Origin of the sequence: Pseudoduganella sp. SL102 (assembly GCF_027856995.1) — a bacterium.
Lineage (GTDB): Bacteria > Pseudomonadota > Gammaproteobacteria > Burkholderiales > Burkholderiaceae_D > Rugamonas > Rugamonas albidiflava.
Genome location: NZ_CP115554.1, coordinates 5,911,438 through 5,967,458 on the forward strand (window position 1 = coordinate 5,911,438; position 56,021 = coordinate 5,967,458).

Consider the following 56,021-nt stretch of genomic DNA (forward strand, 5'->3'; position numbering starts at 1 on the left):
CTCATCCATGCGCGGCAACCGCGCGTCACATTTTTGTGATTTCATCCACACTTTAGTCATGTTGTATAAATGGCAGCGTGCCGGCGCGCGGCCAGGTCTTCCAGTGTGGTTGCCGGCATCCGAAAGCACGCAGGCGGCACGTTCGATCGCATTTTCGGTCGTGCGTACCTTGGCACGGCCATGGGAGGTGCCCGGAGACGTACCAGGGAAGTCCCATGGACGCAGCCGGGCGTGCAGCCGGTCGTTTGTCCCTCATCGGGTCGGCAATGATTCGGCAATAGCTCGGCAGTAGCTCGGCAATAGCGCGGTAATAACAACAAGTCATTCGGGGAGATCGCATGGAAAGCGCGGCAGCGCTCGTCGGTAATCTGCCATTACGGGACGTCATCGACCTGCTGGCCGGGACCTTCTATGTAATGGACGAGTCCGGCTACTTTGTCTTATGGAACCGTCAGCTCGAACAGGTGACGGGGTTGTCGGCCGAGCGCCTGCGCTCGATCCACATGCTCGAGCTGTTCGAGCCGGATATGCGCGCCCGGGTCGCGCGCGCATTCTGCGCCGTGTTCCAGAGCGACGAGCGGGTACAGGTGGAAGCCCGGGTGCGTAACGCCAATGGCGGCACCACGCCTTTCCTGTTCGTCGGTTCGCGGCTGTCGATCGTCGGCGACGGCCGCTACCTGTGCGGCATGGGTGTCGACCTGACGCGGCATTATCGCCAGCGCGACAAGCTCGAACTGTTCGAGCGTGCACTGATGGCCGCCAGCAACGGCATCGTCATCACGCGCCATGAAGGGCGCGACAATCCGATCGAGTACGTCAACCCGGCGTTCGAGCGCATCAGCGGCTACGGCGCCCTCGAATCGATCAACCATGACTCGCGCTTCATGGCCGCACACGGCATGGACGACGACCAGCGCACCTACCTCGCGAACGCGATCGCGGAACACCGTACCGCCACCGTGGTGTTCCGCAACAAGCGCAAGAACGGCGAGCTGTTCTGGAACCACCTGTCGGTCACGCCAGTGCGCGACGCGGCCGGCGATGTCACGCATTTCATCGGCATCATCGAGGACATCACCTCGCTGAAGCAGCGCACGGCCCAGCTCGAACACCTGGTCACGCACGATCCGCTGACCGGGCTGGCGAACCGCCTGCTGCTGCGCGACCGGCTCGAGCACGCGGTGCAGGCGGCCCAGCGCAACCAGGAAAAGGTGGCCGTGATCCTGATGGACTTGAACAAGTTCAAGGAAATCAACGACACGATGGGCCACTCGGCCGGCGACCAGGTGCTCAAATGCGTCGCCCAGCGCCTGCAATCGGCGCTGCGCGAATCGGACACGGTGGCGCGCCTGGGCGGCGATGAATTCGTGATGGTGCTGGCGGCGCAGCCCAGCCTGCGCTACACGCTGAAGATGATCGAGCGGATCCGGCGCACGATGGCGCCGGAAATGGAGATCGACGGCCGCATGCTGTCGGTGGGCGCCAGCATGGGCGTGGCGGTCTGGCCGGACGATGGCCGCACGCCGGGCGAGCTGCTGCAGGCGGCGGACACGGCGATGTACGAGGGCAAGCACGGCGGGCCGGATGCCGTGCACTTCTACTCGACTGTCATGGCGGACAACTCGGCAGCCCGCCAGCGCATGGAAGCGGCACTGCGCGAAGCGCTGGAACGGGATGATCTCTACCTGCTGTTCCAGCCGCACGTGGCCGTCGACAGCGGCAAGATCCTGGGCGTGGAGGCGCTGCTGCGCTGGCGCCACCCGGAACGGGGCGAGCTGCTGCCGGCCGACTTCCTGCCCGACGCGGAGGAAAGCGGCCTGATCGTGCCGCTCGGGCGGCGCGTACTGGAAGACGTGTGCTCCACGCTGCGCCGGCTGGCCGAACTGGGCTTTCCGGACCTGCCGATTTCCATCAACACATCGTCGCGCGAGTTTTCCCAGCGCGACTACCTGCCCCACATCGCCAGGCGCGTGGCGCACCACGGCGTGAACCCGGCCAGCCTCACGCTGGAAATGCGCGAGGAGCAATTGATGAACAACCCGGAACAGGCCACGCGGCTGGCCAACGGCCTGCAGGAACTGGGCATCCGCCTGTCGGTGGATGAATTCGGCGCCGGCATGAACAACCTGTCCTGCCTGCGCCAGCTGCCCGTCAGCCAGCTCAAAATGACGCGCCAGCGGGTGCAGGAAATCGACGGCTTCCCCGGCAGCGGCGCGCTGGCCAAGACCATGCTCGACATCGGCAACAACCTCAACATCCGCGTGGTGGCCACCGGCGTCGAAACGCGCGACCAGCACGACTTCCTGGCCGCCCACGGCTGCACCAGCGTGCAGGGCAACTACATCAGCCAGCCGATGACGCGGCCCGCGCTGGAGGAATGGCTGGCGGCGCATTGAGCGGGAGGGGCCGCAGGAAAAGCCGACGGCATCCCCTTGGCTCAGCCGACGGCGTCCCCTGGGGTCAGCCGACGGCGTCCCCTGGGGTCAGCCGACGGCGTCCCCTGGGGTCAGACCCCCGATCCCGCAAACGACGAGGTCACTGCCAGCGGCGTTGGGGGTCTGACCCCGGCCTCTGCCGCTGGGTGTGACGCCGGCCTCTGCCGCTACGAAAAGAAATGTCAGACACCGGTGTTTGCCAGTGCCCCAACCATGCATCGGCAAACCGGTGTCAGACACGATTTTTGGATAATCCGTCCAAAAAATGTGCCTGACACCAGGCGCATCCGGCATTAGCCTCAAGCCGGCTTGAAGATCAGCTGCACCGCCGCCCGCAGCTTCGGATACACCGCCGGCACCGTCAGCATCGTGCTCCCCACGGCCATCAGCAACAGCGCCGTGAAGGTCTCGCTGGAAATGATGCCCTTGTCGAGCAGGATATTGGCGAAGATGATCATCACCAGCCCTTTGGTCTGCAGCAGCCAGCCGATCACCGAGGATTCGGTGCGGCTCCAGCCCAGCAGTTTTCCGGCCGCGTGGGCGCCGGCCAGCTTGCCGGCGGTCGACGCCAGCAACAGCACGCCGGCGGCAACGAACACGGCATAGCCGCCCACCGCCCAGTTGGTGCGCAAGCCCGTGCTGAGGAAGTACACCGGCATCAGCGTCAGCAGCAGCACCTGGCGCATCTTGTCCAGCTTTTCCTCGCCGAACCACTCGGCATCCATCACGGCACCGGCCAGGTACGCGCCGACCATGAAGTGCAGGCCCGCCCAGTCGGCCGCGAACGAGCAGAGGCACAGCCAGATCAGCGCCACGAACCAGCGATCGCGCTCGGCCAGCCTTTCCATCAGGCGGCGGAACAGCATCGTCACCGGCACGAACAGCACGATGAAGCCGGCCTGCCGCCCTACCCTTTCCCACTCCAGCAGGATCAGCGCCAGCACGCCCCAGACCAGCAGGTCGTCCAGGCTGGCATAGCGCAGCACGCGCTGGCCCAGCGGCTGGCGCAGGATCTCCAGCTTTTCCATCAGCATGATCAGCACCGGCAGCGCCGTCACGGCGCAGGCCATGCCCACGCCGGTAACGAACTGCCAGCCGGCGGCCTGCGTGCCGGCCCAGCCGTCGAACGCCAGCAGGCAGCCGGCCGCCACGCAGCCCAGCACCAGCGGCGTGCCCAGCGCGAGGCCAGCCGTGATCGAGCTTTCGCGGCGGTGCGCCCACGCCTTCTTCAGGTCCAGCTCGATCCCGGCCAGCATCACGAACAGCATCACGGCCCACCAGGCCAGGCCATTGAGGCAATGGATGACGGCTGGCGTGAACACGAAGCTGTAGTACTCGGGGAAGGCCTTGCCGAGAATGCCTGGGCCCAGCACGATGCCCGTCACCGTCTGCACCACGACCAGCGGCGCCCAGTAATCGGTGTCGCCCAGGCGCCAGACCAGGTATGGAATACCGACGATGGCCGTCATCGCGATCAGGAACAATTCGGTGGTACCCATGTGCATCGTGCTCTCCTTGCCTCGTATCGACTGCGGGTTGCACGCGGTTTGCAATGCCCGGTCGAAAAAAATTGCGGGGGAGACGATACCAGAATGCCAAGCCATTGGATACCGTTGAGAAAACTTTCGCGCAAATGCGCAACAACGCAAAGTCGCGCGCGGCGCGGCGGGTGGCCGGTGTACGATGGACCCGTCTGCCACTTTTCCCGACCGCCATGCTTGCCGAAACCACCGTTGTCGCGCGCCCGCTGCTGCGCCATGTCGTGCTGTTCGCCTTCAAGAACGATGCCCCGGCCGACGCCGTCGACGCCGTGGTGAGCGGCTTCGGCAAGCTGCCCGACACGATTCCCGGCATCGTCGGCTACGAAACGGGCACCAACGTCAGCCCGGAAGGCTTGAACGATGGCTACACGCATTGCTTCGCACTGACCTTCACCAGCGCCGAAGCGCGCGACGATTACCTGAACCACCCCGATCACGTGCGCTTCGTGGAAACGCTCGGCACCTGCCTGGAGCGCTCGCTCGTCATCGACTACTGGGCGCAGCAGCGGCCGGGGCCGGAAGAAGAACAGGCAAGGATACTGGCCAGCGTGTCGTGAGGCTGTCGCGCCACGGATAGATCACCGGCTGCCCTGGCGCGCTACTGCGCCAGGCGGTCCAGCTCGATCGACAGCTGCCGGCAGCCGCCGGCCGCCTTCCCCGCCAGGCGCTCCAATTCCAGTCGACACCGGGACTCGACAAGTATTCCGCTTGCCGCTGGATGAACCGCAGCAGTTCGACATCGCGGCAGGAGCGGAAAGGCGAGCATGGGACCGGGCGCCGGCTGCGACACTTACAGCGTCGCCCCCGAATGCAGCGCCTATAATGAATTGGGCTACAGGACCAACAGGCATCTTCACGCGGGGAGAGCGAGATGGCTGGTTCGCGCATGCCCGGCCCCCTGGGCCGGGATCCGGAGGTGCACGACATCGATGACGGAACGTCGACCCGTGTGCTGTCGCCGCGTCCCGGACCTGTCGGCTCGTCCATGGTCACCATTCGCAGCATCCATGGCATCGGTCCATCCGGCACACCACGCAACACGCCGATTCCCCGCGCGAATTCCGCCGACTCCAGGATTCATGTGCTGCGCGAAGGCAGCCAGGGAACGGCGGTGCAAAAGCTGCAGCGGCAACTCAATGCCCGCTTGACGCCATCGCCGCGACTCGCGGTGGACGGTCAGTTCGGCCCCCGCACACATCAGGCGGTGCTCCAGTACCAGCGCGGCATTTCCATTTCGGCGGACGGCGTCGCCGGGAAGCAGACCTGGTACCACCTGCTGAAGGGTGACAAAGCCGCCCTTCTTCAGGAAGCCGGCACCGCTGGGCAGGTTGCCACCGGTGGATCGCCAATCCGCCCGGACAATCCGGCAGCGGCGGGTGCGAGCAACGTGACGCTCCTGCACATTGGTGCAAGCGATGTGTGGGAGTGGCCATTGCATGACAAGTTCATTCAAGCATTGCGCCGGACCGCGACAAAACTCCCCGGCAACATGCGGCAGGAATTCGACGCGCTGTTGAGTGCCGCCAATCTTGCGCTCATGGCCGGTATCCTGGTGGTGTGGGCCGGGTCGCACGCCTTTGGCGTCGGGCAGGCCGTCGATATCGTGCTGCTGGTCAGTGGCGCCATATTCCTGGGGATGGCCGTGTTCGATGTCGCTAGCGAGCTGGGCGATTTTCTTGTCAAGACCTGTACCGCCGCGGATGAGAGGGAGCTCGACGAGGCTGCCGCTCACCTGGCAGCAGCCATTGCCATCATGGGGGTCGCCGCTTTTATCGCATTGCTCGGCAAGGTTGCGAGAGCGAAAGGTCGCACGGGTGGCACGGCTGGCACGCCGGTCAAACCACCGCCGTCGGCTCCCGCGCAAAAGCCAGCCCGGCCGGCCCCGCCACCGGCACCGCAGCCCAAGGCCGGCGCGGGCGAGACCCGGCTTCCGGAGGAAGCGAAAACCCGTCCGCAGGCGGCAAGGAAGGTTCCACGCGGCCATACGGAGCCAACCGGTCCCCTGGGCGATCAACCCTCGGGCAAGCGCACCCGGATTTCAGCAGACGATGACGCCGCCACCGTACGCTCCCTTGAAGCGGAAAACCGGTCTGCGGACATCCTGGCCAAGGCCGGCTACAAGGTACAACAAAATCCGGTAGTGCCAGGCACCATGAAGCCTGATTACCTGATCGAGGGAAAGCGTTTCGATTGCAAGGCTCCGGAAAGTCCTCGCGCGCGCAACGTCTGGAGCGAGATGCAGAAATCTGTTAAAAGAGGTCAAGCTGATCGTATCGTGCTGAACCTGGAAGACAGCCCCATTCCATTGGAGACGATGAAACAGCAGTTAAGCAGCTATCCTGTCGAAGGACTCAAGGAAGTCATCGTCATCAGGGGTGGCCAGGTCATCCCCTTCTGGCCCTGAGGAACAGCCATGTCACTCCATTACACACTCTCGATTGCCGCACCCGGCCTGTTCGACACCCTGGCGAAACGGCTCCAGGAACTGCCTGGCTACAGACCGGCTGCCGGCGGTATCGCTGCCCCAGGTCTGCAGATCGACATGTCGCCGCCGGACGCGGTCGAAGCCGGCATCATCGAAGAGGCGTTCGGCTTCACGCCAACGGCATCGATTTCGTTCTGGGTGGACAAGGAAGCCGAGCGCGTCGCGATGCGCACGGCCTTGCTGCGAGGATGCATGGCACTGTTGGAGATCACTGCTGGCGACGCGGTACTGTTGTTCAACGGCGAGACCGTCATCCTGCTGCGCCGACAGGACGCGCTCCTGCTCAATCCCCTGGAGAAATTCTGGACCGATGAGGTGCTTGCCGTGCTCCCGGCCGATTACCGGTTCAAGGCCATGCCCGTCATCTGACGTGCGATCCGCTCCAGCGCGCGAGGCAGCCAGCGGACACGCCAGCACGGTAGTCAGTATGCCCACGGCACGGCGTCGTCAATTCCTCGGCACGAACAGGAAATCCCCGGATTCACCACCGGCGAACCTGATCGCGCCATACTCGGGCCGCTGTTCGAACTTCTGCCGCAGCGCGATGTTGACGACCCGCGCGGAAATCTCGCGGTAGATGCGCATGCCTTCCAGCACATCCTGGTTCTGCGACAGGATATCGATGAAGATCGAGGCGAACACCGAAAACTTCCCGCCGCCGCCATCGAGCACGGGCTTCAGCCCACCGCTGGTCAGCGCCGTGCGCGAGCGCGTGGCGGCGATCTGCTTCAGCCACTCGAACCGGGCTTCCTCGGTCAGCCCGGTTTCCAGCTGGCCGACCGAGGAACGCGTCAGCGCGCCTGAATAGCATGAATCGGCTACGACGAGGATGTGCCTGGCCGCCATGGCGTTGAGCATCTCGGTGATGCTGGAGCTGGAAATCCAGTTGGCATTGCTGGACGGCTCCGCATCCACCGGCAGCCAGTTGGCCAGGCCGTTGACACGATCGAGCTCGCCGTGGCCGGCATAGTAGATCAGCAGGTTGTCCTTCTCCGTCAGCCTGGCGCGCAAGTCGTTCATCGCGGTGAGGATCTGGTAGCGCGTGGCGTTCAGCAGGAGCGTGACCTTGAAGCCGTACTTGTCGCGCAGGATGGGCGCCAGCTGTGTCACGTCCGCTTCCGGGGTTTCCAGCGGTTGCAGCTTCGTGTATTTCTGGTTGCCGATGATGAGCGCGTGATAGTTGCCGGTAGCGATGCCCGGCAGCCTTGGCGGTGCGACCGCCGTGGGCGCCGCACTGCGGGCATCCGGTTCCAGGTAGAACTGGAGCTGCGACACCTTGCCCTGCCGGTCCACCGCCAGCAAGGCCACCTTGGTCTTGCCCGTCCCCAGTTCGACCGTGGTCTTGAACATGCCGTTGCCATCGACCTTCTGCGCGAGGTCGTTCGCGGTCAGCGACATCAGGCCGGCCGGGGCGGTCACCCGGCCGACGATCTCTCGCGTCTGCACACCGGAACGCACCTTGACCGTGATGATGTCGCGCGTGATGACGACTTGCGGATCGAGGATCTGGATCGACGGCGGCGCCACCGCGGCCGCCAGCCGGGACTGCGCCGCTTCCAGCTTCGCCGGCTGGGCCGTTTCCAGCCTGGCCACCCTGGCCTTGTACTCGCCGACTTCGCGTTCCAGGCGCTCCACGTTCGCCTTCTGTTGCGCCAGCTCGCCTTCCCGCCCCTTGAGCAGCGCTTCGAGCCGGCCCGCCGCCGCCTTGTCGCCGGCAGCGGCGGCCTGCTGTTTCCGTGCCTGCAGGCGTTCGATTTCCTCGCGCGAGGTACGCCGGTTCTCTTCCAGCAGGCGGCGCGCTTCGTCCAGGGCCTGCCGCGTCTCGTCCAGCGCGGCGGCCTGCGCCTTGTAGCTGCCGACCTCGCCCGCCAGGCGTTCGATCTCGCCCTTCTGCTTCGCCAGTTCCGCCTCGCGTGCCGCCAGCTGCGCAGCGAGGCGCCGTGTGTCTTCCTGGTTTCCCGCCGCGACGGCTTGCCGCTGCTCGGCCCGCAGGCGCTCGATGTCCTGGGCCGACTTCCTGCGCTGTTCGTCCAGCAGGCGGCGCGTCTGGTCCAGTTCCTGCCGGGTCCCGTCGAACGCGGCCAGCCTGGACTTGAAGCCGGCGGCTTCGCCCTCCAGGCGCTCGACCTGTTCCTTCTGCTTCGCCAGTTCGGTTTCGCGTGCGGCGAGCAGCGTTTCAAGCCGCCGTGTTTCTTCCGTGTTGCCGGCCGCGGCGGCCTGCTGCTTCTGCATCAGCAGGCTTTCGATCTGCCGGCTCGACTTCAGCCGGTTGTCATCGAGCAGGCGGCGCGACTTCTCCAGCTCGTCGCGGGTGCGCTCCAGTTCCTTGCGCAAGGCGTCGATCTCCTGCCGCGATGCCGCGGACGTGTCGCCGCCTTCCAGGCTGATCGTGCCGGCAATGCCCGCCGCCTTGCGGTAGAGCTGCAGCGCCGCAACGGGATCCCTGGCCACGCCGAGCCCGCGCTCGTAAAGGAAGCCCAGGTTGGTCAGCGCGCGCGGGTAGCCCCGGTCCGCCGCCAGCCGGTACCACTTCGCGGCGTTCGCGTAGTCCGGCTTGCCGCCAATGCCCTTCTCGTAGATTTCGCCGACATTGGCCTGCGCCGCCTGGTCGCCGCCCTGCGCCAGCGGCAGCCATACCTTGAGCGCGGTGTCGAGACTGGCCCGGTCGTGGGCGGCATACTCGCCGCCGCGAATCGCGCAGTCCGACGCCGACGTCTTCACCGCGCGCCGCGGAGCCAGGTAGGTCATGGCGGTACCGAGCTGGCGCACCTGCGCCGGCAACGCGCAATCGACGATCAGGAATGCATCGCTGTCGCGGCCGGGCGGCGCCGCGGACGCGATGGACTGGGCGGCAAGGGCGGGCGCGCCGGAGACGGCAATCAGCGGGGCAAGAAGAAGAACAAGAATCAGAGGAACAGGAATCGCGGCCGCGATGGATCGGGCAACCCGCTCAGCCGCCCTTCGCAGGACCGCCAGCACTGCACGCGCACCCGGCCACCCTGCGTGGATGGCGCGCGCCCCGGCCAGCGAATCGATCGTGCTCATCTGCCTTTCCTCCCGCGGCCTTTCCGCGACGGCCCCGCGCACCTCTTGACACTTTAGTCCGATATTTCGCAGGCCGGGCGAATTTTCCACGTTATTCCACCTTGATTCCTCCCGGCTTTCTGCTTGTGATGCCTGGATGCGTCAACCGCGCATGGCGCATTGACTTCGCAACGAAAAAGCGAAACGATGATGTGGAGATCACAGGGAGGGCACCTTGATGAACGCTAGCCACAGCACTGCTTTCACGCTCCAGCGGTCCCACCGAACCTTTGCCTGCTGGGCCGCCGGCACACTGTTGATGAGCCATGCCGCCATCGCCTCCGCGCAGTTGCGGGAGCCCGGCCCGCTGCCCGGTTCCTACAACGCCCTGCAGCGCCCGGTTGCCGACGGCGTGTTCCGAACGTGCGCCAATCTGGTCGGCGGCCTCGGCGTCAGACCCGTCGCCACCGGCACCCCCACCGAGCGCCTGGCCAATGCGTGCAGCCTGATGGTCAACACGGCCAGGTTCGCCAACGGCGTGCAGGGCAACGCGTCGTTCGACCTCAAGCTGAGCAACAGCGAACTGCAGACCGCGATCCAGGCCATCGCTCCCGTCCAGGCCAATGCGCAAAAGCAGATCGGTACCGAGACGCTGAAGATGAATGCGATCGGCGCGCGGCTGCTCAACCTGCGCGGCGGGGCACGGGGCATGGTGCTCGGCATGAATGGCCAGGACATCCAGACCGGTGGCGGCGCCGCCGCGGACGATGTGCTGGGCGGCCGCTGGGGCAGCTTCGTCAACGTCGCCTCCAACTGGGGCGACATCGACAAGACCACGCTGCAGGACGCCTACGAGCAGCGCAGCTACAACGTGCTGGCCGGCGCGGATTACCGGATCAGCGAAGCGTTCGTGGCCGGCGTCGCGCTCAGCTACAGCGACACCACGGCCAAGTACGAGCAGGGGCTCGGCCGTGTCGAAGCCCGGACGAGCGGCACGGCCGCCTATGCTACCTACTATGCCGGCAGCTGGTACGTCGATGGACTGGTTGCCTACGGCACCACGGACTTCGATTCCAGGCGCAACATCAATATCGCCTCGCACAACCCGGCGCTGCCGGCCATCGCCGCATCGGCCACGTCCAGGCCGGAAGGCAATCAGTGGTCGGCCTCCATCGGCACCGGCAGGGATTTCCGGTTCGGCACGTTGAACGTCACGCCGAGCGTGCGCCTGAACTACCTCCATGTCGACAACGACGCCTTCGCGGAAAGCGAGCCGGTGGCCGGCCTCGGCCTCGCGGTCGATCGCCGCACGATCGAGTCGCTGCAGTCGGCGCTCGGGGCACGGCTCGGTAGCAACGTCAACACCTCGTGGGGCGTGCTGCTGCCCTATGCCAGCGTGCAGTGGATGCATGAATTCAAGAAGGACGCGCCGTCGCTGGTCTCCAGGTATGTCAACGATCCGAACGGCATTGCCTTCTCGATCCCCACGGCCACGCCGGACAGCAATTTCGGCATCGTATCCTTCGGCACCAGTCTCACGCTGCCGAACAACCTGTCGGCATTCGCGCAGTTCAGCAGCGCGGTGGGCCTGAAGGACGAGAAAAGCTACGCCGTCTCGGCAGGCGTGCGCGTGCAGTTCTGATCACCGCCGATGCGCGGACAACCGCATTCGGGCTCCGGCACGAACAAGCTGCAACGGGCTGGCAGGCACCGTGCCGCCGTGGCCGCCATCGCCGCGATCGCCATGCTGGCGGCTTGCGCGACGCCGGCCGAGCGCTTCGCACGGCGCGCCTCGCAGCTGGGCTTCACGCCGCTCGTCCTGCAAGGCGATGGCTTCGAGCACCGCGCCTTCGCTTCGCCGGCGGGCCAGGCAGCCGACACGCCGCGTGCCTCACTACCTGCCTCGCCGCATGCCTCGCCACCTGCCCCGCTGCACACTTCACTACATGTCTATATCGAACACGACGGCACGCCATGGACCGGCATCGGCCGCATGGCGGACGACCCCACGCCACGCACGCCCTACGCCCTCGAACTGATGGCCAGGGATACCGGCCCGCGCCTCCTGCTCGGCCGCCCTTGCTACTTCCAGGCGCAGGCCTCGCCGCCGTGCGGTCCGCTGGTGTGGACCCACGGCCGCTATTCGCCGCAGGTGGTCGCCAGCATGGTGGCGGCATTGCGCGGCTACCTGGCTGACCATCCGTTCCGGCATGTCGTACTGGTCGGCTACAGCGGCGGCGGCACGCTGGCCTGGCTGATGGCGGCGCAACTGCCAGAGGCCACCACGCTCGTCACGATCGCCGCCAACCTCGATGTGGCCGGCTGGGCGCGCATTCACGGCTACAGTCCGCTGGCCGGCTCGCTCGACCCGGCAGTGTTATCCGCGCTGCCGCCGGCCATCACCGAGCGCCATTACGTTGGCGGGCGCGACGCCAACGTCCCGCCTTCCGTGGCGCACTCGTTCGCGCGCCGCCATCCCCGTGCCAGCGTGATCGAGATCGCCGCGTTCGATCACGTGTGCTGCTGGCTGGAGCGCTGGCCCGAGCTGCTTGCCCCAGCCAGCGCACAATGAAGCAGGGTCGGTGCGCGCATAAAAAAAGGCGCTGTTCGCGTTAATTGGCTTTGCCGTTGATCACGGAACTTTTTTGCATGCCGAGCGCGACAAAGAGACGACGACCCTAGGATGCGCCACGGCAATGCGCAGCCATTGCCGCGGTGTCGTCAGCTCGGCGGTATCGAGGACACGTAGCCAGCCTGTGTAATTGGCCAGATAGCGGCTGGCAACACCATTGAACCGCCGCAGCCAAGTCTTGAAGCGGCCATGCCATCCGTTGACACCCTGGATATGGTGTGCACCGCGCGCCCGGATGCCAGCACGCACGTTGATCGCTTCGTGTGTGATGCTGGCCCGCGTCGCGAATGCCTGGTACGCCTTGGCGGCATCGGTCACGAGCAGCACATCGGGTGCCAGCACAGGCTTCAGGTGTTTCATTAGCTGGCCAGCATTGACCGGGCCGCGGCCGGTGACGAAGTCACAGGTTTGCCGGTTGCGGTCACGGGCAGCGAGGATGCAGTCAAGCTCGCTACTGATGCTGCGCCGGCTGGCCTTGTCGCCGCGCTTTCGGGGCGGGCGGTCCAGGTGTCGCGAGCCCTTCTGTGATTCCAACAGATAAGTTTCGTCGGCTTCGACGATGCCGGACAACTGCGGACGGGGCGCCCGGCGAATGGCGGCGATAAAACGGTGGCGCCATCGAAAGCTGGTCGACTTGGCTACCGCCACGCGGCTGGCCGCCGAACGCACGGGGGTCGACTCGATCAGGCATTGCAAGTATTGCAGCCACTTGTCGCGCAGGCGCAGGTGGGCAAGCGGAGTGCCGGTCAAGGCATTGAAGCTGCGCCGGCACGCCACGCACCGATAGCGCTGCAAGCCACTGGCCTGTCCGCAACGGTGAGACTTCTCGCAGCCGCAATGCGGACATGGCGGCCTTCCGGCAGCTTCCTCGATCAGGCGAAGGCACTGGCCTGGTTGCTCGACGCTGGCCAGAAAGCCCTGCAGCAACGTGACCTGATCTTCCGAAAGCTGTTGCTGCATCAACGCTTCGATCAATACTCCAACCTCCGCCGTGCCCATGTCGCCTCCTGATATACATGAAGTATCTCAACAGGAGGTCAGACCGTGATTCCGGCGGGAAGTTCCCCGAATTACCGCGAACAGCGCCATAAAAAAAGCGGACCCGCAGGTCCGCTTTCGGTCGACGCCAGAACGTCAATGGATTACTTGCGTTCCTTCAGCGGCGGCACGTCGCGCAGCGCGGAGCCGACGAACAGCTGGCGCGGGCGGCCGATCTTCTGTTCCGGATCGGCGATCATTTCGTTCCACTGGGCGATCCAGCCGATGGTACGGGCCATCGCGAAGATACCGGTGAACATCGAGACCGGGATACCCAGTGCCGATTGCACGATGCCCGAGTAGAAGTCGACGTTCGGGTACAGCTTGCGCGACACGAAGTATTCGTCTTCCAGGGCGATCTTTTCCAGTTCCATCGCCAGCTTGAACAGCGGGTCGTCCTGCAGGCCCAGCTCTTCCAGCACTTCGTGGCAGGTTTCGCGCATCAGCTTGGCACGCGGGTCGAAGTTCTTGTACACGCGGTGGCCGAAGCCCATCAGCTTCACGCCCGAGTTCTTGTCCTTGACCTTCTCGATGAAGGCAGGGATGTTCTCGACCGAGCCGATTTCCTTCAGCATGTTCAGTGCCGCTTCGTTGGCGCCGCCGTGTGCCGGGCCCCACAGGCAGGCGATGCCCGCTGCGATACAGGCGAACGGGTTGGCGCCCGAGGAACCGGCCAGGCGCACGGTCGACGTCGACGCGTTCTGCTCGTGGTCGGCGTGCAGGATCAGGATGCGGTCCAGCGCGCGCACCAGCACGTCGTTCACTTCGTACTCTTCGCACGGGTTGCCGAACATCATGCGCATGAAGTTGGCGCTGTACGACAGGTCGTTGCGCGGATACATGAACGGCTGGCCGATCGAGTACTTGTACGCCATGGCGACCAGCGTCGGCATCTTGGCGATCAGGCGGATCGCGGAGATTTCGCGCTGCTTGGCATCGTTGATGTCCAGCGAGTCGTGGTAGAACGACGCCAGCGCGCCGACCGTTCCGACCAGCACCGACATCGGGTGCGCGTCGCGGCGGAAGCCGCGGAAGAAGAACTGCATCTGCTCGTGCACCATCGTGTGCTTCGACACCAGCTTCACGAAGTCGGTCTTCTGCTGTTCGTTCGGCAGTTCGCCGTTGAGCAGCAGGTAGCAGCTTTCCATGAAGTCGGCGTTCACGGCCAGCTGTTCGATCGGGTAGCCGCGGTACTGCAGTTCACCCTTGTCGCCGTCGATGTAGGTGATCGACGAATTGCACGCCGCGGTGGACATGAAGCCCGGATCGTAGGTGAACTTGCCGGTGGCGCCGTACAGCTTGCGGATATCGATGACGTCCGGGCCGACGGTGCCCTTGTAGATCGGGAATTCGACCGGGGCGCTGCCGTCCGAGAACGACAGGGTGGCTTTGTTATCAGAAGTGTTCATGGCTCTTCCTTCCTGGATGAGGTGCGGCTATTGTAAAAAAATCAGGCGCGGCGCAGACGACCAAGCAGTGCATGCACGTGCGGCAGATCGAGCTCACCTTCCGGCTCGCTGCGCGCCAGCACCAGATCCATCAGCGCATTGTCCGACAAATCGAGAAGCCGCGTCAGCGCGTCCACTTCCTCGTCGGTCAATTCCGTTTCGTGCGCATCGAGAAAACGCGTCAGGATGATGTCGTTTTCCAGCAGGCCCCGCCGGGCACGCCAACGCAGGCGGGCACGGTTGGCGGGATCTGCCTGATGCGCACTGTTGTTATCGATACTCATGGCTTCGATCCCATGGTTCAAATGGCCCGGCGGACCATCAGTTCCTTGATCTTGCCGATCGCCCGGTTCGGGTTCAGGCCCTTCGGACAGACGTCCACGCAATTCATGATCGAGTGGCAGCGGAACAGGCGGTACGGGTCTTCCAGGTTGTCCAGGCGCTGGGCGGTGGCTTCGTCGCGCGAGTCGGCGATGAAGCGGTAGGCCTGCAGCAGGCCGGCCGGGCCGACGAACTTGTCCGGGTTCCACCAGAACGACGGGCACGACGTCGAGCAGCACGCGCACAGGATGCATTCGTACAGGCCGTCGAGCTCTTCGCGCTCGGCCGGGGTCTGCAGGCGCTCCTTCTCCGGCGGGATCGAATCGTTGATCAGGAATGGCTTGATCGAGTCGTACTGCTTGAAGAACTGCGTCATGTCGACGATCAGGTCGCGGATCACCGGCAGGCCCGGCAGCGGGCGCAGGATGATCGGTTCGGACAGTTCGTTCAGGTTCGTCGTGCAGGCCAGGCGGTTCTTGCCGTTGACGTTCATCGCGTCCGAGCCGCACACGCCTTCGCGGCACGAGCGGCGCAGGGCCAGCGAATCGTCCACGTCGGACTTGATGCGCTGCAGCGCGTCCAGCAGCATCTTGTCGGTGTCCTTCAGCTCGACCGTCAGGTCCTGCATGTAAGGCTTCTCGTCCTTGTCCGGATCGTAGCGGTAGATCTTGAATTTGAGGGTGCGTGCCATGTTCTTGCTACCTTAGAAAGTGCGTGCTTTGGGCTTGAAGGTTTCCACCGTCAGCGGCTTGGTGACGACCGGCTTGTATTCCAGGCGGCAGCCTTCGGAGAACCACAGCGTGTGCTTCATCCAGTTCTCGTCGTCGCGGTTCGGGAAGTCGCTGTGCGCATGCGCGCCGCGCGATTCCTTGCGGGCCACCGCCGAGGTGATGGTCGCCTTGGCCGTTTCGATCAGGTTGTCCAGTTCCAGCGCTTCCACGCGGGCGGTGTTGAAGACCTTCGACTTGTCCTTGAACGACACGTGCTTGCGGCGCTCGTCGAGCTTCATGATCTCGTCGAAGCCGGCTTTCAGCAGGTCGTCGGTACGGAACACGCCGCAGTACTTTTGCATCGTGGCGCGGATATCGTTGGCCACGCCCTGCACCTTCTCGGAACCGGTCGAGGTTTCCAGGCGGTTCAGGCGGTCCATGGCGAAGTCCGATGCATCCTTCGGCAGGTCCTTGTGTTCCTTCTGCTTCAGGTTCGACGCCACCACATGGTTGCCGGCCGCGCGGCCGAACACCACCAGGTCGAGCAGCGAGTTGGTGCCCAGGCGGTTCGCGCCGTGCACGGACACGCAGGCGCATTCGCCGATCGCGTACAGGCCGTTGACGATCTTCTGGCCGCCATCGGCCGACGGTGCGACGACCTGGCCGTGGATGTTGGTCGGGATGCCGCCCATCTGGTAGTGGATCGTCGGCACGACCGGGATCGGTTCCTTGGTCGCGTCCACGTTGGCGAACTTGTGGCCGATTTCCAGGATCGACGGCAGGCGCTTCTCGATGGTTTCCTTGCCGATGTGGCGCAGGTCGAGCAGCACGTGGTCCTTGTTCGGGCCCACGCCGCGGCCTTCCTTGATTTCCTGGTCCATCGAGCGCGACACGAAGTCGCGCGGCGCCAGGTCCTTCAAGGTCGGCGCATAGCGCTCCATGAAGCGCTCGCCCTGCGAGTTGATCAGGATGCCGCCTTCGCCGCGCACGCCTTCGGTGATCAGGACGCCCGCGCCGGCCACGCCGGTCGGGTGGAACTGCCAGAACTCCATGTCCTGCAGCGGCAGGCCGGCGCGTGCCGCCATGCCCATGCCGTCGCCGGTGTTGATGAACGCGTTGGTCGAGGCGGCGAAGATCCGGCCGGCACCGCCGGTGGCGAAGATCGTCGTCTTCGCCTGCAGGATCATCACGTCGCCGGTTTCCATTTCCAGCGCGACCACGCCGATCACGTCGCCTTCGCTGTCGCGGATCAGGTCCAGCGCCATCCATTCGACGAAGAAGTGGGTGCGGGCACGCACGTTACGCTGGTACAGCGTGTGGAGCAGCGCGTGGCCGGTACGGTCGGCCGCGGCGCAGGCGCGCTGCACGGCCTTCTCGCCGAAGTTGGCGGTATGGCCGCCGAACGGGCGCTGGTAGATCGTGCCGTCGGGATTGCGGTCGAACGGCATGCCGAAGTGTTCGAGCTCGTACACGACCTTCGGCGCCTCGCGGCACATGAATTCGATGGCATCCTGGTCGCCCAGGTAGTCGCCGCCCTTGACGGTGTCGAACATGTGCCAGAACCAGTTGTCTTCGGCCATGTTGCCCAGCGAGGCGCCGATGCCGCCCTGTGCCGCGACGGTGTGCGAGCGGGTCGGGAATACTTTCGACAGCACGGCCACGTTCAGGCCCGCTTCAGCCAGTTGCAGGGAGGCGCGCATGCCGGAACCGCCGGCGCCAACGATCACCGCGTCAAAGCGGCGTACCGGGATGGAAGATTTGATTGCTGCCACGATTTACACACTCCAGAGTATCTGCACCGACCACACGGCGCACGCGATCAGCCACATGGCCGACGCGGTTTGAATGAGGAAGCGGACGCCCACGTTCTTGATGTAGTCCTGGTAGACGGAAACGACGCCGACCCAGGCGTGATAGAACAGGCCGATCAGGGTGGCCAGCGTGAACAGCTTGAACCAGGTCTGCGCGAACAGGCCGGCCCAGCCTTCATACGAGAAGTTGTTCCCGGTGAGGAAAGCGGCCAGCAGCACGACGGTGTACACCACCATCACGATGGCGGTGGCGCGCTGCGCGAGGAATTCGCCGAGGCCGTAATGGGCGCCGACGACGAGGCGCTTCGGTCCGATATTGTTTTTCATCTCAGAACACTCCGAACAGTTTCAGGGCAACCAGGAAGGTCACCGCCAGGCTGATGACCAGCACGGCCACCGACGTCTTGCGGGCCGAATCCTTGTCCAGGCCGACGTGGGTATCCATCACCAGGTGGCGGATGCCGGCGCAGAAGTGGTGCATGTAGCCCCACACCAGGGCCAGGATCACGAGCTTGCTGAACGGGTGCTGGGCGATGCCCTGGAAGTGCGCGAACGAAATCTCGGAGCGGATGGATTCCTGCAGCAGGTACAGGATGAACGGCAGCAGCACGAACAGCAGCATGCCGCTGATACGGTGCAGGATCGACACGATGGCCGACAACGGCATGCGGTACTGGCCCAGTTCACCGATGTGGATGTTGCGGTACTCCCGGCGTGGCTTGCGCCGGGGGTCCTTGATGGCTTCAGACATGGCTTACCTCCCTTGTGTATTGCTTTTTGGTTTAGTGACTGCGTATGAAAGCGATTCAAGGCCGTCGAATGGACGCTCGACAGTGGCTCATCTGTGGCTATTTGCTGCTTTTGCTCACTTATTGCGCACTTTATGCTGCAACGTGATGAAACCATCATGCTGCGCCGCGATTCTCGCCCATTTCCCCACAACGACCAATATCTATTCTTACATATAACCAAATTTATGTTGCACCGCTCCATTCGTTTCCGCTAGCCAATCCGCTTGCCGGTCCCTGGACGCTGATTCCCGGTACAAACCCGGTTCACTGCGCCTGGTCCGGCCGTTCAGTTCAAGTCGTTCTGGTAGTGGTGGCGGCTGGTCAGGTACAGCCCGCGGCGCAGCTCCACCGGCTTGTCGCCATACGTGAACGACACGCGCTCCGCCGACAGCAGCGGCGTGCCGTCCGTCACATGGAGCAGCGCGGCATCTTCCGCGCTGGCCAGCACGGCGCGCACCTTTTCCTCGGCGCGGATCATGCGCGTGCCGAACTCGGATTCGAACAGGCCGTACATCGGCCCCTTGTATTCGGACAGGCGCTCGGCCGTCAGGCCCTTGAACAGCAAGCCGGGCAGCCACAGTTCCTCGACGATGGTGGGCACGCCATCGAACGATTGCATCCGCTTGATGTACACGGTGGCGTCGCCGGACTTCATGTCCAGCAGGCGCGCCACGTCCGCCGGCGCGCGCAGGCGCTTCACTTCCAGGAAGCGGCTCTCGGGATAATGGGGCTGCCCTTCGTCCGGACGCAGGCGCAGGAAACGGATGTGGGCGCGCGCTTCGTGGTGGGTGGACACGAACGTGCCCTTGCCCTGCCGGCGCATCACCAGGTTGTCGGCCGCCAGCTCGTCGATCGCCTTGCGCACGGTGCCCTGGCTGACCTTGTAGCGGTTCGCCAGTTCCACTTCGCTGGGGATCATTTCACCCGGCTTCCATTCGCCGGACTGCAGGCTCTGCGTGATCAGCGCCTTGATCTGCTGGTACAGCGGCGAGAAGGTGGGAGCCGGTGCCGCCCCGCCTGGCGCGGATGCGGCGGGGCCGGAATGCACGGAAGTAGCGGAAGTAGCGGAAGTAGCGGGGGTCGCGCCCGCGCCTGGCGCAGCCGGCGCGTTCGCACTGCTGCCTGGGCTGGGCTGGTTGGGCGTGACGGGATTCATAGACCGCGATTTCACCACAAAAGGCACTGTCCGTCCAGTAATAACCGACTAAGTTATATGTCTTATATAAGACATAAGATATCATTGACAGATATCAGCATGCAGCCTACACTCGCCGTCGATGTTAGTCCTGGCAAGGCGCCGATGGCGCACAGCACAGGATGGCACCGGAGGACTGGAAATACCCCCGCAAGGCTGAGCCTTCGCGCGGGGCGAATTTGGTATCATTGCAGTTTTACCAGTGGCCGCCGCTCTGGCACGCGGCACTGGTACAGGTCCTGCACTCCAGGTCCGTCAAGCTTCTTTATTCCACAATGGAGATTCATCATGGCTAAAACCCCACTGCGTGTTGCCGTTACCGGCGCCGCCGGCCAGATCGGCTATTCCCTGCTGTTCCGCATCGCTAACGGCGACATGCTGGGCAAGGACCAGCCGGTCATCCTGCAACTGCTCGAGATCGACAACGAAAAGGCACAGAAGGCGCTGAAGGGCGTCATGATGGAAATCGACGACTGCGCATTCCCGCTGCTGGCCGGCATGACCGCCCACTCCGATCCGATGACCGCCTTCAAGGATGCCGACGTGGCCCTGCTGGTCGGCGCGCGTCCGCGCGGCCCGGGCATGGAACGCAAGGACCTGCTGGAAGCCAACGCGCAGATCTTTACTGTGCAGGGCAAGGCGCTGGACGCCGTGGCTTCGCGCGACGTGAAAGTGCTGGTGGTCGGCAACCCGGCCAACACCAATGCCTACATCGCGATGAAATCGGCACCGAACCTGCCGGCCAAGAACTTCACCGCCATGCTGCGCCTGGACCACAACCGCGCCCTGTCGCAAGTGGCACAGAAGACCGGCAAGCAGGTCAAGGATATCGAGAAGCTGACCGTGTGGGGCAACCACTCGCCGACGATGTACGCCGACTACCGCTTCGCCACCGTCGACGGCCAGTCCGTCAAGGACCTGATCAACGACCAGGAATGGAACGCCAACACTTTCCTGCCGACCGTGGGCAAGCGCGGCGCGGCCATCATCGAAGCGCGCGGTCTGTCGTCGGCGGCTTCGGCGGCCAACGCGGCCATCGACCACGTGCGTGACTGGGTGCTGGGCAGCAACGGCAAGTGGACCACGATGGGCGTGCCATCCGACGGTTCCTACGGCATCCCCGAAGGCATCGTGTTCGGCTTCCCGGTCACCACCGAGAACGGCGAATACAAGATCGTGCAGGGCCTGGAAATCGACGAATTCTCCCAGGAACGCATCAACCTCACGCTGAAGGAACTGACCGAAGAGCGTGAAGGCGTGAAGCACCTGCTGTAATCATCCCCCGTGGAACCGGTCGTCAAGACACCGCTCCACACAGGTCGCCGCGCCGCCGAATCCGGCCGCGCGGCGGTCTTCTCAACCGGAACATCCACGATGCATCCATCCGAGGTCTTATTCCAGGGCGAACGCCAGCCGCTGCTCCTGCCAGCTTGCGATCATTACGCCGGCTCCGAGAAGCTGATGCGTAAATCGATGGCCCTGCAACAAGAGCTTGGCCCCGTGTTCGACATCACGTTCGACTGCGAGGACGGCGCGGCCGCCGGCAACGAGGAAGCGCATGCGCACCTCGTGGCCGAACTGGTCAATTCCGCCGACAACAAATTCAACCGCATCGGCGTGCGCGTGCACGACGTTTCGAGCCCGCACTTCGCCCGCGATGTCGAGATCATCGCCGGCGCCGCCGCCACCCGCCTTGCCTACCTGGTGCTGCCCAAGCCGGACAGCGTGCAGGATGTCATGAAGGCCATCGACGTCATCAACCAATACGCCAAGGCCGGCCGCGCGCATTTGTCCCGTGATTTACCTGTGCACGTGCTGATCGAAACGCACGGCGCGCTGCGCGGCGTGTTCGCCATCGCAGCCCTGCCCCAGGTCGAATGCCTGTCGTTCGGCATCATGGATTTCGTCTCCAGCCACTATGGCGCGATCCCCGCCAACGCCATGCGCACGCCGAACCAGTTCGTGCACCCGCTGGTGGTGCGCGCCAAGCTGGAAATCGCCGCGGCCTGCCATGCGCACGGCAAGGTCCCGTCGCACAACGTCACCACCGACATCAAGGATTCGGCCGTGGTGGCCAACGACGCCCAGCGCGCGCTGGCCGAATTTGGCTACACGCGCATGTGGAGCATCCACCCCAGCCAGATCAAGCCGGTCGTCAAGGCCTTCGCGCCGCGGCTGTCGGAAGTGAACGAAGCGGCGGCGATCCTGCAGGAAGCGGCCAAGGCGCACTGGGGCCCGATCAGCCAGCATGGCCGCTTGCACGACCGCGCGAGCTATCGCTACTATTGGACGATCCTGCAGCGGGCCAGGCTGGCCGGGCTGAACCTGCCGGAAGCGGCCGCGCAATTGTTGCAGCCGCTGCCGGTGCCTGTGCCCGAAACGCCGCAGGCACCGCAATCCAACGCAACGGAAAACACCTAATGTCCATCCTCAAACTCATCGCGGCCTGCGCTGCCGCGTGCGCACTGGCCTGCGCCCCGGTGGCCCACGCCGCCGTCGAGACCGCAAAGCCGAAAGCGGAGGCGAAGAAGAAGCCGGCCGCGAAACAGTCCAGGGCGAAATCGGCCGCCAAGTCGAAAACCAAGCCGGCGCCAGTGGCACCGGCGGTACCCGATCCCGAAGCCGACGAACCGACCGAACTGGGCTCCACCGTGGTCGACTACGACTGCGAACTGGGCAACAAGATCACGATCTACCAGAACGCCGGCGACGAAAGCCATGTCGCGCTGCGCTGGAAACAGCGGCTGCACCGCCTGACGCGCGTGGCCACGACCACCGGCGCGCAGCGCTTCGAGAACAAGTTCCACGGCCTGATCTGGATCGGCATTCCCGCCAAGGGCATGCTGCTCGATTCGAAGAAGAACCGCCAGCTGGCCAACGAATGCCGCAACGCCGAACAATTGAAACCGGCGGAAGCGCCGGCCGTCATCGAAGCGGCAGCACCGGCCACGTCGGCGGCACCATCGGCCTCGGCCACGCCAGCGGCGGCGCCGGCCGCACCGCAAGCACACATGTAGCCGCGGCGCCGTCATGACGCCGTAGCAATGGGGCTCTATACGTCGTCGCAACCGTCGTCGCAACCATACGCAGTACCCTCGCGCAGTACCCTCGATCAATAAATGACACCCACCTGAAGGAGAGGTTATGTCTAGCAACACTTTTAACACGCTCAAGGATTTCCCGATTTCCGGCAAAACCAAGGGCAAGCTGTACTCCCTGCCCGCGCTGGAAAAGGCCCTGGGCGCCAAGATCTCCCGTCTGCCGGTGTCGATCCGCGTGGTGCTCGAATCCGTGCTGCGTAACTGCGACGGCAAGAAGGTCACCGAGGAACACGTGAAGCAGCTGGCCAACTGGGGCGCCACCGCCGAGCGCACGGACGAGATCCCGTTCGTCGTCGCCCGCGTGGTGCTGCAGGACTTCACCGGCGTGCCGCTGCTGGCCGACCTGGCCGCGATGCGCAACGTCGCCTACAAGCAGGGCGCCAACCCGAAGAAGATCGAGCCGCTGGTGCCGGTCGACCTGGTGGTCGACCACTCGGTTACGATCGACCACTTCCGCGAGCCGGGCGCGCTGGACCTGAACATGAAGCTGGAATTCTCGCGCAACAACGAGCGCTACCAGTTCATGAAGTGGGGCATGCAGGCCTTCGACACGTTCGGCGTGGTGCCGCCGGGCTTCGGCATCGTCCACCAGGTCAACCTGGAATACCTGGCGCGCGGCGTGCACAACAACAACGGCGTGTACTACCCGGATTCGCTGGTGGGTACCGACTCGCACACCACGATGATCAACGGTATCGGCGTGGTGGGCTGGGGCGTGGGCGGCATCGAGGCGGAAGCCGGCATGCTGGGCCAGCCGGTGTACTTCCTGACGCCGGACGTGATCGGCGTGAACCTGACCGGCCGCCTGCGCGAAGGCTGCACCGCGACCGACCTGGTGCTGACCATCACCGAACTGCTGCGTAAAGAAAAGGTCGTCGGCAAGTTCGTCGAATTCTTCGGCGAAGGCACCGAATCGCTGTCCGTGACGGACCGCGCCACCATCGGCAACATGGCCCCGGAATACGGCGCCACGATGGGCTTCTTCCCGGTCGACGACAAGACCATCGAATACTTCGAAGGCACCGGCCGCACGCCGGAAGAAATCGCCGCGTTCCAGGCCTACTTCAAGGCGCAGGGCATGTACGGCGTGGCCAAGGCCGGCGAGCTCGACTTCACCCGCGAAGTGAACCTGGACCTGTCGACGGTGACCCCGTCGCTGGCCGGCCCGAAGCGCCCGCAGGACCGTATCGAGATCGGCAACGTGAAGTCGACCTTCACCGACCTGTTCTCCAAGCCGACCACGCAGAACGGTTTCAACAAGAACCCGGCCGACCTGACCAACGCCTACCAGACCACCAACGGCGTGCAGGTGAAGAATGGCGACATCCTGATCGCCGCGATCACCTCGTGCACCAACACCAGCAACCCGAGCGTGCTGCTGGCCGCCGGCCTGCTGGCGAAGAAGGCCGTGGAAGCCGGCCTGACCGTGGCACCGCACATCAAGTCGTCGCTGGCTCCTGGCTCGCGCGTCGTCACCGAGTACCTGGAAGCGGCCGGCCTGCTGCCGTACCTGGACAAGCTGGGCTTCGGCGTGACCGCCTACGGCTGCACCACCTGCATCGGCAACGCGGGCGACCTGACCCCGGAACTGAACGCGGCGATCACCAGCAACGACATCGTGGCCGCGGCCGTGCTGTCCGGTAACCGCAACTTCGAAGCGCGTATCCACCCGAACATCCGCGCCAACTTCCTGGCCTCGCCACCGCTGGTCGTCGCCTACGCGATCGCCGGCAACGTGACGCGCGACCTGATGACCGAACCGGTCGGCAAGGGCACCGGCGGCCGCGACGTGTACCTGGGCGACATCTGGCCGACCTCGGCCGAGATCGAGGCACTGATGAAGTTCGCGATGAACTCGGAAGTGTTCAAGGCCAACTACGCCCAGGTGAAGAGCAATCCGGGCAAGCTGTGGGAAGCCGTGTCGTCCGTCGAAGGCCAGGTCTACAACTGGCCGGAGTCGACCTACATCGCCGAGCCGCCATTCTTCGAGAACTTCGAGATGACGCCACCGGTTTCCGAGAACGCCAACATCACCGGCGCGCGCGCGCTGGGCGTGTTCGGCGACTCGATCACCACCGACCACATCTCCCCGGCCGGTTCGATCAAGGAAGACGGCCCGGCCGGCAAGTGGCTGAAGGAAAACGGCGTGATGAAGGCCGACTTCAACTCCTACGGCTCGCGCCGCGGCAACCATGAAATCATGATGCGCGGCACCTTCGCCAACGTGCGGATCAAGAACAAGATGATCCCGCCGAAGGCCGACGGTTCCGCGGTCGAAGGCGGCATCACGCTGCACCAGCCGAGCGGCGAACAGCTGTCGATCTACGACGCGGCCATGAAGTACGTGGCCGAAGGCACCCCGACCATGATCTTCGGCGGCGAAGAATACGGCACCGGCTCGTCGCGCGACTGGGCCGCGAAAGGCACGCAGCTGCTGGGCGTGAAGGCCGTGATCACCCGTTCCTTCGAGCGTATCCACCGCTCGAACCTGGTGGGCATGGGCGTGCTGCCGCTGCAGTTCATCGGCAACGACAGTGTGGAATCGCTGGGCATCACCGGCAAGGAAACCTACGACCTGCTCGGCCTGGAAGGCGAGATCAAGCCGCAGCAACTGGCCACCCTGGTGATCAACCGCGAAGACGGCTCGAAGCAGGAAGCCACCGTGCTGCTGCGCATCGATACGCCGATCGAAGTCGACTACTACAAGCATGGCGGCATCCTGCCGTTCGTGCTGCGCCAGCTGCTGGCCGCGTAAGCTGCCGCTGCTCCGCCAGAAACGCCGGGTTCTCCCGGCGTTTTTTATTGTTGGCATCGGTATTGGTGTCGGACACCGCTTTTTGGTGTCCGACACCGGTTTTCTTCGGAAGCATCCACACGTTCGAGCCAAAACCGGTGTCGGACACCATTGATGGTGTCCGACACCAGGCGCCGTGCCCCCTGGCTTGCCCCCGAAGCGCCGGGTTCGTTCCCGCGCTTTTTCAATTGCCGCCCATCCTTGCCGAATCAACTACAATACGTCTGATAAGTTATTCACCACTACCGAGATCGTTAGCGCCATGCGTCGCCCATCCAAAGATTCATCTACTAAATTGTCTGCCGACAGCCAGCGCCTTTCCACCCTTGCCCAGGCCGTCGGCCAGGCAGGCAGCCGTCTCGAAGAGCGCAGCTGGGAGCGCGCGCTGGACGTGCAATTGACGAAACTGCTCAAGACGAGCCACCAGGACACCGTCGATGCCGCGCTGAACAGCCTGTTCGCCGCCGACCTGACTGCCTACGACGTGCTGATGGACAGCGTGGAAGCCGTCAGCGAATCCGCCACCATCACCGTCGAGACCGACGGCGCGCCGGTGCAGTACGACGTGCTGCTTGTCGCCGCGCCGATCCTGGCCTGGACCAGGTACTCGATCGCCTCCGGCGCCATCCCGGCCGATATCCTGAACACGCTGTCCGCCCACTTCTCGGCCCACCTGCTGGCCGATGGCACCAAGATGGCCATGGCCTCGAACCTGTTCTCGATCGACCAGCTGCCGCGCACCCATGCGGAAACGTACGCCAAGATGCACAAGCTGGCGCAGGCCGCCGTGAAGGGCGTGGCCGTGAAGACGGACGTGAAGTCGCCCGAGACGGCGCCCTTCCTGGCGGATACGCGCTACCTGATCGCCGCCATCGTCGCGCCGGCCGGCGGGCCACTGTTCCGCTGGCAGATGCCGGGCGCCCACCTGCACCAGGCGGACGAGCGCCGCACCGCGCTGGAAGCCTGGCGCACCCAGGCCACGCCCACCGTGGCGCGCCTGCTGCCCGGCTGCGGCATCGAACTGCTGCTGCCCGAAGCGTATTACATGGCGTGCCGCGAAGCCGATAAACTGATCCGCCCGGTGTCGATCCGCGCTGCCGTGCATTACCTGACGCACACGCTGGTCTGCGAGCCGGCCGACCTGCGCGCCGTCATCGCCGGCTTCGGGGAGGAAGCGGCCGACGGCCAGGTGGACGAGTACCGCGTGGCCTTCACGCGCCGCTCGGATACCGATGTGATCTATGGCGTCGTCTGGCCGCTGTATGGCCAGGAAGACGAAGAAGGCACGCCGCCCGAAGGCCCGATGGCCGGCGGCCTGGCCACGCTGCTGCAGCCGCGCACGCCGGTCGAGGAAATCGTCGAACACCTGGGCGCGGCCGGCGTCACCGTCGTCAAGAAGCTGTCGGAGCGCTACGTTGCCGAATACTGCGACGATTGCGGCGCCCCGCTGTTCGCCGACCCGGCCGGTGAGCTAGTCCATGCCGAGATGCCGGAAGACGCCCCGGCCGGCACCGAGCACTTCCACTGATCGCTTCCCAAACGAAAAAACCTCGCAGACCGCGAGGTTTTTTTTCACCCGAAAACCGGTGACAGGCTCCGATTTCGATCGGATTCCGATCCAAAACCGGTGACAGGCTCCGATTTCGTTTGAAAGTTTCCAAACAATCGGAGCCTGTCACCGGTTTTTTTTAGGTTGCGTTTGCCCGCCTTATCCTTGCCATTGCTGGACGCCAGCCGAGGCGGACATGGCGTCAGCGCTTCAGTGAGCCTGCCGAGTTGCTTTCCGTGCCGGGATTGCTGCCGCTATTCGAGCCGTTGCTGGTTCCACCGCTCGTTCCACCACTGATGCCGGTACCGGTCGCACCGCCGGTGGTGCCCGTGTTCGAGCCGCCGCTGGTGCCGCTCTCGGTGCGGGTGGCATCCATGCCCTGGCCCGGCGTGCCGGCTGCCTGGCCGCCGGTGGTCGTGCCGCCGGTGGACGAACCGGACGAGGTGCCGGAGCTGGCACCCGCGTCCTTGCCGGCATGCTTGCCGCCGTGCTTCTTCGTCTTCGACTGTTTCGTGTCGCCGGAAGTCGCCTGGTTGCTGGAAGCGCCCTGCGTGCGTTGCGGGTCGGTGGAACTGCTTTGGCCGCTCTGGGCGTAAGCAAGGGTCGCCATCGAGGCGAGGACTGCTGCGATCAATGTCTTGCGCATGGTAGGGCTCCTGTCATGGTCGTTCGGTCCCGATGACCGTGGACGACAAGATTAGCGTTTTCGCCACGCGCACAGCATCGGAGCCCGTACCTCCATCCGGTCGGAGGGCTCTTACCTCACTCGACAATAAGCTCCAATTCGCGGTGCGACACCCCCACCACTTTGGATAATCGGAGCCTGTCCACTGGTTTTCGCATGCTTTCACCCCAAAAGCGAAGGCTGGGGTCAGGTGGGAGTCCTGGCATGCATGCCAGGACCGTTGCGCAGGCGCGAAGCGTGCTTCACGAAACCCCTGCTTCACCCCGGCGGGGCGTAGTCGGGGTTTCAAGGAGCACCGCTCCTTGGCGACATAGCGATAATGGCCTGCAAGCCATTATTCCTCCCTGACCCCGGCATTTGCACTTGGAGTAGGCTTAACTGGACGGCATCGGAGCCTGTCACCGGTTTTTTTCAGAGGTTGCTGTTGCCCGTCGTCGCCTTGCCGTTGCTGGACTTGCGGCTGTCGGTGCGCTGCGTGCCGTGGCCGGACGTGTCGTCCGGCGCGGCCTTGTCGCGCCCTGCCCGGTTCGCCGTGCTGCCCAGCGGCGCCGGTTCCCGGCCGGGCACCGGGCGCACCTTGTCGCTGGTCTTCGGCGCGGTGGGCGCGGCCTTGCGGCTGGCCGCATCGCTGCTGGCATCGGCATCCTGCAAGCCCACGCTGCCCGGCTTGTTCTTCAGCGCGTCGCCAACCGTCGATTGCCCGTGCGCGGTGCCGGCCACTGCGGCAACGCAGAGTCCCATGATGATGAAGTTCTGTCGCATAACGCCTCCTGGTCTGTTCGCCGGCACCGCACGGTGTCAGCGGGTGGTACCGCCGCTCGTGCCCGACGAACCGCCGGTGCTGGACGTGCCGGATGTGCCGGACGTGCCGCCCGTGCCGGTGGAGCCACCGGTACCCGACGAACCGCCGGTGCCCGAGGAACCGCTGCCGCCCGACATGCCGCCGGTTCCGGAGGAACCGCCAGTGCCCGAGGTGCCGCCCGCGCCGGACGAAGTGCCGGAACCCGCCGTACCGGAAGCGCCGCTGCCGGAAGTGCTGCCGGAGGAACCGCCGGACGAGCTGCCCGAAGAACCGCTTTGCTGCGAACCGGCGTTGGAACCGGACTTGCTGCGCTTGGATTTCTTGGTCGACTGCTGATCCGACGAGCCGCTGCCGGACGTCGCGTTGTTCGACGACGCGCCGGACGTGCGCTGCGGATCGGTGGAAGTGCTGCCGCTCGCACCGCTCTGGGCGTAAGCGACGGTTGCCATCGTTGCGAGGACTGCTGCGATCAGGGTTTTGCGCATGGTAGAGCTCCTGTTGAGATTCGGACTGTGGGAGCGGTCACGGGGACCGCGGACAGCCAGAGTACCCACTTCGCGATGCGTGCTGCATCGGCGTGCATACCGTCATGCGGTCGGAAGGTTCCTACCTGTCTCGACAGTAATCGGGTAACACGCGATCTGCGATGCAGCGCAACCCTGGTCGCGGTCTGGAACCGGCGGCCCTACCAGGCCGAGTAGGGATGGCTGATCAGGTTCGAATTCAGGTAGCGCTTGTCGTGGGTGACTTCCTCGCCCACCCAGTCCGGCTTGTCGAACGCCGTGTCTTCGGCGGGCAGTTCGATTTCCGCCACCACCAGCCCGGCGTTCACGCCGAGGAACTCGTCGACTTCCCACACGAAGCCCGCGTACGGAATCCGGCGCCGGTATTTCTCGATGACCGGCTGCTCGCACAGCCGGTCCAGGAACTCGGCGGCGTCCGCCACCGGCAGCGGGTATTCCCACTCGCCACGCGACACGCCGACCGCCTTGCTCTTGATCGTCATGACGGCGTGGTCGCCCTCGATCCGCACGCGCACCACGCGCTCGGGATGCGAGGACAGGTAACCCTGGCGCAGCAGCACCGGCTGCACATGGGGTGCGCCCTCGGTGCGCCAGCCATCGTCCCGTACCAGGAACTTGCGTTCGATTTCAATGCCCATCAGTCGTCCAGTGACAGGAGAACAGGTTGCAGGATCGCGGCACCCAGCGCGGCGCTGCGGGCGCCGTTCCAGCCCACATGCGGCACCGGCAGGTCGGCGTTGTCCTTGAACGGCATTTCCAGCGTCAGCGACAGGCACTGGAAATGGTGGCCGACATACTTCGAGGCCAGCGTCAGCACGTCCGCCTTGTACTTGCTGACGGGGTAGCCCACCTTGTCCTGGAAGTCCGGGCTGGCATTCTTGTAGCGCTCGATGAAGGCCTTCTGCGCGGCGGCCTGCTGCGGCGTGAACGTCTCCAGCATCTCGTTGCCGGCCACGAAGTTGTACGGCAGCGCCTCGTCGCCATGGATGTCGAAGAACATGTTGACGCCCGTCTCGTGCAGCTTCTGCTTCACGCACAGCACTTCCGGCGAACGCTCCGCCGTCGGCGCCATCCATTCGCGGTTCAGGTTGGCGCCGGCCGCATTGGTGCGCAGGTTGCCGCGCACCGAACCATCCGGGTTCATGTTCGGTACGATATAGAACACGCAGCGCTGCAGCAGCTTGCGGGCGAGCGGATTGGCATCGTCCAGCAGCGCATCGATCAGGCCCTCGATGAACCACTCGGCCATCGATTCGCCCGGGTGCTGGCGGGCGATGAACCAGATCTTCTTTTCCGCCTGCGGGTCTCCGATCGCCACCAGGTTCATGTCGCGGCCATCCACCGACGAGCCCAGGTCGAGCACGCGCGCCACCGGATTTTCCGCCACTTCACCCAGCAGGCGCAGGTGCCGTTCCCACGAATACGGCTCGAAGTAGGCGTAGTACACGCTGTCCAGGTCCGGCGTGTGCCGGATCGTCATCACTTCGCCATCGAACGAGGTCGGCACGCGGAACCAGTTCTCGCCATCGTAGCTGGCCACCGCGCTGTAGTCCTCGAAGCCCTTGGCGTAGGTGGCCTGGCCGGCATTCAGGAAGCGCAGGTTCAACCCGGTGCCGCGCACGCCCTGCACGCGGAAGTGGAACCACTGGTGGATGTCGGCATGCGAATCGCTGCGCAGCTTCAGTTCGATATTGGCGGGATTCTCCGCGCTCACGACGTCGATCGCGCCGGAGTCGAAGTTCTGACTGATTTTGATGGTCATTGTGGGATCCGTCGGGTTTGGATGGCGTTATTGTCGTCGGGTTTACGGCAAAAGGGCAAGTCCACGGAACTTGCCCTTGAAGCAGTCATACTGCCGGCTTACCCCAGAGGCAGATGCCGGGGTCGGACCCGGCGGGTCCGACCCCAGGGTTACGCCGTTGGAGTTAACAACGCAGCCGGGTCATTGCACTCACATCAGTCGACGTTCCGTCCCCGCGCCTTCAGCGCCGCCCGCACGCCGGCGCCATACGCCGCATCGGCCTTGTCGAAATGCCCCAGCTGCCGCTGGATGATCTCGTCGGACACCTGCGACAGCGGCCCGGCCAGGTTGTCGAACAGGGCTTGCTGCTCGGCCGCGTCCAGCACGCGGAACAGGTTGCCGGCCTGCGTGAAGTCGTCGTCCGTGCCGCGCGGGTCGTACAGGCCGGCCGCACCGTTCAGCGCCAGCGCCGGTTCGCCATTACCCAGGCCCTGCACACCCGAACCGCCTGCCTGCACCGTGTGGTAGTTCTGCTCGGCGCCGCCGTTGGCGAAGGCCATCGCGCCGTCGCGCTGCTGGTTGTGCACCGGGCAGCGCGGCGCATTCACGGGCAGGTACTGGTGGTTGGTGCCCACGCGGTACAGCTGGGCGTCGTGGTAGGCGAACAGGCGTGCCTGCAGCATCTTGTCCGGCGAGTAGCCCATGCCCGGTACCACGTTCGATGGCGACAGCGCGGCCTGCTCCACTTCGGCGTGGTAGTTCACCGGGTTGCGGTTCAGTTCCAGCACGCCCACTTGCTGCAGCGGGAAGTCGCCATGCGGCCACACTTTCGTCAGGTCGAACGGATTCCAGCCGGTGCGCTGTTCCCATGCCGCCAGCTCGGCTTCGGTCGCCACCTGGATCGACACGGTCCAGCGCGGGAAATCGCCGCGGGCGATCGCGTTGAACAGGTCGCGCTGCGCATAGTCCGGGTCTTCGCCGGCCAGGCGCGTGGCATCGGCGGCGCTCAGGTTCTTGATGCCCTGCTGCGTCAGGAAGTGCCATTTTACGTAGACACGCTCGCCGGCATCGTTGATCAGGCTGTACGTGTGGCTGCCGAAGCCGTGCATGTGGCGGTAGCCGTCCGGCGTGCCGCGGCTGGAGAACAGCGTGGTCACCTGGTGCAGGCTTTCCGGCGCCTTGCTCCAGAAGTCGAACATCATCGTGGCCGACTTCAGGTTGGTTTGCGGATCGCGCTTCTGCGTGTGGATGAAGTCCGGGAACTTGATGCCGTCCTTCAGGAAGAACACGGGCGTGTTGTTGCCCACCAGGTCCCAGTTGCCTTCCTCGGTATAGAAGCGCACCGCGAAACCGCGCGGATCGCGCTCGGTATCTGCGCTGCCCTTTTCGCCGCCCACGGTGGAAAAGCGCAGGAACGTCTCGGTTTCCTTGCCGATCGCCGAGAACAGTTTCGCTTTCGAGAACTGCGAGATGTCGTGCGTGACGGTGAACTTGCCGTAGGCGCCGGAACCCTTCGCGTGCACTACGCGCTCTGGAATGCGCTCACGGTTGAAGTGCTGCAGCTTCTCGATCAGGTGGAAGTCCTGCAGCAGCAACGGACCACGGGCGCCTGCGCTGGCCGAATTCTGGTTGTCGGCAACGGGAATGCCGGATGCGGTGGTGATTGGCGGCTGGCTCATGCTTGGCTCCTCAGTGGTGTGAACGTGAGGAAATTTTACGTTCAAGCTTTGCATTGGGAAAGCCAATTAATTAAATGAGCATGATAGCTATTCCCAATGGTAGAGCTGCCCATCACCCGTTTTTGCAGGCCGCTGTTGTAATGCCGTCGCCGCGCTGTATCAAGCTACACAGCGCGCATGTGCTTGCTGGTCCGATAGCGCTCATGCCAAGAAAGCGCTTCTTCCAGCACGTGCGGGGTCTGCCCGCCGCGCAGCAGCGCGCGCTCGTAATAGTCGCGCAGCTGGCCGCGGTAGTCCGGATGGGCGCAGCGCTCGATGATCAGCGGCGCGCGTTCGCGGGGCGCCAGCCCGCGCAAGTCGGCCAGGCCCCATTCCGTCACCAGCACGTCCACGTCGTGTTCCGTATGGTCCACGTGCGCCACCATCGGCACCACGCTGGAAATGGCGCCATCCTTCGCCTCGGACTTGCTGACGAAGATCGCCAGCTCGCCGTTGCGGGCGAAGTCGCCGGAACCGCCGATGCCGTTCATCATGTTCGTGCCGCCTACATGGGTGGAGTTCACATTGCCGTAGATATCGAATTCCAGCGCCGTGTTCAGGCCGATGATGCCGAGCCGGCGCACGATCTCCGGATGGTTGCTGATTTCCTGCGGGCGCAGCACGATGCGGTCGCGGTACCGGTCCAGGTTGGCCAGGAAGCGCTCGTGCATCGGTGCCGACAGCGTGATCGACGAGGCCGACGCCAGCGCCAGCTGGCCCGATTCGAGCAGCGCGATGGCGCTGTCCTGCAGCACTTCGGAATACATCGACAGATTGCGGAACGACGACTGCGCCAGGCCATGCAGCACCGCGTTGGCGATGGTGCCGATGCCCGCCTGCAGCGGCAGCAGTTCCGGGCCCATGCGGCCGGCCGCCACCTCCCCCTCCAGGAAGGCGATCACGTGGCGTGCGATCGCATCGGTGCCTTCATCCGGCGGCAGCACGGACGACGGGCTGTCCGCGTGGTCCGTGACGACAATCGCCGCGATGCGCTCCGGGTCCAGCATGATCGCGCCGCTGCCGATGCGCTGGCCCGGATGCGTCAGCGGAATCGGCTCGCGCGCGGGGCGCGGGCGCGGCACGTAGATATCGTGCAGGCCCTCCAGCGCCGCGGGCGCCGCCAGGTTCAGCTCGACGATCACGTGCCTGGCGGCCTGCACGAAGCTGGCACTGTTCCCCACCGCCATGGTCGGCACGATCGCGCCATCCTCGCGGATCGCGCAGGCTTCGATGACGGCGATGTCGATGCGCGGCAGCGCGCCGCTGCGCAGTTGCTCGGCGGTCTCCGACAGGTGCTGATCGATGAACATGACTTCGCCCGTATTTATCTTGCGGCGCATCGACGCATCGGCCTGGAACGGCAGGCGGCGGCGGATCACGCCGGCGTTGGCCATCATGCCATCGCTGTCGTTGCCCAGCGAGGCGCCGGTGATCAGCGTGAGGCCCAGCGGCTGCTCGCGGGCCCGTTCGACGAGCGCGCGCGGCAGCGCCTTAGCATCGCCGGCCTTCGTGAAGCCGCTCATGCCTACCGTCATGCCCGGCTCGAACAGGCGCGCGGCCTGTCCAGCGCTCTGGATGCGGGCCAGCAGCCCGGGATGCCGGATGCGTTCCGCCACATTGTGCTCCACCATGGTGTCCTCCACTATTCTTGGTTCGATCAGTGGAGTATAGGAGTGCCATTCATGGATAATATGACTTAAATTCACCAATTCCATTCGAAAAATTCATGCCGCCCGCGGCGCCCCGCCACCCATGGATATCCGATCGCTGCGCTACTTCGTTGAAACCGCCCGCCTGTCCAGCTTTACCCAGGCGGCCGAGCTGCTCCACGTGACGCAGTCGACCATCAGCAAGATGGTGCACCAGCTGGAGGAAGAACTGGGCACCCCGCTGTTCGTCCGCGATGGCCGCCGCCTCGGCCTGACCGATACCGGGCGCGTGGTGTTCCAGCGCGGCGAGGAAATGCTGGCGACGATGCGCACGCTGGCCGCCGAGGTGCGCGACGTGCAGGCAGTGCGCCGGGGCACCCTCACGGTCGGCATCCCGCCGATGATCAATGTGCTGTTCACGCCGGTGCTGAAGGCGTTCCGCGAACGCCATCCGGACATCGCGCTCGTGCTGCGCGAAGAGACCGGCCAGAACGTCGAGCGGCTGGTGGCGGGCGGCGAGCTGGAACTCGGCATGACCGTGCTGCCTGCCGACCCGGGCCTGGCGGTGGAGACGCTGCCGGTGGCCACTTACCCGATGTGGGCGCTGGCGGCCGGGGGCACCTTCCAGCGCCAGCGGCGCACGCTGAAGCTGTCCGCCCTGAAGGAATTGCCGCTGGTGCTGCTGACCGACGACTTCGCGCTGACCCGCGCGCTGCGCCGCGCGTTCGCGCAAGCGGGGTTCGAGCCCGTGGTCGCGGCGCAAAGCGGCCAGTGGGACTGGCTGGTGGAAATGGCATCGGCCGGCATCGGCGTGGCGCTGCTGCCGGAACCCTTCATCGAGCGGCTGGCCGACGCATCGCTGCAGGCCGTGCGCATCGTCGAACCGGAACTGCCGTGGCAGGTGGCGCACGTACGCAGCGGCAGATATCTGTCGCACGCTGCCCGCGCGTGGCTGGAGGTTTCCGCAGAAGTGCTGGGCTAGCGCCGCATGTTCAACTCCTGCGCGGGCTTGGCTGGAGGTTTCCGCAGAAGTGCCGGGCTGGCGCCGGCCATCGGCCGGCGCACTGGCGGTGTATTGCCTCTGTGTATTGCCTCTGTATATTGCCTTACTTGCGCGCGAATTTGCGCCGTGCCGCCAGCAACAGCAGGCCGGCACCGAACATCGCATACGTCTGCGGCTCGGGAATCGCCGCCAGCGGTTCATTGCCATAGGTCGACGAACCGGAGGTCATGTACAGATAGATCCTGGTCGAGACATCGCTGTCATTGGCGAAGCCAAGGTTGAAATGGCCGGACCGCTGGCCGCCCGGCTCGTCCTGCCTTGCCCACAAGTCGAGGTCTTCCTGGACGGTCCGGCCCTGGTCGGATAGCTGGGCAAGCATCGAAACATTGGCGGACTGAGTGCCCAGGTCGTCGCCCTGCCGCGAGATGGACATCGCATAGTCGCCGGACAGCCACAACTCGCTGTGTGCCGCCAAGTCGACCCGGAAATACTGGATACCGCTACTGTAGAGGTGGCCCGCTGGCGACGGTCCGGGGAAAGACGCAAAGGTTTCGAGGCTGCCCAGGCTGCCATCGGTACGGACCCACGTGGTGGCCTGCCCTGCCGAGATCGATGCGCTGCCCGCCTGGCCAAGATCGGCGAAAGCCTCGTCTTCGTAGCGCGTCAATTCCAGGTCATTCGGTCCCAGTGCGGCAAACGATGACAGAGCCGTGTAGGACGTCGGCACGATGGCGTAGTTCGCAGCGATGCCGTCATCCGGCGCCAGGTCACGAACGCTCAGCTGGACGTTGCTGAAGGCGGTTCGTGTTTCGATGACCGATGCGCCGTGCGCGGGGAGCGCGGCGGCCAGCGCCACGGTTGCGCAAGTAGCGAACTGCAGGAAACATCTCATTGTTTGATCCCGTCTACGATAGGTGAATGTCGAGGTTTGGCGCGAGCGCCGTGCCGGCTGGCGCCGCATGACCCGATTCTATCCAGCGGCACTGAAACAGTAAAATATTAACAACACTTTCATAAGTGAATGAACGATTTACAACAAAGGGCGTGGTTGCGAAACGTCCCGTCGAGCCGTCGTCGAAAGTGCCGGGCTGGCGTGCCCGCGGCGTTGCGCCACTGTCATGGCATCCGCCCGGTCCGCAACGCGTGCGCCCAGTCGGGCCGGCCATTGCCCTCGGCCAGCAGCGCCGCGAATTCGCTGTCGTACGGCACGGCGATGTGCTCGACCATCCAGCCGGCCGCGGTGCGCTCGATGAGTGCGTAGCGCGCGTGCGGTGTCAGGTTTTCGGATTGGTGCGGGAATGGCTGGTCATGGTCGTAGGCCTGCAGGCCCACGCTGCCGGGGTTGACGACCAGGCGTCCGTCGTCGAGCCGCACGCTGCGCGGCACGTGCGTGTGGCCGCACAGGATCAGCGAGGCGCGCGCGTCGCCGGCCCGCTCCAGCACTTCGTCGTGCGTGGCGGGCCGCTGGCCCGATTCGGTGACGGTCTCGGTCCAGTACACCAGGTCGGACGACGGCGTGCCATGCACCAGCAGCACATCGTCCGTCAGCCTGAGCGTGGCCGGCAGCGAATGGATCGAGGCACGCTGCACTTCGGTGATCTGCTCGTGGGCATGGCGGTCCGACGCACCCATCTTTTCCGGTACATGCATCAGCACCTGGCGTTCATGGTTGCCGGCGATGGTCGGCATGTCCAGCGCCATCAGGCGCTCGGCCGTCTCGCGCGGTTGCAGCGGGCCGGACAGGATGTCGCCCAGGTTCACCGTCACGGTCGCGCCGCGCCGTTCGATATCGGCCAGCACCGCCTCCAGGGCGCCGAGATTGCCGTGGATATCCGAGATTGCCGCGATCTTCATGGTGTTCTCCCTGCTCTTTTCCACGTTTGATCCACCAGTATAAGCGGGCGGCGCGAGGCGGCGCGCGATGCTACATTGGCCACTTCACAGGCAACCGGCTGAGGAAAAGGCGATGGAATTCGACTACCAGGGATACACGATCCGCACCGAAGAGTACGAAGATACGGCCGCCGTGCACGATCACCAATGGCACTGCACGATCATCATCAAGGGCCACGTGGATACGTGGAGCGACCGCTTCACCGCCGAGCAGCGCTTTGCCAGCCGGGCCGATGCCGAGGCGGGCGCGGCCCGTATCGCCCGCGAATACCTCGACAAGAAGCTGGCCGGTTCCGGGCAGGGCAACCCTCAGGTATAGGCCAGCAGGCGGCCGCAGGCGATCACGCCGATCCACAGCAGCAGCGACAGCAGCGCATGGGCCCGCGCGCCGAGCGGTGCTGGCGTGCCCACGTTCCACGCACCCACGCCACGGTACACGCCGGCGTGGAATGCCAGCGCGTTCACCCCGGCCAGCGCAATCAGCGCCAGCTTCACGCCGAAGGTAGGGTTGGCGAGGAACTCCGCGGGCCCGCTGGCGAACAACAGCAGCCCGGCCGGCACGATCAGCAGCAGGCTGCCCGCCGCCCATGGCAGCAGGTGCGCACCCAGCGCGTCCACCGGCAGGCGGCGTGCACAGCCGAGCACGCGCAAATCGAACATGGCGACCGCGCCCACCAGGATCGCGAAGCCGACGATGTGCACCGTCTCGACGGCCGGATACAGCCACACGCCATCGCGCATCGCCACCGCCACGGGCGTGGCGGCCAGCCACTGCGCCGCTTGCGCCAGCGCGCCGGCCATCAGCGCAGCTCGACCGTCTTTTCCTTGCTGTCGACAGCCAGCGTGATGCGTTCGGCGCGCAGCTCGCCATCCTTGCTGCGGTGCGGGTAGCCGTAAACAGTGGCTTGCGCGCCGCTGGCCAGCGACTGCTTCGGCAAGCCGCGGCTTTCCATCCGCGATGGTGGCGCCAGCACCACGTGCCAGGTCTTGTCGGCGGCCTTCAGCGCCACATAGCCGTGCGGCTGGGAATAGCCGCTCTCGGCGATGGTGCCGGTCAGCGTGAGGGGCTTGTCGGCGTTGTATTCGCTCCAGCCGTGGTGGGCGAACGCGGACGCGGCGGCGCCCATGGCCAGCGCCAGCACGTGGGCAACGACGAGGGATCGCTTCATGGTCTCTCCTGCGGTGTCGGTACCCCGGCACTTTAGCTGAACGGGTTGAAAGTGCAAGCGCCGGGCCGTGCCGTGCGCACCCCTGCTCGCGCAACGAAACCCGACAGCCCTGCCGATCATTCATTCCCATATTTTTTATTGCCTGGCCAGCGCCCTGCCGCTAAGCTGCCGCTTCCATCGATATTGAAAAGACCATGGCGACCGCCGACATCCACCACGCCTCCGCTGCCCGCCCGCTGACCGGCCAGGACTACAAGACGCTGTCGCTGGCGGCCCTCGGCGGCGCGCTGGAGTTCTACGACTTCATCATCTTCGTGTTCTTCGCCACCACCATCGGCGCGCTGTTCTTCCCGCCATCGATGCCGGACTGGCTGCGCCTGTTCCAGACCTTCGGCATCTTCGCCGCGGGCTACGTGGTGCGCCCGCTGGGCGGCATGGTGATGGCCCACTTCGGCGACCTGCTGGGCCGCAAGAAGATGTTCAACCTGTCGATCGTGCTGATGGCCGTGCCCACGCTGATGATCGGCCTGCTGCCCACCTATGCCAGCGTGGGCCTGGCCGCGCCGCTGCTGCTGTTGCTGTTCCGCGTGCTGCAAGGCGCGGCGGTGGGCGGCGAAGTGCCCGGCGCCTGGGTGTTCGTGTCCGAGCACGTGCCGGCGCGGCGCATCGGCTACGCGTGCGGCACGCTGACCGCCGGCCTCACGTTCGGCATCCTGCTCGGCTCCCTGATGGCACGGGGCATCCACCACTTCTTCACGCCTGGCGAAGTGGAAGCCTTTGCGTGGCGCATCCCGTTCCTGCTGGGTGGCATCTTCGGCCTGGGTGCGATGTACCTGCGCCGCTGGCTGCATGAAACGCCGGTCTTCACCGAACTGCAGCAGCGCAAGGCGCTGGCCGCCGAACTGCCGCTGAAGGCGGTGCTGCGCGGGCACCGGCGCGCTGTCGTGCTGTCGATGCTGCTGACGTGGATGCTGTCGGCCGGCATCGTCGTGGTGATCCTGATGACGCCCGCGCTGCTGCAGAAGATCCACGGCTTCGACGCGCCCACCGCGCTGCAGGCCAACACCGCGGCGACGCTGTGCCTGGCGTTCGGCTGCATCGCCGCCGGCCTGCTGGCCGACCGGTTCGGCGCGCGGCCCGTGCTGCTGGGCGGTGCCCTGCTGTTCGGCGCCTGCACGTGGCTGTTCTACACCACGCTGCCGGCCCGCCCCGACCTGCTGCTGCCCCTGTACGCCGTGCTGGGCTTCTCGGTCGGAGTGGTCGGCGTGGTGCCCGGCGTGATGGTGCGCGCCTTCCCCCCGGCAGTGCGGTTTTCCGGCATCTCGTTTTCCTACAACCTGTCCTACGCCATCTTCGGCGGACTCACGCCCGTCATGGTGACGCTGCTGCTGAAGAACCATCCGCTGGCGCCGGCCTACTACGTGATGGGGCTGTGCGCGCTGGGCGCCGTGATCGCGCTGGTCATGAAAGAAGACCGGCAAGTAATGTGAACGCTTCGGCTCGCGGCCCCTGGCATCACCGGGCGACGCGAGGCAATCTGCCGGCGGTGTCCGACAATACCCGTCCATGGCGAAGGCGTGCCTCCTACAACGGTTGAGCTGTGCGGCCTACCCGCGCCGGCCAGCCGCCGGCCTATGATTTCCTCAACGATGACGCCGTGATGTCCACGGTATCCAACGAGGAGATCAACATGCCGAATACCATCAAGACCACGCCAGCCGCCAGCAAGAAAACCACCCTGCTGGCCAGCGCCGCCCCCAATGCGATCGAGCTGCTGAAAGCCGACCATGACAAGGTCAAGGCCATGTTCGAGCAGTACGAAGGCTTGAGCGGCCGCGCCGTCGCATCGAAGAAAAAGCTGGTGCGCGAGATCTGCCTGGAGCTGACCAAGCACACGCTGGCGGAAGAAGAGATCTTCTACTCGGCCGTCCGCAAGGCCCTCGGCGACGAGGACATGGTGGACGAAGCCACCGTCGAACACGCCTGCGCGAAGGACCTGATCGAACAGCTGCTGTCGATGGAGCCGGGCGACGACCTCTACGACGCCAAGGTGAAAGTGCTGTCCGAGCAGATCGAGCACCATGTCGAGGAAGAAGAGAAGGAAATGTTCCCGAAGGCGAAAAAGGCCAAGCTCGACATGGCTGAACTGGGCGAGGCGATCCAGGCACGCAAGGACGAGATCGGCCTGCCGCTGCCGCACTGACCGGCTGACCCGGCCGATCGCCCCGCCGGTCGCCTGATCGGCTGATTGGCTGGGCGCCTCTTGTCCAGGCATGGTCGGGCCGCCTTGTCGACTGTTCGGCAGCGCGGCGCGACAAACACAATATTATCTCGTTTGTCATGCTTTTCCCCGCGCTGCTAGAATGCCGTCATGTTCAAGACCCGGCACTGGCGCACCTGCTTCACCTGGTTGGCTCTCGCAGCCATCCTGGCTGCCGCATTGCTGCCGTCCGTGTCGCGCGCGCTGGCCAGCGACCGCATCGGGAACATCATGATGGCCGAGATCTGCGCGCCGAGCGGCATGAGCTATGCCGGCATGCAGGCCCCGGATGACCAGTCCATCGGCCACATGGACGATTGCGCCTACTGCCGCTTCCAGGCCGATACGCCGGCCCTGCCCGCCATGGCCTTCCTGGTCGGACCGGGCGGCATCGCCGCGCCGCGGCCGCATCTTTTCTACCATTCCCCCACTCCGCTGTTCGCCTGGACTGACGCGAAGCCGCGCGGTCCCCCTCTGCTGGCCTGATCGTCCTCCGCGTGCGGCTGCTCGTTGCAGCCGCTCATTGCAGCCGCTCATTGCAGCCGCTCGTTACAGCATGACCGGGCTGCAGCCGACCATCCACAGCAGAACAACATGAACATCGCCACCACCACGCCCGCGCCGGTGCGCACGCGCCTTTCCGTCCCCTGCCTGCTCGCACTGGCGAGCCTTGCAGCTTCCCTGCCCTGCCGCGTCCACGCCGAGGACGCCACGCTGCCCACCGTCGTCGTGACCGGGCGCGCCGACAACGGCGCCCTGGCCGCGCCAGCGGGCGCCGGCTCCAATCTTGGCCTGAGCCGCTTCGACACGCCGGCCAGCATCGACATCATCACGCGCCGGCAGCTCGACGAGCGCGGCGACATCGAGCTGCTCGAAGCCATCACGCGCGCGCCGGGCATCAGCGCCATGCCGCACCCGGGCAACGGCAATTCGTCGGTGGCCGCGCGCGGCTTCACCGACACCACCTCCGTCATGCGGCTGTACGACGGCATGCGCCAGTATGGCGGCGCCGGGCTGACCTTCCCGTTCGATACCTGGTCGGTCGAGCGCATCGAAGTGCTGCGCGGCCCCGCTTCCGTGATCCATGGCGATGGCGCCATCGGCGGTGTCATCAACGTGGTGCCCAAGCAGCCCACCCGCAATGCGCCGGAACACGAACTGCAGCTCGGCATCGGCAACCAGCACAGCCGCCGTGCCGCCTTCGGCAGCGGCGGCGCGATCGACGAACGCTGGTCGTACCGCGTCGACGCCAGCACGGAGCGTGCCGACGGCTGGGTGGACATGGGCGAACACAGCAATCGTGCCGTTTCCGGCGCCCTCCGCTTCGATGTATCGCCCGCGCTGAACATCCGCCTGAGTACCGCGCGCGGCAAGCAGGAGCCCATGCGTTACTTCGGCACGCCGCTGGTCGACGGCAAGCCGGTGCCGGCCATCGCGGACCGGAACTACAACGTGGCCGACAGCGTGATGCGCTTCGACGACCGCTGGACGGACGTGCTGGTGAACTGGCAGCCGAACGACACCACCACCGTGCGCAGCCGCTTCTACCGCATCGCCAGCGACCGCCACTGGCGCGACGTGGAAGGCTATTCGTACAACGCCGCGACGGGCGTGCTCGACCGGAGCGATGCCACCGAGATCCGCCATGACCAGTCGCAGGCCGGGAACACCACCGATTTGGTGGTCAAGGGCGGATTGTTCGGCCTCGACAACGCGGTGTCGCTTGGTTTCGACATCAACTTCACCGACTTCACCCACACCAACAACACCTACACGGGCAGCGCTCCTTCGGTCGACCTGTACCACCCGGTGCCTGGCGCGTTCGCCAGCCCGGTTCCCACCATCCCGCGCTACCACACGGAAGCAAGGCAGTTCGCACTGTTCGCCGAGGACCGGCTGCGGCTGACGGGGAAGTGGTCCGTACTGGCGGGCCTGCGCTATGACCACGCCGAGCTGGCGCGCGACGACCTGGTGGCCAGCCGGCAAGCGTTCGAGCGCACATTCACGAACGTGGGCTGGCGCCTCGGCACCGTGTACCAGGCCACGCCGGCGCTGGCGTTCTACGGCCAGTACGCGAACGCGGCCGACCCGATCGGCGCCCTGCTGTTCCTCTCCACCGCCAACAGCAAGTTCGACAACGCCACCGGGCGCCAGCTTGAAATCGGCGTCAAGCACGCGTTCGCGGCCGCCGGCGAATGGACCCTGGCGCTCTACGACATCAGCAAGACCAACCTGCTCACGCGCGATTCGGCCACCCCATCGCAAAGCCTGCAGGTGGGCGAGCGTTCGTCGCGCGGCATCGAGGCCACCGTGATGGCGGCGCTGGCTCCCGGCTGGCGCATCGAAGCCAACGCCGCCCTGCTGCGTGCGCGCTTCGAGGACTTCAATGAATCGGTCGGCGGCCAGGCGGTATCGCGCGCCGGCAACACGCCGCCGGACGTGCCCAGGCGCCTGGCCAACGTCTGGCTGAACTGGGACTTCCTGCCCGCCTGGACGGCCAGCGCCGGCCTGCGCTACGTGGGCGAGCGCAATGCCGACAACGCCAACACATTGAAGATGCCAAGCTATGCCGTCACGGACCTGTCGCTGCGCTGGCAGGCCGCACCCCGCACCCAGGTGGCCCTGCGCGCCGCGAACGTGTTCGACAAACGCTATTTCACGACCGCCTACTACATGCCCGAACAGTGGTTCTACGGGCCGCACCGCAAGCTGGACCTGGTCGTGAACCACCGGTTCTAGGCACATGAAACGCACCGTTTATCTCGTGCACCGGTGGACCGGCATCGCCATGTGCCTGCTGATGGCGATCTGGTTCGCCAGCGGGATCGTGATGCTGTTCGTCGGCTACCCGAAGCTGACCCCGGCCGAACGCCTGGCCGCCTTGCCGGCATTGGAACGGCCGGACTGCTGTGTCGATCCCGCGCAGGCGCTGGCTGGCGCCGGCATCGGCCAGGTGACATCGCTGGCGCTGACGTCGATCGGCGACAGGCCCCATTATGTGTTGCAGGATGCTACCGGTGCGCAAGTGTCGGTCGATGGCATCAGCGGCATTCCGCCTGGCGCTGTCGATCCGGAGCAGGCGATGCGCGCCGGCCTCGCGTTCGCATCGGGCTCGCCCGCGCGCTACGACGGCACCGTGTTCGAGGATCGCTGGACGCATGCGCGCGGGCTGAATGCGCACCGCCCGCTGCATGTCATTGAACTCGGCGATGCGGCCGCGACGCGCGTCTACGTCTCGTCCGCGACCGGGCAGGTGGTGCTCGACGCGCCGCGCGCGGAGCGCGGCTGGAACTACGCCGGCGCCTGGCTGCACTGGCTGTACATGTTGAAGAACCAGCCGACCGATCCCGTGTGGACGTGGACGCTGGTCGCCATCTCCGCAGTCGGCGTGTTCACGTCCATCACGGGCATCGTCAACGGCATCTGGCGCTGGCGTTTCAGTGGCCGCTACCGGAACGGTTCGCGCACGCCCTACCGCGAAGCCGCCATGCGCTGGCATCATATGCTGGGCCTCGTGTTCGGCGCCATCCTGTGCACCTGGGTATTCAGCGGCTTGATGTCGATGAATCCGGCCGGGGTGTTCGATGCCAAGGGTGCAAAGCCCGACGTGGCGGCCATGCAAGGCGGCACTCCCGGCGCTTTGCGCCTGCCGCTGGGGGCCGCCGATGTCCTGGCATTGCTCCTTCGCGAAGGATTCGCCGCGCGGGAACTGGAGTGGCGCGTGCTGGACGGCGAACCGTTCATCCTTGCGCGGGACGGCATCAACGACACCCGCATCGTTCGCGCTTCCGGGCAAGGCTTCGTTGTCGCCCGCGCCTGGCCCGAAGAAACGCTGCGCAGGATTGCCGCGCGTGCGCTGCCCTGGCCGGTCGCTTCGTTTGACAGGCTGGAACGGTACGACGCGTATTACTACCTGCGCGACCAGGCGTCGATGTATGGCGGGAACGAGCGGCGCCTGCCCGCGCTGCGCGTGGTGTTCGGCGATCCCTCCGCGACGTGGATCCACCTCGACATGCGCACCGGCCAACTGGAGCTGAGCGCCGACCGGTCGCAGCGCGTGGGGCGGTGGCTGTTCAACCTGCTGCACAGCTGGGACTTGCCGGCGATGCTGTCGACCGGATGGCTGCGCATCGTGGCAATCATCCTGCTGAGTACCGGTGGATTGGCCCTCAGCGCGACGGCGGCGATCATTGCCTGCCGGCGCCTGCGGCCAGCGCGTAGAATGCAGCCCTTTAAGGGATAACAACGAGGATGGAAACGTGAAGAAAACCGATCTGGCAAAATTCGACGCCAAGAAACTGATGGGCAAGGTTGCGGCACCAGGCGCCGCGTTCGGCAATGCCGTTGCACCCGCCGTCGATAAACGCGAACAGCGCAAGCGCGACCAGGCGCTGGGACTGGTGCCGTTCGCCGTGAAGCTCAACAGCGAACTGGTAAAGCAGCTGCAGGCGCGGGCCGCCGAGACGGGGCAGGATTTGAATGTGACTGTGGCGGAGGTGCTGGCCAGGGGCCTGGAGGCGACTGCGGATTGATGAATAAATGATGGGGTGCGGAACGACGCTCGTACAAAGCTAGCAGACGGCACGTACAGACTGCAGTTCCTATAGCCGCCCCAGTCAATTCGCCATCGAAATTTAGCCCAGGTTGCGTTACATGTCGCGCGACTTGCCGCTCAACTAGCAAGCTCTGCTATTTTGAATCCCCTCTGTCCGACTGTCATTCTATTGCAGCTCAAGAGCTTGCTGCAGAGTCACCCCATCATCGAACGTCTTGTAATTTCTCGGATATCCTTTGGGAAAATTGAGCGTCGGCCGCAGAGCGCGGTGAAAGACTTGTTCGAGCCTGCGGATGATCGTCGCGCCTGCATTGTTCGCATCTATCAGCAACAGGCGATGATGGCCTATTAACGGAAGAGCTTTGACATAATCCCCGTAGTTTTCAGGATCAAGCCCGAGCGATTTAACGGTCCTCCGCAAATAAGTATTCATCCCGTACTTGGGGGACATACCGAAATGGCCGCCAATCCGGTGCGCAAAATGGCTTGACGAACACTTTCCAACGTACGTGCAAGCGCCGGCTTCGTTGAAGAAGAGGTATACACCATGACGAAATGCACCATGCTCGTCTTTGCCATCGCGCAGTAGCATGTCGAACAGCGTCAACTCCGCCAATTGTCGCTTCGGCGATTCATGGAGTAACTTCACTATATCGCTCAGTGAAAGTTCTCGGATATCCTGGAGGCGAATCGAGATCCTGGCGCCATTCAGTTCGAACGACGTGACTCCTGACTCAACTGGGATCGGATCGGGCATGGATTATGGCTCCGGCACAGGCCTGTTAAGCGCTGCTAATGTTTTAAATACAGGAGAAGTGCAGCGTTGTCTGCGGAAATTGTCCAAAGGAGCGAGGCGTATCCGTCTCACGCAGGATCTGCATCGTTTTTCCCTGGCTGGAGCAGTACATTGCAGCATCTCGCATGGTTGCAGCTTTCAGTGCACCTAGGGAAGCGGCGGGACCGTTGTCCTCCCTTGCAACCATAAATTGATTGTTTCCAGTGCTGATCACGCCAGTGGATGAGGCGCATCCGGCGACAAGAAGTAGAACAAGGATGACAGATTGGGTTTTCATGAGGACATATTGCCGGGATGGGAGGCATGCCAACCGACAACAAATAATTTGCAATTTGAAATTATATTTGATAAGGAGAAATATAGCAATTGATCGCCGCTACACGCGAACGGGGATGATTGAGCAAAATGACGATATCTTAGAAAAATTCGCAATCATACAAAGGCCACCAGCAGTCGATGACGTCGATCCCCTTCTACGAACAACACGCGGCCCGGCTGGCCGGCCAGTACGAATCCCTGGATTTCAGCGAGGTGCATGCCGGCTTGCTGGACCTGCTTCCACCGCCCGGCGGGATGGTGCTCGATGTCGGCGCCGGCTCCGGCCGCGATGCCGCCTGGTTCGCGGCGAACGGCTACGAAGTCGTTGCCGTCGATCCGTCCGAGGCCATGCTTGCCCAGGCGCGCCGGCTTCACCCGTCCGGCCGGATCCGATGGCTGTCCGACAGCCTGCCGGACCTCGCCAAAGTACCCCGTCTCGGCCTGAGGTTCGATCTCATCCTGCTGTCCGCCGTCTGGATGCACGTTCACCCGGCGGACCGCCAGCGCTCGCTGCGCAAGCTGGCAACGCTGCTGGCCCCCAACGGCCGCATCGCCATCAGCCTTCGCCTCGGCATCCCGGACGCCGAACGGGCAATGCATGAGGTGTCGCTGCAGGAGCTGTCCTTGCTCGCCCGGCAGTTCGGGCTGCGTATCGTACGCACCAGCGACAGCCCCGACAAGCTGGGACGCGGCGATGTCTCGTGGACCAGCGTCGTGCTGGGACTACCCGACGATGGCCTCGGCGCCTTGCCCCTGCTGCGGCACCTGATCCTGGTCGACGAGAAGTCGTCCACGTACAAGATCGCGCTGCTGCGTGTCATCGCCCGCATCGCCGACACGGCGGCGGGCCTGGCGCGCCATGAAGCCGAATCGGTGGTCGTACCGCTGGGACTCGTGTCCCTGTTCTGGCTGCGCATGTACAAGCCGCTGATCGAGCACCAGTTGCCGCAGATGCCGGCGTCACGCCTGGGAACCGGGCCTGGCTTCGTCACCGATAACTTCCATGCGCTCAGGCAGATCGCTCCCGCCGAACTGGGCATCGGTTCCATGTTCACGGGCGATACCGCGAGGCACCTGCATCGCGCCCTGTCGGAGATCTCGCAAGTGATACGGGACATGCCGGGCAGATACCTGCGCTGGCCATCCAGCGACAAGCCGATCTTCGAGATCGTCCGGCGCCGGCAGACCTCCACGCCGCAGCAACAGCGCATCGACGACGCTTTCCTGTGCGGCTTCGGCGATTTCCGCGTGCCGCTCGACGTCTGGCAGGCGCTGACGCATTACAACGTCTGGATCGAGCCGGTGCTGGTATCCGAGTGGGTCAGGCTGATCGAAGCCTATTCCGCTGGCCGGGTGCCGGACGTGCGCATGCTCGCGCACCGGCTGCTCACATGGGCCGACCCCATTCGCGATACCGGCTTCGCCAGGGCAGCGGTCGAGCGCATTCGCGCTGATGGCAAGCCGGTGTACTGCGTGTGGACCGGCGCCAGGCTGCGCGACGAGTACGATATCGACCATTGCTTTCCATTCGCGGCCTGGCCTTGCGGGGATGCGTGGAACCTGATGCCGTCCGCACGCCACATCAATATCCAGAAATCCAACCGGCTGGTGACACAGGGAGCACTGGAGCGCGCCAGTGACTGGATCACCGAGTGGTGGGCGTCTGCGTTCATCGACCGGGGCGAGGAGCCGCGCCAGCGATTCTTCCTGGAAGCGGCGCAGACGCTGCCGCTGCTCGTTGCCTCACCCGGGACGGCCGATGTCATCGACGCGATGAAAATTCATCGGATCAGGCTGAGCAAGGATCAGGGCTTGCGGCCTTGGGAGCCGGGGCTGCGTGGCGGGAGATCTGGCGAGACGGCATCGTCCATTGAAGCGCCTGGTTCGGCTGATGTTTGACAGCGGAATCCAGGGAATCCTCCCTGATGGATGCCTCGCATGGGAGGCCTCTGGCGTGCATGAGGGAGCAGCCGCACTGGCGCTTGTATCGTAGGTAAATCCAACTTGGCGAACCGATGGGTTCAGGCTAGCCTATGTATTGCTTCCTTGAGCGGCTCGGCAGAATAGCGTTCTTCCCCATCCAGCTCACCGGCATCGTTGAACACAATGCGGCCCCATGCCTTGCAGAACGCGTAGGCGACACCCCTCGCAAAGAGCCAGCTCCCCCGAGTTTTCACATCAGCAAGAAGCGAACACTCCTCATCGCCGGTCACGTCCGTAGCGCAACGACTGATCGATACCCAGCATCGATCATTGTCCTCTTGACCCTCGATCACGATGAAGCCATCGGCTAACGCACTGGAGAAGGTATCGTTGTTATCCAGCCAAATCCCAGGTGCCGGCAGTGCAAACGCCGCCAAGGCGGCGGCCCCAACAAAATCGGCCGCATAAACATCGCCAGTATGGGTCGCAGTCCGGCCTGCGTCATTTGCCCCAATAGCTTTATGAGGTTCGGTTAGGAAATCAGTCGAATTTCAGAGTGTTGTCTATTGAACTCCGCCTGTTCACTTTCCTCAACGAGGGCATGTGCGCTCTCAGGGATTCTTGTTCGAGAAATGTTGATCCCATGTTTGCAAACTTCACACCAGATTAATTTCCACCCAAAATTACTATCACGAAAACCAAAGTATTGGTACGCAAGCCCAAGCGAGCCACATGCCGGGCATGCACACTCACGAAGAGTCCCATCATCAGCAGGCAAAGCTTTTAACCAATCCATATACGTTGAATTATTGATTTTCATTTGAAACCATCCAGTCGGCCAGATCTATTGTTCAGGCCTACCCCGCCTTCTTCGGCTGCTTGTGTGACGTAGCGCATTTTCATCGGCACCTTCAGTTCAGAAAACTCGCCGACATACCTGTTCTTCGAAGAAGATCGACAGTCTGACTATTTGCTCCAATGGCATCAACTTTCGCACCTGTCCGTGCGGGCGATGCACTGCGTCCGCTATCAGGCAGCAACGACTCCACCGCCATGGGAACCGAATTATTCGGCCGCTCCTGCAACTGCGGATGTGCAAGCAGCCGCCCTTCGTTCGCGCTTACCCACCGTGCAAACCTCTCCCCAAGCGCCCGGCTCTGCCGGAGCTTCTGCACCAGCACGGCAATATTCCCTCGGCCCACCGTGAGATAAGCCACCGGTGCCATCAGGATGGCCGTCACCATGAGGACATGGCCTTGGGCCATGTGCCACGCGCCATTTAAGTCGTTATGCGCTTGATAAAATCGGACAAAACTGCCTTTACGGCTACCCCTGAACGATCTCGGAGAATGACAATGCGCTCCAACGTTGCTGGCGGAATCTTTAATTCCCCTTGCGATAAAGAGCGGAGCGAATCCGCTGCGGCTACCACTACTTTCTCATCATCTTCCTCCAACATGTCCAGCAAAATTTCCAGCACGATTTGCGACGGTTGCGAATCGAGAGTTTCGGCACACCGGACTTTCCAGATATCGGTATTGTCACGCCACCTTTTAGCAAGAGCACCCCAATCCTCGACGGGAAACTTGTTCAAAATTCCACAGGCTTCGGAAATTCCTTCGTTGGACCAGAAACTAATCGAAAATCCCTGACGCAAATAATCCTCAAATTCAGAAAACATACCCCGCCCTAGCGCTTTGGCGCATATGTATTGAGCGCAGTCCAAGTGCCACATGTTGGGCAAGCAGCAATAGCCTTTTTGCCAATTTTTGAAACTTCCAAATCAACCCCATCAGAGCAAAAACGTCTCTGTTAACCGCCGCGCTACAGGCGAAAAAAGTTTCGCAAGCAAAGCGACTGTCGTGCGAAGCGTGTTTTGCAAAGCGGATTCGATGCTAATTTTAAGAAAATTGGTATGTCACGTTGGCGTGCTCAACCCCGGTTTTCAGCCCGGTTACCTCAGGCGCACTGATCATCAAGGTCCAATGCCCAAATACAAATATGAGTTCCTGAAGCGCAATGACTTTTGTCATGGCTTCCCTCCTCTACCAGCTTTCGCCGCTTAATAACCCAGTTCAGTTTTTCGAACCGCTCTTTCGCTGGCATGCCAATCTAAGTCCCCCTTTTTCCAGGACGTGGGCGAACCGCTCGGCTAGGGTGAGATTTCAGCCATGCAACTCTCAACATCCTGCGTCTGCCGGAGCAATTTCAACTCTTTTTCTCAACTACAGAAAACTGACCGATCCAGTCAGCTTGTTGACAACGACAACCACGGGTCCTTCTACTAAAGTCTTCTCGGGACTATGTACGTCAAACACAACACCCCAATCCTCGGGTCTGCGCTCAGTTGTCTTAGCATGAGAGTCTGGCGAGCTGCCACTTCGCTAATCATGACCTAAATCCTCCAACATACTCAGTATAAGCGACAGCATGCTGCTGCACGGCTTCGTGTTTTCGGATCGTTAAGGAATTCGCCACGGCGGATAATAAAATCCGATATACCGACAACCATCTTTTAAATAAACTTATCCCAAAGATCAGGACGGCATTATGGATCTGCTGGAAAAGCATTGCCACTCGTATCGTCTATTTAAACCGCCGACATCCTGCCAATTGCCCCTTGAGCCTCAACGGCTCGACGATTATTTTCTCAGCATACCTTCTGGCCTCCCTCTCGCTATCAGCAGCATAAAGGTCATGCTTATCGAAAAAATCTATCCACGAAAACTTCGCGTCCGAAGATGCAAGGCTGACTTCCTTCGCTATCCGAGTGTGCCAATCTGCATCGCCTAGCATCCTCACATACAGATCCCTGCCCTCATCTTCAGTAAGGCCAAGATCGGCTTTGTAAACAGAACCCATCAAGCCATCAAGCAGTTTATATTTGCTCAAATGTCTCACCGAAAAAATTGTAATAGTTTCCGACTGAGCCCGCTGATCAGCACAATACCGTTATCGTTGCTGAATGTGATCACTCCAGATTGCACATATTGTGAGCCAGTGTGAAGATCTCACCAGCACCAATACATTTTCGTTGACTGCCAAGGAATGATGATTGGTTCGCTGCCGCCAGCAATCTGGAATCACGGCCAGCGTTAACGGTCCCTTCTTATGAGTCGACAGCCAAGAGATAAAATCCCGCCTTCCAACCGCAACGAATCCATGCTCTGAACATACCACTGGACAGCAGAATCGGAAGCATCCTCGCGCAAGTAAAGCCGGAGAATATCGTATACGAAATACGTATCGATCATTTCCATACGCTGGGGCTCAGGAATTCTCATGAATTCATCGAAAGTCGGGTACCTTATCGCACCGGTAAAAGGTGGATGGAATTCGCCGGTAATGTCATCATCACGTTTCAATTCTTTGACACATTCTGTGTATATTGGCTCAAATCGCTCGGCGAACTCATCACCCGGGGACGTCAGAGTAAAATCGACCCTGCCGCCCGAACGTCGCCCATAGCCTGATTCCGAAAAGGTAATGGCCTTACTTTCGACTTCGCGCCCGAAAACAGAAAATTTAATTCGGACCAATATCAATCAGCAGTGAGAGTCGGAGCAGATCAACATTACCAGGCTTCCTCGATTGATCGTTCTGGGCAAATGCACGGATATATGAAAACGACATCTTTAACAATGGGATAGATATTCTGTTAGACATATCCATCCTTCAGGAGCCTAATGATTCGTTCATTCAACATTCATTCTCGCTACGACTTTCCATAGCGCGGATCAGAGCGGAGCGCTGTTAGTAACTCATCCCAAGAATTTCTGCGGACCGAAAATGGCTGTTCCTTTATTTCATTTTCGTAGGCTATTGATGCTGCACGAACGAATGCATTGAATCTCTCAGCACATTGCTCTACGAGAGAAATGAATGACATTCCTCCATCATCGACAGGGCTATAGATCTCTTCTCGAACGTCTTCTTCCGAGTCGTTAAAATTCGGTCGAATTTTTTCAATGATGTAATCGAAATCTATCGAACTCAACGACACACCATTTTTCTCCGTCACCAAAATTGCACCGGCCATTTTTTCACCTCAAAATAATTATTTTCGACTGCAACTCGGGTGGTTGTTTACTTATAATATCCATTAATAAACCCTGGTTATGAGGCGTCAAGAACCTCATATCTAATGGTACAATATCCGCTTTGTTCAGGTGCAAGCCGAGTTGCTCAGAGAATCTAGCAGTATTTTTCGCGAAAAAATTATTTATCTTTCCTGCTTGAGCCATGCTATCCGGAGTAAGCATAAAGTCGACAGTTTTCCCGGCATTTGGGCCAGACGTAAAGATAAAATCACCTGGAGTACCTGGCAATGCCCTTTCCAAATTCCCTTTCATGTAATTCTGGAGTTCAGCTGCCGCGCCAGCCTCCCCCGGCCGTATCCGCCCAACAGCAGGATCAATCATATTCAGGCGTTTGAACTCGCCAAGATTCACCGCATCTCGAGCCGCAATCATTTGTGGACCGTTGATAACCTCAACAACCTCAACATTGCTGCTTTTCGTATTGGAAGATGCCCCTCGCCCACCGCCTGGCACGGGTTCCCCCATCGCCATGGGAACCGAATTATTCGGCCGCGCCTGCAACTGCGGATGAGCAAGCAGCCGCCCCTCGTTCGCGCTCACCCACCGTGCAAACCGCTCCCCCAGCGCCCGGCTCTGCCGGAGCTTCTGCACCAGCACGGCAATATTCCCTCGGCCCACCGTGAGATAAGCCACCAGTGCCGTCAGGATGGCCGTCACCATAAGGACATGGCCTTGGGCCATGTGCCACGCGGCGGCAGAAACATTGCCTGTCGGCAGAGCGGCACTGTTCCCGATGTCGCGCCGGTTGTCGGGTACGGCGCCCCAGGCTTCAAGGAAGCCTCGCTGGTAATGCTCCATTGCGTCTGGAAACATTGCACAGAGCCCTACGGCCAGCTCTTTCAGGCCCAGCAAAGTCAGCACCCAGATGCCGACTTGGGAGCCGGCCGCGGTACCGGCGATCGCACCCGGCACGGCGCCAACGCCTAACGCAAGACTGCCGACAGCGCCACCGACGACGGCACCGGCGACCACGGAGCCGCCGTAGTACAGGGCGATTTCCTTGCAGGCGGCGATCAGGATCTCCCAAACATCGGAAAGATCGATACCGGACAGCTGTTCCACCACGAGCCGTTTTGCCATGGGCCCGGATTGCTCGAGGGCTTGTCGCACCCTTTCGACCCGGGCTACACCCGCAAGCACCTGGTTGCTGTAGCTGACGAAGGTGCGTTCGCCGGGCCGCCCCATGGTGTCGTAGACGCGGCCGGCGGCAGCGCCGGCGTTCGTACTCAGCCATTGCTCGGCCCGCTCCAGCTCCCGCCAGAAGTGCACTTGCTCTTTATTATCCAGTAACAAGCCTGACTCCTCGGTCGTCACGCCTGGTGAGTGAGCGGCCGCGGCCGGTCAATGCTGAGGCATGGGATGTATCAGAACGAAAATAATATCATGAGCACAACAGCTGAAGATCGACTGGACTGGTGGGAATGCGCTGTTTCTGCGGCTACGGCACAGGGCGAAAGCTGATGGTGTGAGGTGAGGACAAATCAGGCACGAGGGGACGCGTCGCCACACATGGGAAGTAGCGGAAGACGGCCAGAAACAACAAGGGCCACTCAAAGAGTGGCCCTTATCGTTAATTCTTCTGGTCGGGGCGAGAGGATTCGAACCTCCGACCCCTTGCACCCCATGCAAGTACGCTACCAGGCTGCGCTACGCCCCGACGAGAGCCCGGATTATAGCAGAGGGGTTTGAGTTTTTGCCATGCGAATTTGCATCCAAGAAGTCTTGCCGAACGGCACCGATGCGCCGTGCGCGAAAGGCCGGGACAGCGCTAGAATCCGGCAATGACGACTTCACTCTCTTCCACTCAGCTCGACCGCGCTGCCGGCTTGATCCGCCGGGCGGACGCGCTCATCGTGGCCGCCGGCGCCGGCATGGGCGTCGATTCCGGCTTGCCCGACTTCCGCGGCAACGAAGGCTTCTGGCGCGCCTACCCTGCCCTCGGCGCGGCCGGCATTGCTTTCACGACAGCCGCCTCGCCCGCCACGTTCAGGGAAAATCCAGCGCTGGCCTGGGGCTTCTATGGCCACCGTTTGAACCTCTACCGCGACACGGTCCCGCACGAGGGGTTCCAGTTGCTGAAAAGCTGGGCCGGGCGCATGCCGCACGGTTATCACGTCTTCACCAGCAATGTCGACGGCCAGTTCCAGAAAGCCGGCTTCGACGCGGACAGGATTTACGAATGCCACGGTTCGATCCACCACCTGCAGTGCCTGGAACCGTGCGGCGACGCGATCTGGGAAGCGCGCGATTTCGCGCCCGAGGTCAACGAAAAAGCCTGCGAACTGACGAGCGAGGCGCCCCGCTGCCCGCATTGTGGCGGCATGGCGCGCCCGAACATCCTGATGTTCGGCGATTGGGGCTGGATCGAGCAGCGCAGCGAGCGGCAGGCGGCGCGGCTGGCGCGCTGGCTGGAGAAGGTCGAGCGGCCCGTCGTCATCGAATTGGGCGCCGGCACGGCGATTCCCTCGGTACGGCACTTCAGCCAGGAGGTGATACGGCGCGGCGGGCGGCTCGTGCGGATCAATCCGCGCGAGCCGGAGGTGCCGACGCCGCTGGATGTGGGGCTGGCATCCGGCGCGCTCGAGGGCCTGCTGGCCATCGCGGCGCGCCTGTGACCTGGCCTGTCAGCGACGAATGAGCCTTAAACGAAGCGGACGGCGATGTCGCTCAGGCCATCCACGTGGCCGACCAGGGTCTGGCCACGCTGCACGGCGCCCACGCCTTCCGGCGTGCCCGTGAAAATCAGGTCGCCCGGCTGCAGGGTGAAATAGGTGGAGAGGTTGGCGATCGTCTCGGGGATCGACCAGATCATCTCGTCGACATGGCCGGATTGCTTCGTGGCGCCATCGACCTTCAGGGTGATCGCGGCGGCTTCGATGCCCGTCACCGTGGCGGCCGGGTGCAGCGTGCCGACGGGCGCGGAAAAGTCGAAGGCCTTGCCGATTTCCCAGGGCCGGCCGGCATCCTTCATCTTGCCTTGCAGGTCGCGGCGCGTCATGTCGAAGCCGACCGCATAGCCGAAGATGTGCGCTGCCGCGTCTTCCACGGCGATATCGGCGCCGCCCTTGCCGATCGCCACCACCAGTTCGCACTCGTAGTGGAAATTGTCCGTCCGCGGCGGGAACGGCAGCTCGGCCGTACTACCCGGTGCCACCGCCACCACGGCGTGGACGTCACCCGGCTTGCTGAAGAAGAATGGTGGTTCGCGGCTCGGGTCCGAACCCATTTCGCGGGCGTGGCCGGCGTAGTTGCGGCCCACGCAGTAGACACGGCGAACGGGGAAACGGGCATCGCTGCCGTCGATGGCCAGCGCTGCCGCCGGGTGCGGAGGAAAAACGTAGTCGGTCATGGTGCTTTCGTGATGGGATGTCAGGTAAACAGCAGGGCCCGCAGCGCCAGCCGGAACGATTCGGTCAGCACGTCCGGGTCCATGTCCGGGTTGTGCACGGCGCGCACGGGCAAGCCCTGGAACATGGCAATGATAGCGTTCATCCGCCCGTCGAGCACGGCGTCTTCCACGGACAGGCCATGGCGCTGGCGCCCCACCTTCAGGATCACACGGAACAGTTCGCGCGTGCGGCGGTCCGCGTCGCGCGCCACGGCGGCGATCTTCGGATTGCGCGACGCTTCGGCCGTGATTTCCAGCGGCAGGATCCACGTCTGCGGGTCGAGGTCGTCGCGCACGCTGCGCGGCACTTCATCGAGCAGCGCCTGCAGCGGGTCTTCCTTCAGCTCGAAACCGCGCATCAATGCCGACACGCGTTCGACGTTTTCTTCGACGAACGCGGCAATGATCGCGTCCTTGCTGTCAAAGTAGTTATAGATGTGGCCGGCGCTCATGCCGGCGGCCTTCGAGATCTCGGCCATGCTGGCGCCATGGAAGCCGCTGCGGCCGAAGCATGCGGCGGCCGCGTCGAGTACCTGGCGGCGCCGGTGGCGCGCCTTTTCGGGATCGTGATGACGTTTTTCGGTAGTGCTCATACTGCCTTTCAGGGGCGCTGGCGGCACGG

Annotated in this window: 54 protein-coding genes and 1 tRNA gene; 21 read left to right on the forward strand and 34 right to left on the reverse strand. The window is 63.6% G+C overall.

All coding sequences use genetic code 11. From position 1 onward, the window contains the following. The first annotated feature begins 338 nt into the window (after positions 1-338). A complete protein-coding gene (locus OU994_RS24960; protein WP_281608123.1) occupies positions 339-2,396 on the forward strand; it encodes a bifunctional diguanylate cyclase/phosphodiesterase in 2,058 nt (685 codons plus the stop codon). Between the two features lie 338 nt (positions 2,397-2,734). Here the strand turns inward: OU994_RS24960 and OU994_RS24965 are convergent, their stop codons facing one another. After that, complete coding sequence (locus tag OU994_RS24965) at positions 2,735-3,940, reverse strand: cation:proton antiporter (RefSeq protein ID WP_281608124.1); 1,206 nt, start codon at positions 3,938-3,940, stop codon at positions 2,735-2,737. Positions 3,941-4,068: 128 nt separating this feature from the next. Here OU994_RS24965 and OU994_RS24970 point away from each other — a divergent pair, with 128 nt between their 5' ends. From OU994_RS24970 to OU994_RS24980, 3 genes are all read left to right on the forward strand, one after another. Beyond that, the gene (locus OU994_RS24970; RefSeq protein ID WP_281608125.1) at positions 4,069-4,533 is read left to right on the forward strand and encodes a Dabb family protein; all 465 of its coding nucleotides are present in this window, start codon (positions 4,069-4,071) and stop codon (positions 4,531-4,533) included. A gap of 314 nt (positions 4,534-4,847) precedes the next feature. Next, complete coding sequence (locus tag OU994_RS24975; RefSeq protein WP_281608126.1) at positions 4,848-6,380, forward strand: peptidoglycan-binding protein; 1,533 nt, start codon at positions 4,848-4,850, stop codon at positions 6,378-6,380. 9 nt (positions 6,381-6,389) lie between these two features. Further along, positions 6,390-6,830 (forward strand): SitI3 family protein, encoded by a 441-nt coding sequence (locus OU994_RS24980; protein WP_281608127.1) that lies wholly within the window; start codon positions 6,390-6,392, stop codon positions 6,828-6,830. A 78-nt stretch (positions 6,831-6,908) separates the two neighbouring features. On the opposite strand, the gene OU994_RS24985 is transcribed toward OU994_RS24980, so the two are convergent. Further along, positions 6,909-9,506 carry a caspase family protein gene (locus OU994_RS24985; RefSeq protein WP_281608128.1) on the reverse strand — a complete coding sequence of 866 codons (2,598 nt, stop codon included), beginning with the start codon at positions 9,504-9,506 and terminating at the stop codon, positions 6,909-6,911. 298 nt (positions 9,507-9,804) lie between these two features. Between OU994_RS24985 and OU994_RS24990 the strand changes: the two genes are divergently transcribed. Both OU994_RS24990 and OU994_RS24995 read left to right on the forward strand, forming a co-directional pair. Then, complete coding sequence (locus tag OU994_RS24990) at positions 9,805-11,127, forward strand: autotransporter outer membrane beta-barrel domain-containing protein (RefSeq protein ID WP_281608129.1); 1,323 nt, start codon at positions 9,805-9,807, stop codon at positions 11,125-11,127. 9 nt (positions 11,128-11,136) lie between these two features. Then, a complete protein-coding gene (locus OU994_RS24995) occupies positions 11,137-12,057 on the forward strand; it encodes an alpha/beta fold hydrolase (protein ID WP_281608130.1) in 921 nt (306 codons plus the stop codon). 60 nt (positions 12,058-12,117) lie between these two features. On the opposite strand, the gene OU994_RS25000 is transcribed toward OU994_RS24995, so the two are convergent. From OU994_RS25000 to OU994_RS25035, 8 genes are all read right to left on the reverse strand, one after another. Beyond that, positions 12,118-13,116, reverse strand: coding sequence for an IS1595 family transposase (locus OU994_RS25000; RefSeq protein ID WP_281608131.1), 999 nt, complete (start codon positions 13,114-13,116; stop codon positions 12,118-12,120). Between the two features lie 143 nt (positions 13,117-13,259). Then, positions 13,260-14,564 (reverse strand): citrate synthase, encoded by a 1,305-nt coding sequence (gene gltA, locus OU994_RS25005; RefSeq protein ID WP_131144577.1) that lies wholly within the window; start codon positions 14,562-14,564, stop codon positions 13,260-13,262. Positions 14,565-14,605: 41 nt separating this feature from the next. Further along, positions 14,606-14,887 (reverse strand): succinate dehydrogenase assembly factor 2, encoded by a 282-nt coding sequence (locus OU994_RS25010; RefSeq protein ID WP_131144576.1) that lies wholly within the window; start codon positions 14,885-14,887, stop codon positions 14,606-14,608. A gap of 17 nt (positions 14,888-14,904) precedes the next feature. Continuing rightward, positions 14,905-15,615, reverse strand: coding sequence for a succinate dehydrogenase iron-sulfur subunit (locus tag OU994_RS25015; protein WP_131144575.1), 711 nt, complete (start codon positions 15,613-15,615; stop codon positions 14,905-14,907). Between the two features lie 12 nt (positions 15,616-15,627). Next, positions 15,628-17,406, reverse strand: coding sequence for a succinate dehydrogenase flavoprotein subunit (gene sdhA / locus OU994_RS25020; RefSeq protein WP_281608132.1), 1,779 nt, complete (start codon positions 17,404-17,406; stop codon positions 15,628-15,630). 3 nt (positions 17,407-17,409) lie between these two features. Next, entirely contained in the window at positions 17,410-17,772 is a 363-nt protein-coding gene (sdhD, locus tag OU994_RS25025; protein ID WP_130184892.1) for a succinate dehydrogenase, hydrophobic membrane anchor protein, read from the reverse strand. 1 nt (position 17,773) lies between these two features. Then, positions 17,774-18,196: a succinate dehydrogenase, cytochrome b556 subunit gene (gene sdhC / locus OU994_RS25030; protein ID WP_281608133.1), complete on the reverse strand. Its 423-nt coding sequence runs from the start codon at positions 18,194-18,196 to the stop codon at positions 17,774-17,776. 326 nt (positions 18,197-18,522) lie between these two features. Beyond that, positions 18,523-19,392, reverse strand: coding sequence for a GntR family transcriptional regulator (locus OU994_RS25035; RefSeq protein ID WP_281608134.1), 870 nt, complete (start codon positions 19,390-19,392; stop codon positions 18,523-18,525). A gap of 327 nt (positions 19,393-19,719) precedes the next feature. On the opposite strand from OU994_RS25035, the gene OU994_RS25040 reads away from it, so the two are divergent. The 5 genes from OU994_RS25040 to OU994_RS25060 all read left to right on the forward strand — a co-directional run bounded on the left by OU994_RS25040 (position 19,720) and on the right by OU994_RS25060 (position 26,854). After that, positions 19,720-20,706 (forward strand): malate dehydrogenase, encoded by a 987-nt coding sequence (locus OU994_RS25040; RefSeq protein ID WP_131144571.1) that lies wholly within the window; start codon positions 19,720-19,722, stop codon positions 20,704-20,706. Between the two features lie 99 nt (positions 20,707-20,805). Continuing rightward, a complete protein-coding gene (locus OU994_RS25045; RefSeq protein WP_281608135.1) occupies positions 20,806-21,852 on the forward strand; it encodes a CoA ester lyase in 1,047 nt (348 codons plus the stop codon). Continuing rightward, on the forward strand, positions 21,852-22,448 hold the full coding sequence (locus OU994_RS25050) for a hypothetical protein (RefSeq protein WP_281608136.1): 597 nt from the start codon (positions 21,852-21,854) through the stop codon (positions 22,446-22,448). Before OU994_RS25045 ends, OU994_RS25050 begins: the two co-directional genes overlap by 1 nt. Positions 22,449-22,575: 127 nt before the next feature. After that, positions 22,576-25,287 (forward strand): aconitate hydratase AcnA, encoded by a 2,712-nt coding sequence (gene acnA, locus OU994_RS25055; RefSeq protein ID WP_281608137.1) that lies wholly within the window; start codon positions 22,576-22,578, stop codon positions 25,285-25,287. A gap of 301 nt (positions 25,288-25,588) precedes the next feature. Beyond that, positions 25,589-26,854, forward strand: a complete 1,266-nt coding sequence (locus tag OU994_RS25060; RefSeq protein ID WP_281608138.1) for a DUF2863 family protein — start codon at positions 25,589-25,591, stop codon at positions 26,852-26,854. A gap of 223 nt (positions 26,855-27,077) precedes the next feature. Here OU994_RS25060 and OU994_RS25065 read toward each other — a convergent pair whose 3' ends face one another. The 7 genes from OU994_RS25065 to OU994_RS25095 form a co-directional block, all read right to left on the reverse strand. Next, positions 27,078-27,521, reverse strand: coding sequence for a hypothetical protein (locus OU994_RS25065; RefSeq protein WP_281608139.1), 444 nt, complete (start codon positions 27,519-27,521; stop codon positions 27,078-27,080). Between the two features lie 450 nt (positions 27,522-27,971). Then, a complete protein-coding gene (locus tag OU994_RS25070; RefSeq protein ID WP_281608140.1) occupies positions 27,972-28,322 on the reverse strand; it encodes a hypothetical protein in 351 nt (116 codons plus the stop codon). Positions 28,323-28,358: 36 nt separating this feature from the next. Beyond that, positions 28,359-28,847, reverse strand: a complete 489-nt coding sequence (locus OU994_RS25075; protein WP_281608141.1) for a hypothetical protein — start codon at positions 28,845-28,847, stop codon at positions 28,359-28,361. A gap of 200 nt (positions 28,848-29,047) precedes the next feature. Next, the gene (locus tag OU994_RS25080; RefSeq protein WP_131144564.1) at positions 29,048-29,524 is read right to left on the reverse strand and encodes a CYTH domain-containing protein; all 477 of its coding nucleotides are present in this window, start codon (positions 29,522-29,524) and stop codon (positions 29,048-29,050) included. After that, on the reverse strand, positions 29,524-30,648 hold the full coding sequence (locus tag OU994_RS25085; protein WP_281608142.1) for a M14-type cytosolic carboxypeptidase: 1,125 nt from the start codon (positions 30,646-30,648) through the stop codon (positions 29,524-29,526). The genes OU994_RS25080 and OU994_RS25085 overlap by 1 nt, the downstream gene beginning before the upstream one ends. Before the next feature lie 194 nt (positions 30,649-30,842). Continuing rightward, a complete protein-coding gene (locus OU994_RS25090) occupies positions 30,843-32,306 on the reverse strand; it encodes a catalase (RefSeq protein WP_281608143.1) in 1,464 nt (487 codons plus the stop codon). A 164-nt stretch (positions 32,307-32,470) separates the two neighbouring features. Continuing rightward, positions 32,471-33,976: an acetyl-CoA hydrolase/transferase family protein gene (locus OU994_RS25095; RefSeq protein WP_281608144.1), complete on the reverse strand. Its 1,506-nt coding sequence runs from the start codon at positions 33,974-33,976 to the stop codon at positions 32,471-32,473. A gap of 121 nt (positions 33,977-34,097) precedes the next feature. Between OU994_RS25095 and OU994_RS25100 the strand changes: the two genes are divergently transcribed. Continuing rightward, a complete protein-coding gene (locus OU994_RS25100) occupies positions 34,098-34,976 on the forward strand; it encodes a LysR substrate-binding domain-containing protein (protein WP_281608145.1) in 879 nt (292 codons plus the stop codon). Positions 34,977-35,100: 124 nt separating this feature from the next. Here the strand turns inward: OU994_RS25100 and OU994_RS25105 are convergent, their stop codons facing one another. Next, positions 35,101-35,853 (reverse strand): PEP-CTERM sorting domain-containing protein, encoded by a 753-nt coding sequence (locus OU994_RS25105; protein ID WP_281608146.1) that lies wholly within the window; start codon positions 35,851-35,853, stop codon positions 35,101-35,103. Between the two features lie 260 nt (positions 35,854-36,113). Then, entirely contained in the window at positions 36,114-36,851 is a 738-nt protein-coding gene (locus OU994_RS25110; protein ID WP_281608147.1) for a metallophosphoesterase, read from the reverse strand. Between the two features lie 112 nt (positions 36,852-36,963). On the opposite strand from OU994_RS25110, the gene OU994_RS25115 reads away from it, so the two are divergent. Continuing rightward, positions 36,964-37,209: a hypothetical protein gene (locus OU994_RS25115; RefSeq protein ID WP_131144556.1), complete on the forward strand. Its 246-nt coding sequence runs from the start codon at positions 36,964-36,966 to the stop codon at positions 37,207-37,209. Here OU994_RS25115 and OU994_RS25120 read toward each other — a convergent pair. Both OU994_RS25120 and OU994_RS25125 read right to left on the reverse strand, forming a co-directional pair. Further along, positions 37,200-37,691: a hypothetical protein gene (locus OU994_RS25120; protein ID WP_281608148.1), complete on the reverse strand. Its 492-nt coding sequence runs from the start codon at positions 37,689-37,691 to the stop codon at positions 37,200-37,202. The two genes, OU994_RS25115 and OU994_RS25120, sit on opposite strands and share 10 nt — an antisense overlap. After that, positions 37,691-38,059: a DUF6152 family protein gene (locus OU994_RS25125; protein ID WP_131144554.1), complete on the reverse strand. Its 369-nt coding sequence runs from the start codon at positions 38,057-38,059 to the stop codon at positions 37,691-37,693. Before OU994_RS25125 ends, OU994_RS25120 begins: the two co-directional genes overlap by 1 nt. 194 nt (positions 38,060-38,253) lie before the next feature. Between OU994_RS25125 and OU994_RS25130 the strand changes: the two genes are divergently transcribed. From OU994_RS25130 to OU994_RS25155, 6 genes are all read left to right on the forward strand, one after another. Next, the gene (locus tag OU994_RS25130; protein ID WP_281608149.1) at positions 38,254-39,549 is read left to right on the forward strand and encodes an MFS transporter; all 1,296 of its coding nucleotides are present in this window, start codon (positions 38,254-38,256) and stop codon (positions 39,547-39,549) included. A 200-nt stretch (positions 39,550-39,749) separates the two neighbouring features. Further along, positions 39,750-40,262, forward strand: coding sequence for a hemerythrin domain-containing protein (locus tag OU994_RS25135; RefSeq protein ID WP_281608150.1), 513 nt, complete (start codon positions 39,750-39,752; stop codon positions 40,260-40,262). 168 nt (positions 40,263-40,430) lie between these two features. Beyond that, entirely contained in the window at positions 40,431-40,805 is a 375-nt protein-coding gene (locus OU994_RS25140; RefSeq protein WP_281608151.1) for a DUF2946 domain-containing protein, read from the forward strand. Between the two features lie 108 nt (positions 40,806-40,913). After that, the gene (locus tag OU994_RS25145) at positions 40,914-43,058 is read left to right on the forward strand and encodes a TonB-dependent siderophore receptor (RefSeq protein ID WP_281608152.1); all 2,145 of its coding nucleotides are present in this window, start codon (positions 40,914-40,916) and stop codon (positions 43,056-43,058) included. Between the two features lie 4 nt (positions 43,059-43,062). After that, the gene (locus OU994_RS25150) at positions 43,063-44,562 is read left to right on the forward strand and encodes a PepSY domain-containing protein (protein WP_281608153.1); all 1,500 of its coding nucleotides are present in this window, start codon (positions 43,063-43,065) and stop codon (positions 44,560-44,562) included. A 16-nt stretch (positions 44,563-44,578) separates the two neighbouring features. Next, a complete protein-coding gene (locus tag OU994_RS25155; protein WP_281608154.1) occupies positions 44,579-44,851 on the forward strand; it encodes a hypothetical protein in 273 nt (90 codons plus the stop codon). 189 nt (positions 44,852-45,040) lie between these two features. On the opposite strand, the gene OU994_RS25160 is transcribed toward OU994_RS25155, so the two are convergent. Continuing rightward, positions 45,041-45,631 carry a hypothetical protein gene (locus OU994_RS25160; RefSeq protein WP_281608155.1) on the reverse strand — a complete coding sequence of 197 codons (591 nt, stop codon included), beginning with the start codon at positions 45,629-45,631 and terminating at the stop codon, positions 45,041-45,043. 43 nt (positions 45,632-45,674) lie between these two features. Next, positions 45,675-45,947: a hypothetical protein gene (locus tag OU994_RS25165; protein WP_281608156.1), complete on the reverse strand. Its 273-nt coding sequence runs from the start codon at positions 45,945-45,947 to the stop codon at positions 45,675-45,677. 179 nt (positions 45,948-46,126) lie between these two features. On the opposite strand from OU994_RS25165, the gene OU994_RS25170 reads away from it, so the two are divergent. Next, positions 46,127-47,887: a class I SAM-dependent methyltransferase gene (locus OU994_RS25170; protein ID WP_281608157.1), complete on the forward strand. Its 1,761-nt coding sequence runs from the start codon at positions 46,127-46,129 to the stop codon at positions 47,885-47,887. A gap of 122 nt (positions 47,888-48,009) precedes the next feature. Here the strand turns inward: OU994_RS25170 and OU994_RS25175 are convergent, their stop codons facing one another. From OU994_RS25175 to OU994_RS25215, 9 genes are all read right to left on the reverse strand, one after another. Continuing rightward, a complete protein-coding gene (locus OU994_RS25175) occupies positions 48,010-48,348 on the reverse strand; it encodes a hypothetical protein (RefSeq protein WP_281608158.1) in 339 nt (112 codons plus the stop codon). A 95-nt stretch (positions 48,349-48,443) separates the two neighbouring features. After that, entirely contained in the window at positions 48,444-48,731 is a 288-nt protein-coding gene (locus OU994_RS25180; RefSeq protein ID WP_281608159.1) for a hypothetical protein, read from the reverse strand. 91 nt (positions 48,732-48,822) lie between these two features. After that, on the reverse strand, positions 48,823-49,155 hold the full coding sequence (locus OU994_RS25185) for a DUF6861 domain-containing protein (RefSeq protein WP_281608160.1): 333 nt from the start codon (positions 49,153-49,155) through the stop codon (positions 48,823-48,825). 35 nt (positions 49,156-49,190) lie between these two features. After that, positions 49,191-49,592, reverse strand: coding sequence for a hypothetical protein (locus OU994_RS25190; protein WP_281608161.1), 402 nt, complete (start codon positions 49,590-49,592; stop codon positions 49,191-49,193). 220 nt (positions 49,593-49,812) lie between these two features. After that, positions 49,813-49,944: a hypothetical protein gene (locus tag OU994_RS25195; RefSeq protein WP_281608162.1), complete on the reverse strand. Its 132-nt coding sequence runs from the start codon at positions 49,942-49,944 to the stop codon at positions 49,813-49,815. Positions 49,945-50,497: 553 nt separating this feature from the next. Beyond that, positions 50,498-50,803 (reverse strand): hypothetical protein, encoded by a 306-nt coding sequence (locus tag OU994_RS25200; RefSeq protein WP_281608163.1) that lies wholly within the window; start codon positions 50,801-50,803, stop codon positions 50,498-50,500. An 823-nt stretch (positions 50,804-51,626) separates the two neighbouring features. Next, positions 51,627-51,950, reverse strand: a complete 324-nt coding sequence (locus tag OU994_RS25205) for a hypothetical protein (protein WP_281608164.1) — start codon at positions 51,948-51,950, stop codon at positions 51,627-51,629. Between the two features lie 4 nt (positions 51,951-51,954). Beyond that, positions 51,955-53,304, reverse strand: coding sequence for a DUF6861 domain-containing protein (locus OU994_RS25210; RefSeq protein WP_281608165.1), 1,350 nt, complete (start codon positions 53,302-53,304; stop codon positions 51,955-51,957). A 287-nt stretch (positions 53,305-53,591) separates the two neighbouring features. After that, positions 53,592-53,668: transfer RNA gene (locus tag OU994_RS25215), tRNA-Pro, on the reverse strand. 124 nt (positions 53,669-53,792) lie between these two features. Here OU994_RS25215 and OU994_RS25220 point away from each other — a divergent pair. Continuing rightward, positions 53,793-54,626: a Sir2 family NAD-dependent protein deacetylase gene (locus OU994_RS25220; RefSeq protein ID WP_281608166.1), complete on the forward strand. Its 834-nt coding sequence runs from the start codon at positions 53,793-53,795 to the stop codon at positions 54,624-54,626. Between the two features lie 26 nt (positions 54,627-54,652). Here the strand turns inward: OU994_RS25220 and OU994_RS25225 are convergent, their stop codons facing one another. Continuing rightward, complete coding sequence (locus OU994_RS25225; protein ID WP_281608167.1) at positions 54,653-55,360, reverse strand: fumarylacetoacetate hydrolase family protein; 708 nt, start codon at positions 55,358-55,360, stop codon at positions 54,653-54,655. 20 nt (positions 55,361-55,380) lie between these two features. After that, entirely contained in the window at positions 55,381-55,992 is a 612-nt protein-coding gene (locus OU994_RS25230) for a TetR/AcrR family transcriptional regulator (protein WP_131144541.1), read from the reverse strand. Positions 55,993-56,021 lie beyond the last annotated feature (29 nt).

What these genes read in the sequence shown, in the direction of transcription:
- OU994_RS24960 (WP_281608123.1), top strand. Translation starts at nt 339, where the DNA reads ATGGAAAGCGCGGCAGCGCTCGTCGGTAATCTGCCATTACGGGACGTC.
- OU994_RS24965 (WP_281608124.1), bottom strand. Translation starts at nt 3,940, where the DNA reads ATGCACATGGGTACCACCGAATTGTTCCTGATCGCGATGACGGCCATC.
- OU994_RS24970 (WP_281608125.1), top strand. Translation starts at nt 4,069, where the DNA reads ATGCGCAACAACGCAAAGTCGCGCGCGGCGCGGCGGGTGGCCGGTGTA.
- OU994_RS24975 (WP_281608126.1), top strand. Translation starts at nt 4,848, where the DNA reads ATGGCTGGTTCGCGCATGCCCGGCCCCCTGGGCCGGGATCCGGAGGTG.
- OU994_RS24980 (WP_281608127.1), top strand. Translation starts at nt 6,390, where the DNA reads ATGTCACTCCATTACACACTCTCGATTGCCGCACCCGGCCTGTTCGAC.
- OU994_RS24985 (WP_281608128.1), bottom strand. Translation starts at nt 9,506, where the DNA reads ATGAGCACGATCGATTCGCTGGCCGGGGCGCGCGCCATCCACGCAGGG.
- OU994_RS24990 (WP_281608129.1), top strand. Translation starts at nt 9,805, where the DNA reads ATGAGCCATGCCGCCATCGCCTCCGCGCAGTTGCGGGAGCCCGGCCCG.
- OU994_RS24995 (WP_281608130.1), top strand. Translation starts at nt 11,137, where the DNA reads ATGCGCGGACAACCGCATTCGGGCTCCGGCACGAACAAGCTGCAACGG.
- OU994_RS25000 (WP_281608131.1), bottom strand. Translation starts at nt 13,116, where the DNA reads ATGGGCACGGCGGAGGTTGGAGTATTGATCGAAGCGTTGATGCAGCAA.
- gltA (WP_131144577.1), bottom strand. Translation starts at nt 14,564, where the DNA reads ATGAACACTTCTGATAACAAAGCCACCCTGTCGTTCTCGGACGGCAGC.
- OU994_RS25010 (WP_131144576.1), bottom strand. Translation starts at nt 14,887, where the DNA reads ATGAGTATCGATAACAACAGTGCGCATCAGGCAGATCCCGCCAACCGT.
- OU994_RS25015 (WP_131144575.1), bottom strand. Translation starts at nt 15,615, where the DNA reads ATGGCACGCACCCTCAAATTCAAGATCTACCGCTACGATCCGGACAAG.
- sdhD (WP_130184892.1), bottom strand. Translation starts at nt 17,772, where the DNA reads ATGAAAAACAATATCGGACCGAAGCGCCTCGTCGTCGGCGCCCATTAC.
- sdhC (WP_281608133.1), bottom strand. Translation starts at nt 18,196, where the DNA reads ATGTCTGAAGCCATCAAGGACCCCCGGCGCAAGCCACGCCGGGAGTAC.
- OU994_RS25035 (WP_281608134.1), bottom strand. Translation starts at nt 19,392, where the DNA reads ATGAATCCCGTCACGCCCAACCAGCCCAGCCCAGGCAGCAGTGCGAAC.
- OU994_RS25040 (WP_131144571.1), top strand. Translation starts at nt 19,720, where the DNA reads ATGGCTAAAACCCCACTGCGTGTTGCCGTTACCGGCGCCGCCGGCCAG.
- OU994_RS25045 (WP_281608135.1), top strand. Translation starts at nt 20,806, where the DNA reads ATGCATCCATCCGAGGTCTTATTCCAGGGCGAACGCCAGCCGCTGCTC.
- OU994_RS25050 (WP_281608136.1), top strand. Translation starts at nt 21,852, where the DNA reads ATGTCCATCCTCAAACTCATCGCGGCCTGCGCTGCCGCGTGCGCACTG.
- acnA (WP_281608137.1), top strand. Translation starts at nt 22,576, where the DNA reads ATGTCTAGCAACACTTTTAACACGCTCAAGGATTTCCCGATTTCCGGC.
- OU994_RS25060 (WP_281608138.1), top strand. Translation starts at nt 25,589, where the DNA reads ATGCGTCGCCCATCCAAAGATTCATCTACTAAATTGTCTGCCGACAGC.
- OU994_RS25065 (WP_281608139.1), bottom strand. Translation starts at nt 27,521, where the DNA reads ATGCGCAAGACATTGATCGCAGCAGTCCTCGCCTCGATGGCGACCCTT.
- OU994_RS25070 (WP_281608140.1), bottom strand. Translation starts at nt 28,322, where the DNA reads ATGCGACAGAACTTCATCATCATGGGACTCTGCGTTGCCGCAGTGGCC.
- OU994_RS25075 (WP_281608141.1), bottom strand. Translation starts at nt 28,847, where the DNA reads ATGCGCAAAACCCTGATCGCAGCAGTCCTCGCAACGATGGCAACCGTC.
- OU994_RS25080 (WP_131144564.1), bottom strand. Translation starts at nt 29,524, where the DNA reads ATGGGCATTGAAATCGAACGCAAGTTCCTGGTACGGGACGATGGCTGG.
- OU994_RS25085 (WP_281608142.1), bottom strand. Translation starts at nt 30,648, where the DNA reads ATGACCATCAAAATCAGTCAGAACTTCGACTCCGGCGCGATCGACGTC.
- OU994_RS25090 (WP_281608143.1), bottom strand. Translation starts at nt 32,306, where the DNA reads ATGAGCCAGCCGCCAATCACCACCGCATCCGGCATTCCCGTTGCCGAC.
- OU994_RS25095 (WP_281608144.1), bottom strand. Translation starts at nt 33,976, where the DNA reads ATGGTGGAGCACAATGTGGCGGAACGCATCCGGCATCCCGGGCTGCTG.
- OU994_RS25100 (WP_281608145.1), top strand. Translation starts at nt 34,098, where the DNA reads ATGGATATCCGATCGCTGCGCTACTTCGTTGAAACCGCCCGCCTGTCC.
- OU994_RS25110 (WP_281608147.1), bottom strand. Translation starts at nt 36,851, where the DNA reads ATGAAGATCGCGGCAATCTCGGATATCCACGGCAATCTCGGCGCCCTG.
- OU994_RS25115 (WP_131144556.1), top strand. Translation starts at nt 36,964, where the DNA reads ATGGAATTCGACTACCAGGGATACACGATCCGCACCGAAGAGTACGAA.
- OU994_RS25120 (WP_281608148.1), bottom strand. Translation starts at nt 37,691, where the DNA reads ATGGCCGGCGCGCTGGCGCAAGCGGCGCAGTGGCTGGCCGCCACGCCC.
- OU994_RS25125 (WP_131144554.1), bottom strand. Translation starts at nt 38,059, where the DNA reads ATGAAGCGATCCCTCGTCGTTGCCCACGTGCTGGCGCTGGCCATGGGC.
- OU994_RS25130 (WP_281608149.1), top strand. Translation starts at nt 38,254, where the DNA reads ATGGCGACCGCCGACATCCACCACGCCTCCGCTGCCCGCCCGCTGACC.
- OU994_RS25135 (WP_281608150.1), top strand. Translation starts at nt 39,750, where the DNA reads ATGCCGAATACCATCAAGACCACGCCAGCCGCCAGCAAGAAAACCACC.
- OU994_RS25140 (WP_281608151.1), top strand. Translation starts at nt 40,431, where the DNA reads ATGTTCAAGACCCGGCACTGGCGCACCTGCTTCACCTGGTTGGCTCTC.
- OU994_RS25145 (WP_281608152.1), top strand. Translation starts at nt 40,914, where the DNA reads ATGAACATCGCCACCACCACGCCCGCGCCGGTGCGCACGCGCCTTTCC.
- OU994_RS25150 (WP_281608153.1), top strand. Translation starts at nt 43,063, where the DNA reads ATGAAACGCACCGTTTATCTCGTGCACCGGTGGACCGGCATCGCCATG.
- OU994_RS25160 (WP_281608155.1), bottom strand. Translation starts at nt 45,631, where the DNA reads ATGCCCGATCCGATCCCAGTTGAGTCAGGAGTCACGTCGTTCGAACTG.
- OU994_RS25165 (WP_281608156.1), bottom strand. Translation starts at nt 45,947, where the DNA reads ATGAAAACCCAATCTGTCATCCTTGTTCTACTTCTTGTCGCCGGATGC.
- OU994_RS25170 (WP_281608157.1), top strand. Translation starts at nt 46,127, where the DNA reads ATGACGTCGATCCCCTTCTACGAACAACACGCGGCCCGGCTGGCCGGC.
- OU994_RS25180 (WP_281608159.1), bottom strand. Translation starts at nt 48,731, where the DNA reads ATGAAAATCAATAATTCAACGTATATGGATTGGTTAAAAGCTTTGCCT.
- OU994_RS25185 (WP_281608160.1), bottom strand. Translation starts at nt 49,155, where the DNA reads ATGGTGACGGCCATCCTGATGGCACCGGTGGCTTATCTCACGGTGGGC.
- OU994_RS25190 (WP_281608161.1), bottom strand. Translation starts at nt 49,592, where the DNA reads ATGTTTTCTGAATTTGAGGATTATTTGCGTCAGGGATTTTCGATTAGT.
- OU994_RS25195 (WP_281608162.1), bottom strand. Translation starts at nt 49,944, where the DNA reads ATGACAAAAGTCATTGCGCTTCAGGAACTCATATTTGTATTTGGGCAT.
- OU994_RS25205 (WP_281608164.1), bottom strand. Translation starts at nt 51,950, where the DNA reads ATGGCCGGTGCAATTTTGGTGACGGAGAAAAATGGTGTGTCGTTGAGT.
- OU994_RS25220 (WP_281608166.1), top strand. Translation starts at nt 53,793, where the DNA reads ATGACGACTTCACTCTCTTCCACTCAGCTCGACCGCGCTGCCGGCTTG.
- OU994_RS25225 (WP_281608167.1), bottom strand. Translation starts at nt 55,360, where the DNA reads ATGACCGACTACGTTTTTCCTCCGCACCCGGCGGCAGCGCTGGCCATC.
- OU994_RS25230 (WP_131144541.1), bottom strand. Translation starts at nt 55,992, where the DNA reads ATGAGCACTACCGAAAAACGTCATCACGATCCCGAAAAGGCGCGCCAC.